The organism is Janthinobacterium sp. PSRC1-1 (assembly GCF_049897525.1).
GTDB lineage: Bacteria > Pseudomonadota > Gammaproteobacteria > Burkholderiales > Burkholderiaceae_D > Janthinobacterium > Janthinobacterium tructae.
On the sequence record NZ_JAFCWK010000019.1, the window covers coordinates 56,814 to 98,585 of the forward strand.

Genomic DNA, 41,772 nt, shown 5'->3' on the forward strand with positions numbered 1-41,772 from the left:
GCTGGTGGGCGAAAATTACCTGAACCGCTTCGGCATGGATGGCCGCGCGTATGACGTCATCGCGCAAAGCCCGCGCGAACAGCGGCTCACGGCGCAAGCCCTGACGCAGCAGTACGTGCGCGCCGACGATGGCAGCCTGCTGCCCCTGTCGGCCGTCGTCTCGGTGACGGAACAGATCGAACCGAACATGCTGACGCAGTTCAACCAGCAAAATGCGGCCACCTTCCAGGGCGTGCCGGCGCCCGGCGTGACCCTGGGCGACGCCGTCGCCTTCCTCGATGGCGTGGCCAAAACGCTGCCACCGGGCTTCAGCTACGACTGGCAATCGGATGCGCGCCAGTTCGCCACGGAAGGCAATGCGCTGCTGCTGGCCTTTCTCGCGGCCGTCGTCGTCATTTATCTGGTGCTGGCGGCCCAGTACGAAAGCCTGACGGACCCTTTGATCATCCTGATCACGGTGCCGCTGTCGATCTGCGGCGCGCTGATTCCGCTGGCGCTCGGCTACGCCACCGTCAACATCTACACGCAGATCGGCCTGGTGACCCTGATCGGCTTGATCAGCAAGCACGGCATTTTGATGGTGGAATTTGCCAATGAATTGCAGATGCATGAACGGCTCGACCGCATGAGCGCCATCCGCAAGGCGGCGCAGATCCGTTTGCGCCCCATTTTGATGACCACGGCCGCCATGGTGGTGGGCCTGGTGCCGCTGCTGTTCGCTTCCGGCGCCGGCGCCAACAGCCGTTTCGGCCTGGGCGTGGTGATCGTCTCGGGCATGTTGATCGGCACCTTCTTCACGCTGTTCGTGCTGCCCACCGTGTACACCTTTCTGGCCCGCCGCCACACGGCCGACCATGCCACGCCGCGCGCGCGCGATTTGTCGCAGGCGCTGAAGGAATCCCCATGAAAAATTACCGTTATCTTGTCTCTCTTTTCCCCGTGCTGGCCGGCTGCGCCATCAGTCCCGCCTATGTCACGCCGGGCACGCCCGACGTCCACCTGGCCAGCCCGCAGCAAGCGCAATTCGCGCCCGCTGCGAGCGCCGTCAGCCAGGCCCCCTGGTGGACGTTTTTCGACGATGCGCGCCTGTCGCAACTGATCGCCAGCGCGCTCGAACACAATCTCGATATCGCCCAGGCGCAGGCCAGCCTGCTGGCCGCGCGCGCCGTCTTCGACGAGCGCCGCCTCGATGAACTGCCCGCCGTCACGGGCCAGGCGGGATGGCAGCGCAGCGTCCAGCAAGACACGCCGGACAGCCGCGCCGCCACCGCGAATACGCGCGTGGGCTTCGACGCGCAATGGGAGATCGACCTGTTCGGCCGCCTCGCGCATTTCACCCGCTCGGCGCAGGCGCGCGCCGACGCGGCGCAGGCGGACTTGCGGCAAGTACAGCTGACGATCGCCGCCGAGGTGGCGCGCAATTACTACGAGGCGCTCGGCTACCAGCAAAACCTGGCGCTGACGCAGGCGCAGGTGCACAGCTGGCGCGATACGGTGGCATTGACCGACGCGCGTATCCGCGCCGGCAGCGGCTTGCCGGAAGAGCGCCACAACGCACTGGCCAACCTGGCGCGCAGCGAGGCGGCCTTGCCGCCCCTGCAGGCGGGGTTACGGCAGGCGCAATACCGGCTCGATGTCTTGAGCGGACAAGCGCCTGGCGCCACCGCGCTGGCGACGACGCCGCGGCAGCAGGCGCCGCTGACGGGCCAGTTGCCGCTCGGCGACGTGAATCAACTGATCAAGCAGCGGCCCGACGTGGTGCGCGCCGAACGCCTGCTGGCCGCCTCCAGCGAAGATGTGGGCGCCGCCACGGCGGACCTGTATCCGCGCCTGAGCCTCGGCGGCTTTTTAGGCTTCTTTGCGCTGCGCGGCAGCGGCGTGTTCGACGGCGGCGCGCGCGCCTTCGAGGTGGTACCCTCAATCAGCTATCCAGCCTTCCGACTGGGCAACGTGCGCGCACGTTTGCGCGGTACGCAAGCCGAGGCGCATGGCGCGCTGGCGCGCTATGCCCAGGCGCTGTTGATCGCGCAGGAAGACGTGGAAAACGCTGTCACGCAGCTGGCGGAAAACCAGACGCGATTGGCCTCCTTGTTGCAGTCGGCGCGCCACGGCAATGCGGCCCTCGGCATCGCCAGCACGCGCTATGCGGGCGGCGCCGGCAGCTATCAGGCGGTGCTGGAAAACCAGCGCGCCTTGTACGATATCCGGCGCGCAGCGCTGCTGGCGGAAACGGCGTCCTACATCGATGCGATCGCCCTGTACAAGGCGCTGGGATGGGGGCACACTATGTGATCTTTTTTAGCTCGGAAAGGCGCGCGATGTTCACACAAGGCAGCTGGCTCAATCCACCGGAAAACTGGTCCGCCGACGGCGCGCAATTGCGCGTGACGACGGATGCGCAGACGGATTTCTGGCGCAAGACCGCGTATGGTTTTATCCGCGACAGCGGCCACTTTTTCGGCACGGAAATCAACGGCGATTTCACGGCGCAGCTGCACGTGGCGGCGCAGTATTCTGCGCTGTATGACCAGGCCGGCATGATGGTGCGCATCGACGCACAAAACTGGATCAAATGCGGTGTGGAATTCTCCGACGGCCAGCTGCTATTGAGCAGCGTGCTGACGGTGGATAAATCGGATTGGGCCGTCAGCATCGCCCCCGCCATGCCGGACGGTTTCTGGCTGCGCGTGACGGTGGCGCAAGGCGTGATACGGGTGCAGTATTCGACCGATGGCCAGCGCTGGCCGCTGCTGCGCCTGGCGCCGTTTCCCACGGCATCGCGCTACCTGGTCGGCCCCATGTGCTGCACGCCGGAACGCGCTGGACTTGAGGTCGTTTTTTCGCGGTTTTCCATCGCTCCGGCGCAGCAAAAAGACTTGCATGATTTGAGTTGAATTAAACCACCCACGTTTCGTGCAGATGGCGCCACAGCAGGGCGCCAGCCGGTGTTTTGTCATACACGACGGTCGACAGGCGCTCGGTGTTTTCGCCACCTGGCAGCGACTGGCATTCGCGGTAGTACACGGTGGCGCCGGCCGCGCTGTCCTGGATTAAAACGAGGTCGGAAAGGCGCATCTGCAAACCCGGACGGCTGCCGCCGGCGGCGCGGAAAAAGGTTGTTAAGCCGGCGTGATCGAGCTGCTTGCCACCGGGCGCCACCATCGTGAAAGCGGGTGCAAAACGCGCCAGCAATTGGGCGCAATATTCTGGTGCCGCCGCCTCGCCGGAAAGCCAGTCGCGGATCAGCGCGTGCGTGGATACAACGTCGTCAAAAAAGGGGTTGGTTGCATTCATTTTTTCGCTACTCCATGGTGATGTAAAAGGTCGAGAACGGCGCGGTTATCGATGCGCGCGCACAGCACCAAAGGCAGTACGCACGAGGCGGCGGCGAGGGCAAAACACCAGTGAAAAACCTGCACCGTGCGCGCGTGCTGGGCGGGGTCGTCCAGCGACGACATTCCGTGCGCCGCCAGCAAGCCATTCAGCAGTACGCTGAGCAGCGCCACGCCCAGGCAAAAGCCCAGCTGGCGGTTGATATTCCACACGGCGCTGGCCTGGCTCAATTGCCCGTCCGGCGTGCGCAAGAACGCCGTGCTTTGTGCCGTGCTGCTGCACAAGCCGCCGCCAAAACCCATCACGGCATACGCGCCGCCCAGCCAGAATAATTGGCCTGCGGAGTCCACGCGCAGCAGCATCAGCATGCCCGCCGCCTGCAGCAGGGCGCCTGCGATAAACAGCGGCTGCGGACCCACGCGGCGATAGCTTTTACCGGTCAGCGAAATGGCGCCAAATGAGGCCAGCGCCCACGGCAGCATCAGCGCGCCCGCCGTCGATGCCGGCATGCCCAGCACGCCCTGCAGGTACAGCATGGCCAGCAGGCTCACGCCCATGAAGACGCCCGGCACCAGCAGATACATGAGCATGGAGACGCGCAGCAGCGGTTCGGCGGCCAGGCGCAGGTTCAGCAGCGGCGTGGCTTTGCGCAAGGCGCCGCGCACATAGCCCCACGCACAGGCGGCGCCCAGCGCCAGCACGCCGGCGCCAGCGGCCAGTTCGCCCGGTGTGCCCAGCATCGTCAAGCCCAGCAACAGCAAAAGGATGGCTGTGCTGCCCGCCACAAGGCCGCCCGTGTCGAGCCGGGGCACTTGCGCGCGCGGTGGGTCGGGGCGCAGCCAGCAGGCGGCCAGCAGCAGCGCCAGCGCGGCGAACGGCACGTTCAGGTAAAAAATCCAGCGCCAGGAAAGACTATCGACGATGACGCCGCCCAGCGCGGGCGACAGCGCGGGCGCCAGCAAGCCCACCAGCATGATGACGGAGGACAGGCCGGGGCGCTCGGCAGGCTGGTACAGCTGGTAAGTCATGCTTTGCCCCAACGGAATGAGCAAGCCGCCACCGAGGCCCTGCACGCAGCGCCAGACGATCAGCGCCTCGATCGAGGGCGCCAGGCCGGCGCCGATGCTGGCGCATAAAAAAGTTAGCAACGATGCCATAAACACGGTTTTGCTGCCATAATAGGCAGCAAGCCAGGCGCTGGCGGGGATGACGATGGTCAGGCCGAGAATGTAGCCGGTGCTGATCCAGGCCAGTTGCGCCACCGAGGCGTGCAGGGCATGGCCGATGTCGGGGTAGGCGACGCTGGTGATGAACATGTTGATCAGATCAACGAAAAACCCCAGCAGATAGATGGCCGCGACCTTTTTGCGATAGTCCATGGTGCTCCGAATGGCAAACGGCCAGCTTAAGCGCCACAGGCCATTTGCGTAACGGGCCAGCCCCGATTACACTGTCAAATAATTTTTGACAAACCTCGATAACCCGCATGCCTCCTCATTCTTATTTATGATCAGTCTTGACCGCTTGGGTATTTTCATCGCCATCGTCGACGCCGGCTCGCTGACGGCGGCCGCCGCCGTGCTGGGCCAGAGCAAGGCCGTCGTCAGTTTTAATTTGAAACAGCTGGAGGCGGAGCTGGGCGTGTCGCTGCTCACGCGCAGCACGCGCAGCCTGGCGCTGACCGACGTGGGACGGCGTTTTTACGAAGATTGCCAGCGCGTGCTGAGCGAAGCGCACGGCGCCATCGAAACGGCGCGCCAGGGCCAGCAGGGCTTGCGCGGCACCCTGCGCCTGACCACCACCGTCGAATACGGCGGCCGCACCGTGATCCCCGCGCTGATCGCCTTTGCCGCCGCCCATCCGCAGCTGCAGATCCAGCATTCCTCGTCGTCCTCGCATGAAGACCTGATCTCGGGTCGCTACGACCTGGCCATCCGCATGGGTTCACTCAACGATTCGAGCTACCGCGCCGCGCTGATCGAGCCGTATGCGATCTGGCCAGTCGCCTCGCCCGCCTACCTGGCCAGCCTGCCCGCCAGGGACATCGCCAGCCTGCCCGACTTGCAGCGCGCGCGCTGGCTGGCGCATAGCCGGCTCAGCACCCCGCTGCGCTGGGAGGTGCACACGCCCGACGGCGCCGCCGCCTTCGCCGCGCAGGACGACGCCGCCATCCATTCCGACTCCGCCTCGGCCCTGCTGGGCTTTGCCCTGGGCGGCTGCGGCGTGGCCCTGCTGCCGCAGTGGCTGGTGGAGGCGGACGTGCGCGCGGGGCGTTTGCGCCGCCTGCTGCCCGACGTCGCCTTCCCGCAGCAGGGCGTGTATGCCGTGTATCCGAACACCCAGCATATTGCGGAAAAGGTGCGCGCCTTTATCGACTTTTTGCGCGCGTTCGTGGGCACGCCCGCCTGAGGTTTCACGTGGTCAACACTTGTTGAACACAACGATTTCCAAGGGGCAAACGAGCGCCCCTTTCGCTGGACACGGCCTACACTGGAAGGACGTTGTTCACCGATTGGAGACCATCATGGCACATACATTGGCAGCAGTTTTCGCCCTGCGCGACATGGCCGAGCGCGCCCGACACGACCTGATCACGGCTGGCTTCCCCGGCGCCAGCATCCGCCTGCACGATGCGGGCAGTGAGGACATGTCCACCACGGAAGACACCCGCCGCGACGACAGCGACAGCCTGCTCGACAGCGTCAAGCATTTCTTTACGGACCTGTTCGGCAGCCACGCCGACCGCCACATCTATGCGGAAGCCGTGCGGCGCGGGCATGTCGTGCTGACACTGGAAGGGGCGAGCGACGCCGATATCCAGCGCGCCACCGACCTCGTCGAGCGCTACGCGCCGCTCGACATCGATGCGCACGCCGAGCACTGGCGTGCCGGCGGCTGGCAAGGCGCGCCGCACAACGACAGTGCGATGCGCCAGGGCGCCAGCATGCAGTCGGGCGCGCCATCGCCGCAAGGCACATCCGCCGGTAACCTGAACGACACGTCGGCATCGCAGCAATTTGCGGGCGGCATGGCATCGCCGCCACCGTCCGGCACGGGCGCCAACGTGCGCCGCTACCCCAGCGCCGACAACCTGCCCGGCACCACCGACGACGACGAGCAGTATTACCGCAACCACTGGAGCGCCACCTATGTCGCCAGCGGCGCGCGCTTCGACGACTACGATCCCGCCTACCGCTATGGCCATTCGATGGCGGGCAGCGACAGCTACCGGGGGCAAAGCTGGGAGCAGGTCGAGGCCGAACTGCGCAGCAACTGGGAACACATGTATCCGCAGTCGGCGTGGGACGACTTCAAGGCGGCCGTCAAGCATGGCTGGGAGCGCATGACGTCCTGACGCGCGGGGAGGGGGATGCCGCCCCCTCAGCGCCCCTCGTGCGTGAGCTTGAGGAAGTGGTTCAGGATATGAAAGTGGTCTTCGAAGAATTGCTCTTCCATGGCCGGCAGCGAGGCCACGGGTACCCACTGCGCCAGCGCCGCATCATCGGCCGCCGTCACTTCCGGCAACTGGCGCGTTTTCAAGTCAAAATAATGCGCATGCGTGATGGTGCGCCCGCGCTGGCTGCGGTCCGGGTGGTCGAACACGGCCACGCCGACCAGCGCCTCGACGAGGGTGGGCGCCAGCACGCCCAGCTGGGTTTCTTCCGCCAGTTCGCGCAGGGCGCCCTGCAGCAGGCGTTCGCGCGGCTCCAGGAAGCCGCCGGGCAAGGCCCACAAGCCCTTGCCCGGATAGCCGCCACGGCGCACCAGTAAAACGTGACCGCCCGTCTGCACCAGCGCGTCCACGGTGGTGAAGATGGGTGGATACGGCGCCGCGCGCCAGCGCGCCTTGTAGGCCTCGATGGCGTGGTGTTCCTGCACCAGCGGCGCGTACCACGGCAGCAAGGTCCACGCTTTGACATACTGGCCGATGGCCGCCGGCAGCAGCTGCGCCACGGCGCTCAGCGACACGTCCACGTCTTCGGCCTCGAACAGCACGTTGCGGATCGCCGTCGCGCCGATGGGCGCGCCCGCATCGATCTCCAGGTTCAGCAGCTGCCAGTGCGGGAAGTGGTGCAGGTAATAACTGGTGGCGTCCTTGAAGCAAGCCACCAGGGTCACGCGTTGCGCCGCGGGCACGGCGAGCGCCACGGCGCGCCGCACGGCGTCGGCCCACAGGCCATCGTCGTAGTAATCACGCACGGCCACGTAATGCACGTGCGCGCGCTGCGCCTCGGGTAACGTCGCGGCGATCATGGCCGCCCGTTCCTGCCACGTAAACGGGTTCTTCGGGCTGCGCGCATGGAAGGCGGAACCAAGCACCACCACCACCTGGGCAGCGGTCGTCAACGCCGTTTGCAGCAAGCCGGCATGGCCATTGTGAAAAGGCTGGAAGCGGCCGATCAGGATGGCCGCGTCGGCGGGATAGGATAAGGTCATGCGTCGTCTCCGGTAGGGTAGTGGGCGGCGATCGGCAATTGGCGCCCGCTGCCAAAGGCGCGCGAACGCACGCGGATGATGGGCGCCGCCTGGCGCCGTTTATATTCGTTGCGCGCGACCATGCCGAGGATGCGCGTCACGAGCGCGCGCCCCTCGTCCGTCTCGCGCAGCTGGTCGACCAGGGTCAGCGCTTGCGCGCTTTCGGCCGCTGGCAAGCGCCGCCCCTCGATATGCCATTTGAGGATTTCATCGAGCACGGGGTAGGGCGGCAAGCTGTCCGTGTCGCGCTGGCCCGGCGCCAGTTCCGCCGACGGCGGTTTATCGAGCACGGCGGCGGGGATCAGTGCGCGCCCGGCGCTGGCGTTGAGGTGGCGCGACAGGGCGAACACCTCGGTTTTATACAGGTCGCCGATCAGGCCCAGCCCCCCATTCGTGTCGCCGTACAGGGTGCAGTAGCCCACCGAGATTTCGCTCTTGTTGCCGGTGGTGAGCAGCAGGGCGCCAAACGCGTTCGAGTACTCCATCAGGATCGTGCCGCGCACCCGCGCCTGCAGGTTTTCCAGCGGCAGTCCCTGCAACTTGCCGTCAAACGCGGCCGCGTAGCCAGCCTCGTACTGCGCCACGATGTCGCGGATCGGATGCGTGTAGAGGGCGATGCCCAGGTTGGCGCACAGGGCGACGGAGTCGGTGACGGAGCCGGCGCTGGAAAACACGGATGGCATGGTGATGGCCGCCACGTTGTCGGCCCCGAGCGCCTCGACGGCCAGCGCCAGAGTCAGCGCTGAATCGATGCCGCCCGAGCAGCCGACGACGACTTTCGTAAAGCGGCAGCGGCGCGCGTAGTCGCGCAAACCGAGCACGATCTGGCGCCGCGCAAACTCCACGGCGGAAATGCCTTCCGGGTCCGGTACGGGAAACGCCGCGCCATCGGGTCGCGTAAAACGGCCAGCGGCAAAGCGCAGCAAGGGAAAATCTTCGACGAAGCGGGCGGCCTCGAATTGCACGCCCAGGGTAGGTGACATGGCGAACGAGGCGCCGTCGAACACGAGCTGGTCCTGGCCGCCCACCTGATTGACGAAGAGCAAAGGCAAGTTGACGCGTGCGCAGGCGGCGCCAAACACGGCATGGCGCTGCGCGCGCTTGCCGATGTCGGACGGGCTGGCGTTGATGCTGACGACCAGGTCGGGCCGCGCCGCGTGCAAGGCCTCGAACGGGTTGACGGCGTAGGCGCGGCCATCGTCGTTCCAGCCATCCTCGCAAATCATGAAGCCGACCTTGCAGCCGGCGATAGCGAGGGTGCAGGCGCCGGGCGGGCCCGGCTCGAAATGGCGGCCCTCGTCGAAGATGCCGTAGGTCGGCAGCAGCTGCTTGTAGTATTCTGCCACGATCTGTCCGTCACGGATGGCCAGCAGCGCGTTATACAGGGGCTTGCCGACGCCGGGATTAGGCCGCGCCGCGCCGATGACGGTGACCAGCGCCGGCCAGCGCGCGGACGCTTCCAGCAGCTTGTTCAGCGCCTGCTGCATGGCACGCAGGAAGGCGGCGTCCTCGAACAGGTCGCCCGGATAATACGCGCACAGCGACAGTTCGGGACACACCAGCAGGTCGGCGCCATCGCTGCTGGCGCGGGCCATGCGCGCGGTGATGGCGGCGACATTGGCGTCAAAGTCGCCCACGGTGGGATTCATCTGGGCGAGGGCGATGGTCAGCATGGCGATCCTTCAGATAGTTACGCGTGAAACCACTATCCTGCCTGAAAAATTTTCTGAGCGTACTGATGCAATCGTGCAAGCCCGGCGATCAAGCAGCTACAAGGTCTTCAGCCAGGCCCGCAAGCGCGTGCGCGCATTCGCATACGGCGACGCCGTATTGAACTGGATCATGCGCCCCATCGTGTAATGCGTGTACCAGGGCTGGCCATACAATTGCGCGTCGTCATGCGCGTCGATCAGCGCCAGCAACTGGTCTTTCGCCTGCTCCAGGCGCTGCTGCAAGTCGTCCATGCCGAGTTCAGCATAGTCCGCATAGAAGCGCTGCGCCAGGGCGCCCAGAGCGTTCCACGTGAAACCTTCGGCGGGAAAGGCGATGTCCTCGATGCGTTTGCCGTCGCGCAGCTGCGCGTGCCAGTGCAAGACCAGCTCGTTCCAGCCCACCAGATACGCGAGCAGATCGCACACGCTCATGCGCGTGCCCTTCACTTGTCCTTCCAGCACGGGATCGCGCGCCAAGGCCGGCGGCACGCGCGCCAGCTCCTGCATCAACTTCGCATACGTGGTGTTGATGGCGTCGACGAGTTCCTGCTTGCTGTTCGGGATCGCCATCACGCCGCCCTCACGACAGGCAAGCCGGCCGCCTGCCAGTCGTCGTAACCGCTGCCGAGACGGCGCGCATGCAAGCCGTGCTGGCGCAAGGCCGCCACGGCCTGCACGGACAGCACGCAATACGGGCCGCGGCAGTAGGCGGCGATTTCTGCGTTCGCGGGCAATTCGCCGAGGCGGCGCTGCAAGTCATCAAAGGGAATATTGATCGCGCCGGGCAAGTGGCCGGCGGCAAATTCCTGCGCGGGCCGCACGTCGAGCACGGTGATGCTGGCTTCCTGCAAGCGCGCCAGCAACTCGTCGCCCGTGATCGCTTCCACGTGGTCGCCCCGGCTCAGCGCCTGCAACTCGCTGCGCTGATGCTGCGCATACAGCGCCAGCGCATCGAGCAACTGCATGACAGGGCCGCTACCGAGCCGGTACAGCACGCGCTTGCCGTCGCGCCGCGCCTGCACGAAGCCGGCGCGCCGCAACTGCTGCAAATGCTGCGAGGTATTCGCCACGGACAGGCCCGTCAACGCCACCAGCTGCTCCACCGCAAATTCGCCCTGCGCGATCTGCTCGAGCAAGTGCAGACGCGGCGCGCTGCCTAAAATATGGGCAAATCCGGCGGAACCGGTGAGCAATTCGATATCGGCATTTTTCATTGACACGATGCTAGCACCCTTATAACATTCAAGCAATCTATTGAATGTTATAAGGTGACAGCGATGCAAATACTCTGGCTCGATGCGCTGGCGATCGGCGTGGGCGCGACGGCGCTGATGGATGTGTGGGCGGTCGCGTTAAAGCGCTTCTGGTGCATCCCCTCGCTGAACCTGGCGATGGTGGGACGCTGGCTGGGCCATCTGCCGCGCGGCACCTTCACCCACGTCAACATCGCCCAGGCGTCGCCCGTGCGCGATGAAGCCATCCTGGGCTGGACCGCCCACTACCTCATCGGCGTGCTGTTTGCGGCCGTGCTGCTGGCGCTGGCGGGACAGGAGTGGGTGCGCCAGCCAACGTTCGCGCCGGCCCTGCTGGCGGGCCTGGTGAGCGTGGCCGCGCCGTTTTGCATCTTGCAGCCAGGCATGGGCGCCGGCCTGGCCGCCAGCAAGACGCCGCATCCGGGCGCCGCCCGCCTGCGCAGCCTGATGGCCCACACGGCGTTCGGCATCGGCCTGTACCTGGCGGCGCTGCTGTGGTCAACCGTGCGCTGACTAACTCGTCAGCGGCGGCACGGGTGCGGGCGCCGGCGCAACGGCTAGGATGGCCGGCGTCTCCGGCTGCGCCGGCACGCTGCTCAGCACCATCGTGCTGGGCTTGGCGATCGCGATATGCGCCTCGTCCAGGCGCTTGAGCAGCTCGAACAGCAGGGCGCTGCGGATGCCCGACGTCAGGCGCGGCGACGAGGCATAGCCGGTGGCGTTGAACAGCAACAGGCCATTGTCGATACCGTCGAGCTGCACGCTGGGCGCCGGCGTGTCGAGCACGTCGGGATTGTCGACAAAGGTGGACAGGATCAGCGCGCGCGCCGCTTGCGCATCCGTACCCAGCGGCAACGGCAGCTTGACCTGCACCAGGCCCAGGGGATTGGCCAGGGTGACGTTGCGCACCGTCTTGGTGATGAATTCCGAGTTCGGCACGATCACCGTGGAACGGTCGCCCAGCTGAATTTCCGTGGCGCGCACATTGATGCGGCGAATGTCGCCCTCCACGCCACCGAGCGAGACCCAGTCGCCCACTTTCACAGGACGCTCGGCCAATAAAATCAGGCCGGACACAAAGTTCTGCACCACCGCCTGCAAGCCGAAACCGATACCCACCGACAAGGCCGACGCCACCCACGCGATGCGTTCCAGGCCGATGCCGGCCGCCGACAGGGCCAGCGCCACGGCCAGCACCCCGCCGATATAGCCAAACAGCGTGATGAACGACACTTGCATGCCCGTATCGAGATTGGTGGTCGGCAAATAACTGTTTTGCAGCCAGCGCTTGAACAGGCCCAGCGCCACAAAGCCCACCACCAGCACCAGCAGGGCCTGGATCAGCGCGGCAGGGCGGATCGCCACCTCGCCGATGGCCAGGCCATCCTGCAGCTTGCCCACGCGCTGGAACAGCTCGCCCGGACCTTCACCGAACGGCGCCAGCAGCAGCATCAGGGCCAGCAGCACGACGATGGCGCGGCCGATGCCCGACAGCAGCACGGCCGCCTGGTCGCGCGCCTTCGGCGTGGCCAGCACGGGATTGACGACATCCGGCGGCGGCGGCGTGGAGGCCAGCAGCATGCAGATATCATCGACCAGCACCGTCAGCAGATAGGTGCTGCCCACCACCACGATGACCCAGGCGATTTGCTTGGCAATAAAACTGCCGAAGGCCACATAGCCGACCAGCAAACTGATGACGCTCGACGCCAGCGCCAGCCACAGCAGCACCGTGACGCAACGCAGCCACAGCGGCGTGACCAGGGTGGCGGGATCGGCCTGGCGCAACAAGCGCCAGCTGCGCTCGGCACGCATCAAGCCATAGGCGATGGTCGTGCTCATCACCAGGGCGACGATGCAATTGACGGCCACGGCCGTCGACAGGCCCGCATTGATGACGATGGTGACCCGTTCCGTGGCCCATACGAGCACCACGATGAAGGCAAACGTCGATGGAAAATGGCGCAAGCGATGCGCCAGCGCGTCGGGCAGGGGCAGCAGGCGCCACGACACGCGCCAGGGCGACAGCAGTGCGTGGCCCAGGCCCGCCGTAAAACCGGCAAAACAGATGATGCCGATCAAGCTGCTGAGGAAAGTCGAGGTTTTGTCAGACAGGCCGCCTTCCCAGCGCAGCCCCATGGCCAGCAATTCGGCCACCAGGCCCGGCGTGGCCGCCGCCAGCACCAGCACGGCCAGCGCATGCAGCGAACGGCGCAAGCGGCCATGCGGCACGCGCGTGGCCGTGATCACCAGCAGATAACGCGACACCCAGACGCTGGCGCCGATCACGGCCACGATACCGGCCAGCAAGCCGCCCCAGGCCGACCACGGCGTGGCGCGTGCGGCGTTGGCCAACTCCAGCTCCAGCGCCCGCAGGCGTTGCAGATTCTGCGGCAATTCGGCATGCAGCTGTTTCCAGAAGGAACCGGCCAGGATCGATGCCGTGCGCTCGCCCAGGCGCGCCTGCAGCTGCGCGCGGCGCGCCGTCGACACCTGCTCGGACGCCTGCGTCGCTTCCACGGCCAGCAAGCGCGCCAGCTTCACCTGCGCATCGAGCGCGCTGCTGGTGCGGTCCAGCTGGCTGCGCTGCGCCGCCACGTCAGGGGCCTCTTTCGTGCCCGCCGCCGGCTTGCCCAGCTCGTCCAGCCGCGCCTGCACGCTGGCGAGCGTGGGCGCGAGCGCATCGGCCACCTTGTCCGCCTCGGCGCTGGCCGCCAGCGCATCGGCGCGCATCTGCGACAAGGTCGCGTCATCGAGATCGGCATCGCCATCGAGCGCCTTCTGAATACTCGTGATTTGCTTGCGCAAGCCATCGAGGCGCTGGTCGGCCGTGGCGGCATCGTCGACGGGCTGCGACCAGGCCGGTGGCGCGGCCAGCGAGCACGCCAGCAGCAACGCCAGCAGGAAGGGGAAAAAACGGAGACGAAAAGAAGTCATGCGGACCTATGGCTGAAAAGGAGAAAAACGGCCGGATTGGCGGCGGCGCCGGTCATGGCGTGCAGTCCGGCGGGTGCCTGCCAATATAGCTGAAAACACCGGCAAGCCGCAGGATAAGCGGAACTGGCGTGCACTCCAGGGAGCGACTAGGCATATTGCCCTATGGAAATATCCTTCGAAAAGGTCTAGGATCGTCGTCCGCTTGGCGGCGCGGCAGCCCTCTGCACGCCGCCGACCTTTTCACCATTTCCTCCGTATCGAGACAGCCATGAAGTTTTTATCCAATCTGAGCATCGGCACACGCCTCGCCACCGGCTTTGGCGCCATCGGCGCCATGCTGCTCATCATCTCTTGCCTGGGCATTGCCATGCTGGGCAAGATCAACCAGGGCACCGGCCATATCGTGCATGACAGCATGCCCAAGATTGAGCTCGCCAACAGCGTGTCGGCCAACATCAACGACATCGCCATTGCCCTGCGCAACATGATGCTCAGCGCCGATCCCGCCGACCAGCGCAAGCAGACCGACGCCATCCTGGCCGCGCGCCAGGCGGCGGCAGGCAATCTCGGCAAGCTCGCCAGCATGCTCGATTCCGAGCGCGAACGCGCCTTGCTGGCCAAGATGAACGACGCCAACACGCGCTACGCGCAGGGGCAGGAGGTGCTGCTGGAGCTGATCAAAAGCGGTACGCCGGACGACAGCAGCGCCTATCTGTACGGCCAGCTGCGCCCCGTCTTGCTCGTCTATAAGCAGTTGATTGCTGAACAAATCAGTTTACAAAACACCCTGGCCAACACGGCAGGCGACAACGCCAACACCACCTACGCCAACACGCGCACCTTGCTGATCGGCATGTCGCTGGCGGCGCTGGCCATCGCGGCGGCCTTGGCGTACGGTATCACGCGCTCGATCACCGGTCCCGTCGCCACGGCGCTGCAGGTGGCCAACACGGTGGCCGCAGGCGATTTGCGCAGCCAGATTACCGTGCAGTCGCGCGATGAAATGGGGCAACTATTGCAGGCGCTCAAGCGCATGAACGACAACCTGGCGCACACGATGGGCACGGTGCGCGCCGGCACGGAAACGATCGCTTCGGCCTCGTCCGAAGTGGCGGCGGGCAGCCTGGACCTGTCTGCGCGCACGGAGCAGCAAGCCAGTTCGCTGGAAGAGACAGCCTCCTCCATGGAAGAGCTGACCTCGACCGTCAAGCAAAATGCCGATAATGCGCGTCAGGCGCATGTGCTGGCCGACACGGCCTCCGGCGTGGCGCAGCGCGGCGGCGCCGTCATCGCGCAAGTGGTGGCGACCATGCGGCAAATCGACGCGTCCTCGAACAAGATCGCCGACATCATCGGCGTCATCGATGGCATCGCCTTCCAGACCAACATTCTTGCCTTGAACGCGGCCGTGGAAGCGGCGCGCGCGGGCGAGCAGGGCCGTGGCTTTGCCGTCGTGGCCACGGAAGTGCGCAGCCTGGCGCACCGCTCGGCCGCGGCGGCCAAGGAAATCAAGACCCTGATCGACGACTCGACCCATAGCGTGGCGGCCGGCAGCGAGCTCGTACACCAGGCCGGCAACACCATGCACGACCTGGTCGACAGCGTGCGCCGCGTGACCGACATCATGCAAGAAATCACCTCGGCCAGCGCGGAACAGACGGCAGGCATCGAGCAAATCAACCAGGCCATCAGCGAGATGGACAACGTCACCCAGCAAAACGCGGCCCTGGTGGAAGAATCGGCGGCCGCCGCCGCTGCCATGCAGGAGCAGGCGGCGACCCTGGCGCAGGTGGTGAGCGCCTTCAAACTGGACGGCGCGGCTGCGGCAACCTTGCCAGCCCCTGCGCCGCGGCCAGCGACCGGCACGGCAATGCGCGTGAGCGTGACAGCGGCGCCGCAACGCGCCTGCGCACCGGCGCAGTGGGAGGAATTTTAGAATAACGCGACGTCGTACACGATGAACATAAAATTGAATTTAGCATCATTAAATTCAATTTTATGTATACCTTGAAGATCAACTGCTGCGTACATCTTCTTTCAATTAAGGACTACAATATAAAAAATATGTTCACTTCCTTATCATGACAAAACGTGCCCGCCCGGAAGACGCCATGCCGACGCTCGTCAACGAGCGGCTCAGGATATGGGGCCAGTGCGTGCGCAAGCAGCGGGTGCGGCAAAACATCACGGCACGCGACCTGTGCGCCCGCCTCGACATTTCGCATCCCACCCTGCAGCGCATGGAACGGGGCGAAGCGTCGGTCAACGTGGGCTTGTTCCTGGCCGCCTTCCACGTACTCGGCATCCTTGCCATCACGGCGCCGGAACCCGACGCGGCGCTGTGGCAAATGGACAGCGCCAACATCCGCAGCCGCCCCACCTTGAACGGGGGCGACGATGGCTACTTCTAGCCGTCCCTTGTTTGTCTATCTGCAGCGGCCCGACAACGGCGCGTGGGTAGTGGTGGGCCGCTATGTGCTCGATGCGCAGAGCGGCATCGGCAGCTTTCTGTACGCGCCCAGCTATGCCGATGCAGGCTTGTCCTGGAGCATCGATCCCGTCAATCTGCCTTTCATTCCCGGCATGGAACACCTGGCGCGCCGCTATGGCGGCCTGCATGATGTGCTGCGCGACGCGAGTCCGGATTCCTGGGGGCAGATGCTGATACGCCGCGAACACCAGCTGGGCGAAAAAGCCACGGCGATCCAGTTCTTGCGCCTGTCCGGCAACGGCGACCGCTGGGGTGCGCTGGCCGTGGGCGATACGCCCAAACCGAACATTGCCAAGCTGGCCAGCCCCAGGCTACATCAGCTTGACGCACTGGTGCAGGAACTGTTGGCCATCGCGGACAGCCGGCCGCCACTCAATGCGCCCTTGCGCAAGCGCCTGTTCGCCACCCCGAGCATGGGCGGCGCACGGCCGAAGGCCACGGTGCAGGACGGTGAAGATTACTGGCTGGTGAAACCGGGACTGATGACCGATACGGTCGACCTGGCACTACTGGAACATGCAGCGATGCAATGGGGCAAGGCGGCCGGCCTGCGTTTCGCCGACACGCGCCACCATGCGTTGATGGCCGAACGCAGCGTGGTGCGCATCCTGCGTTACGACCGGCGCGGCGCGCAACGCGTCATGACGGTCAGTGCCGCTTCGCTGCTGCAAGTGCAATATCCGCCGGTGAACGCGGCCGACAGCGATGGCGCCAGCTATCCCCGCCTGGCCGAGGAGCTCCGGCGCATCGGCGCGCCACCGGAAGACGCCATCGAGCTGTTCGGCCGCATGGTCTTCAACGGTGTCGTCGGCAACAACGACGACCATCCGCGCAACCACGCCGTGCTGTTCGACCTGGATGAACAGCGCTGGCGCCTCTCGCCCGCCTTCGATGTCGTGCCGGATACGGAAGACGACCCGCAAACGCTGGTCATGCAAGTGAGCGCCGGGCGCCGCGACATCACGCGCGACGCCATGCTGCGCGATCACACCCGTTTCGGCTTCGCCACGCGCCAGCAGACGGAGGAATATCTCGATGCCTTGCTGGTGCGCATCGCGGACGCTTTTGCGCAAGTGGCGCCGCTGCTGAACGCAGCCTTGCGGGCACGCATGGCGGAGCGCTTGCGGGGGATGCTGGTGCGGCTGGCTTAGGCAAAAGGCGGTTTATGCCGTCATCAGTGTTCATGACGGATGTCAAATTACCGGCTTTCAGCATCCAGTAAGCTGCGGATATGGACATGCTCAGCGAACTCATATGCTACAGACAAGCTCCCACCTTGCTCGAACGAGTGAGTGCATCCATGGAAAAAAGCACCAGTGATAGAGAAGTGTGCGCCAGAGAAAAAGCAGCGATTACCATCCAGAATATCAAGATCAGTACCCTGGCACAGTGATTTGGCAAAATATATCAAAGTTCATTGTTGGCTTGGGCATTGTGCTCATGCTGGCGTTCCTGGCGGCAGCTGGCCGAATGATGAATCCGGTTAAAACATGCACGGTTAGCTGGGTTGACGAAGACAACCGTCTTATCGAGGGTCTTTTCAGTAGCTGTCCGGCTACGCTGCATACGCGTTCGTTCGGCGGCCTGAACTATACGCAGTTTGGAAATTCGATCTACCGCGTCCACCGTGTTGTGCAGAGAATACCTGGTGAGCTGTTACGGCCACGTGTGTCAGAGTTGCTCCTGTTTCAAAAATATATTGATGGCCCCGTCGACTTTGAAACGCTGGCGGCCCTTCCCGGCAACGATTCCTTTCTCAGCGATGGCACGAACCAGTTCGTACACGGGCGCCGCCTGTCACTGACTCCACCTCTCGATTTTGAAAAAATAAAACCCGTCCCACCAAAAACATCGATGCACTACACGAGTTTCCATACCGATGGCACCTGGGTCTTGCACAGGGATCAGCCTATCCCAGGTGCTGATGCAGCGACGTTTCACGAATTGCTGGTACTTAGAAAGGATGGCCTTGCCATATCGTCGGGTGGGTTGGAAGAGTTAGCTGCAGACAATCATGCAGCGTATTACGGCGGCCAAAAAATTAAAGGCGCCGATCCGGCAACCATCAATGTCATTGCTTACTGGTCCAGTGAAGATGCTCCACCTGGTGTCACAGTGCAAGAACCAGATGGTTCGATTGTCTTCGACCGTCGCCATGCTTGGCGCGTCACTCTCGCCGGAATCGAGCGTATCGACGTTTCTGAAACACAGTTAAAAGCGCTACGCGCGGATTTGCAGCAAGCCCGTTCGGCTGCCGCCATTGGCTGGTAGGGGACATCTAAATTCATTAGATCCGGATCAAACGATAACGATAACGGGAACGTTAGATGTCAGAGCGACAGAGATCACCTCACCAGCGAACGAAAAAAGTCTCACTATGGGAGCAAATATGCGCAATGCTGTCGGTCTGCAAGCTTACTTCTGGCTGTCCTTGATTGCTGCATTCATCGCTGGATATATCCTCCCGTTCCAATTGAAAGATCATTACACAGGCATGTTCCTGATCTTTACCGTGGCGCCCGCTATCTGGTTGACAACGCTATTGGTGAATTTGATATTGATTGCAAGAACCCGGGGAGAGGTATTCTGGAAGCTGATGCTACTTGGCCTGCTGGCTTTCGCGGGATGCTCTGTTTGGGCCATCTTTGGCCCCAAGGATTTTGAAAGTGCCGCTCGCAAGCGCGAGGTGGCATTTGAGCGTGCGGCAGGTTCCTACCTCTTCATGGTCAACAAGGGGGAATACCGCAATGCAGAGATAGTTTTCCTGGAGGCGGTCAATGCAAATGCATCCGATTTTCCCAACAAGGCCGTATGCGTGGCTGCAGAAAAAGCAAGTCTGCAAGGATTGGCGTTCACCATCAAACTGCAAAAAAGGCTAAAGGAACAGCTTGCGCGCCAAGGCGAACAGCCTTGCCGGGCAATTTCCTGGGCCGTTGAAAATGGCGCCATACAGGTTGCGCGAACGGCGATTGATAGCGGTGAAGTATTCGGGATGTGGGCGCTGCAGGCGATAGTATCCACAGATTGTTGCCTTGAGAAACAAACGCTCACTGAAGCGCAGCGGATATCCTTCTACGAACTGGCTCTGCAACATGGACAGGTACCGCGCGAACTAATGCCATCGTTTCTCGCCACTGCAGAGCGTCAGCAATCGATGCGACTGGCTGCGGTGATTAAGAAAGGGATTGAGGAGATTAGCGGCCGTCCCGAGGCAGAGAACATGGTCATGGGAGCCAGCACGGATAAGCGCTAAATGGAGCTGAAGAAGGTTTAATGTTCGGGGCAAGATTTAATTGGTGGCAAACTCATTTGCGGATATTTTCATCGTCTGGCGCAATGCCCTGCGGGGTTTCCCCGCAGGGCCAGGTACACACTTGCATCGTGCACCTGATGTGATTATCAATAAAGTTGTACACACTGTGCTCAGTACGGCAAGGCAAAACGCACCTGCTCGGTATGTCACCCGCCTGCTAGGAGATTTCTCTTCGGATGATGTCCGCGCCTGCGCTGAGCGCATGCAATTTGCCTCTTGCCACCTGACGCGACAAGGGCGCCATGCCACAGTTGGTGCTCGGGTAGAGCTTGTCGGCATCGACAAATCGCAGCGCTTTGCGCAGGGTGTCGGCAACTTCCTGCGGCGTTTCAATGGTATTGGATGCCACGTCGATGGCCCCGACCATCACTTTTTTGCCACGTATGAGTTCAATCAGGTCGATCGGCACACGCGAGTTGTGGCATTCCAGCGAGATGATGTCGATATTCGATTGCTGCAGCTTGGGGAACGATTCTTCATATTGGCGCCACTCGGAGCCCAGCGTATTTTTCCAGTCGGTATTGGCCTTGATGCCGTAGCCATAGCAAATGTGCACGGCCGTTTCGCATTTGAGCCCTTCGATCGCGCGCTCCAGCGTGGCGATTCCCCAATCATTGACTTCATCAAAGAACACATTGAATGCGGGTTCGTCAAACTGGATGATGTCGACGCCGGCCGCCTCCAGTTCCCTGGCTTCCTGATTGAGGATCTTGGCAAATTCCCAGGCCAGCTTTTCGCGGCTTTTATAGTGGCTGTCATACAGCGTGTCGATCATCGTCATCGGACCCGGCAGAGCCCATTTGATCGGCTGCGTGGTTTGCTGGCGCAGGAATTTGGCGTCTTCCACAAACACCGGCTTGGTACGGCTCACGGCGCCCACGACGGTCGGCACGCTCGCATCGTAGCGGTCACGAATTCTGACGGTCTCGCGCTTGTCAAAATCAACGCCGCTCAGATGCTCGATGAACGTGGTGACGAAATGCTGGCGGGTCTGCTCGCCATCGCTGACGATATCGATGCCTGCCTGCTGCTGTTCCTGCAGGGACAAACGTAAGGCATCTTGTTTGCCCTCAATCAATTCCTCGTCCTGCAATTTCCACGGCGACCAGAGTTTTTCAGGCTGCGCCAGCCAGGAAGGTTTGGGCAAGCTGCCGGCAGTGGATGTAGGCAATAATTTTTTCATGATCAGTAATGTCGTGTATGTTGATTAAGCAGCGAGCGTGGTCGCAGCCCATTGTTCAAGAACATGCTTGTAGGGCTTGATGAAATGCTCTTCCGTATATTTGCCCTGCTTGACAGCCAACTGGCTGCGCTCTTCCCGGTCATAGACAATTTGCGTCAACGAATAATCCTGGTTCTTCAGGCTGGGCTGATAGAGTCTTCCCGCCGCAGAATTGGCGTTGTAAATCTCGGGCCGGTAGATCTTCTGGAACGTTTCCATCGTGCTGATGGTGCCGATCAGCTCAAGATTGCTGTAGTCGCCCAGCAGGTCGCCGATAAAATAAAACGCCAGCGGTGCCGCACTGTTTGGCGGCATGAAATAGCGCACCTGCATCCCCATTTTCTCGAAATAGTCATCCGTCGAGGAGAACTCATTTTGTTGATACTCAACGCCCAGGATGGGGTGCTGGTTTTCAGTGCGCTGATAGGTCTTGCTGCTCGAGGCGCTGAGGCAGATCACCGGCGCCTTGCTGAAGCGCGCTTTGTAGGCATCTGATTTGACAAAGTGCTTGAACAGCCTGCCATGAAAATCGCCAAAGTTCTCTGGCGTGCTGAATGTGGATTGATTATCGTTGTGCTCTGGCAGCAGCACGCTGAAGTCGTAATCGCGCACGTAGGAAGAGAAGTTATTGCCGGCGATGCCGTCGATGCGCTCTCCGGTTTTTTTATCGAGGATATTCGGCTTCAATATCTCGATCAGTGGAATATTCCCGCCTGCGGCATCGATATTCAACGCGACGGAAATGATTTCAAGTTCGACGGCGTAGCGGTCTGCCTTCGGGTTGTCCCAATGGGCCAGGTTGTTGAAGCGGCTGTCGATCATTTTCAGGGTGTTGCGCAAGTTCTCCTGGCGACGCTCGCCCCTGGCCAGATTGGCAAAGTTGGTCGTCAGGCGCGTATTGTCCGATGGGTGATAGTTTTCATCGAAAACAATGCTCTTGATGCTGAATGCAAAATCTTGGCTCATGGTGATCTGGTGTCCTGTTTGCTGCGAAAAGATGAATGTGTTGCTTGCCTGGTGACCGTGCGGATGCGTATCAGGCCGAGACCAGCTCTTCAGCGGTGGCAGATTGCGCATGGCGCGTCAGGCCGACCAAGGGCAATGCCCGTTGGACCGCCAGCGTGGCGCGCTGGATCAGGGCCGCGTTGTGCAGACGGTAGTCGAGGAAATCCTGGTCGGTCGCGTAGACGCCCAGCGGCAAGGTGCGTGCCTGGAAAAAGCTGAACAGCGGCCGCAACTGGTGGTCGATCATCAGGGCATGGCGCTCGCTGCCGCCGGTGGCCGCCAGCAAGACGGGCTTGTCGATCAGGGCATCCTGATCAATGAAGTCGAAGAAGTGCTTGAACAGTCCCGTGTACGCGCCGCGATACACCGGTGTGGCCACCACCAGGATGTCGGCTTGCTCGACCGCCGCAAGTTCCCGCTCCACCGTGTCGGGCAGGTGGGAGCGCCAGGTCGCGCCCGCGAGTTGCGGTGCGAGCTGGCCCAGTTCGACCAGGCGCTGTTCGCACAGCACTTCATCGGCGATCAGGTCCATCAGGTGCTCTGCCAGGGCTGCCGCCTTGGAAGGGCGTTGCAGCCCGCCGGAAACGGCGACTAAACGCAATGGACGTGTCATGTTTGCTTTCATAGGGAGTGATGCGCGAGGGCGAAGAATGCCAACAGCAAGAGGATCGATGATAGCGGCGGAAACCCATGAAGTATAATGGTCTTATTTCATACATCCATGAACTTGGCTCATTCAAATGCTTGAACGCATCCACCTCAGCATCGTCCAGCAGGTCGAAAAACAAGGGTCGTTGACGGCCGCCGCAGGCGTGCTGCACCTGACCCAGTCGGCCCTGAGCCACAGCATGAAGAAGCTGGAGCAGCAACTGGGCACCGACGTCTGGCTGCGCGAAGGGCGCAACCTGCGTCTGACGCAGGCCGGCCAGTACTTGCTGGCGGTGGCGAACCGGGTGCTGCCGCAACTGGACCTGGCCGAAGAGCGCCTGGGCCAGTTTGCGCAGGGCGAGCGCGGTGCGTTGCGCATCGGCATGGAATGCCACCCTTGCTACCAGTGGCTGCTCAAAATAGTTTCCCCGTATCTGGCCGCCTGGCCCGATGTGGATGTGGACGTCAAGCAGAAGTTCCAGTTCGGCGGGATCGGCGCGCTGTTCGGCTACGAGATCGACCTGCTGGTCACGCCCGACCCGCTGTACAAGCCGGGGCTGACATTCGAACCCGTGTTCGACTACGAGCAGGTGCTGGTCGTGGCCAAGGGGCATGCCCTGGCGTCGGCGGCGTATGTGCAGCCGCAGCAGCTGACCCAGGAAGTGCTCATCAGCTACCCCGTGGACATCGAGCGCCTGGATATTTACAATCAATTCCTCTTGCCGGCCGGTGTCACGCCCAAGCGCCACAAAGCCATTGAAACGACCGACATCATGCTGCAGATGGTGGCCAGCGGCCGCGGCGTGGCCGCCCTGCCGCGCTGGCTGGTCGAAGAATACGCAGCCAAGATGGACGTGGTGCCGGTGCGCCTGGGCGCGCGCGGCATCGCCAAGCAAATCTTCCTGGGCGCACGCGAGACGGACACCGCCATCGACTACGTGCGGGCCTTCATCGAACTGGCGCGCCAGCCTGCCATGGCGCAAGAAAGCTAAGCGCCTTGCCAACCTCGCGTTAGCTGGCACTGCCCTGCGAACCCTGATGCCTGCAGTGACAGCACGGGAGACAGACCGGGCACGAGGACTACGTGTCCAGGAAACGACAACGCCACCCGGAGGTGGCGTTTACTCTTGCTGGCCCGGGGCACAATCGAAGCACCGGCACCAGGATTGTCAATCCTGGCGTCCTCCCATGTGAGGCTTACTCCACCGTCACCGACTTCGCCAGATTGCGTGGCTTGTCCACATCCGTGCCGCGCGCCAGTGCCGTGTGGTACGCGAGCAATTGCAGCGCCACCACGTGCAGGATCGGCGACAGGTCGCCGTAGTGCTCGGGCAGGCGGATCACGTGCAGGCCTTCGCCGGAGCTGATGCGGGAATCCACGTCGGCGAAGACGTACAGCTGGCCGCCACGGGCGCGCACTTCCTGCATGTTCGATTTGAGCTTTTCGATCAGGGCGTCGTTCGGCGCGATGGTGACGACCGGCATTTCATTCGTCACCAGGGCCAGCGGGCCGTGCTTCAGTTCGCCGGCCGGATACGCTTCGGCGTGGATGTACGAGATTTCCTTCAGCTTTAACGCGCCTTCCAGGGCGATCGGATAGTGCATGCCGCGGCCCAGGAAGAGGGCGTTTTCCTTGCGCGCGAATTCCTCGGACCAGGCGATGATCTGCGGTTCCAGCGCCAGCACGGACGCGATGGCGACGGGCAGGTGACGCATGGCTGTCAGGTGCGCCGCTTCCTGCTCTTCAGACAGACGGCCATTGACTTGCGCCAGGCACAGGGTCAGCAGGAAAAGGCCCGCCAGCTGCGTCGTAAACGCCTTGGTGGACGCCACGCCCACTTCCACGCCGGCGCGCGTGATGTAGGCCAGCGCGCATTCGCGCACCATGGCGCTGGTGGCCACGTTGCAGATGGTCAAGGTGTGATGCATGCCCAGGCTGCGCGCATGTTTCAGGGCGGCCAGGGTATCAGCCGTCTCGCCGCTTTGCGAAATCGTCACCACCAGCGTGTTCGGGTGCGGCACGCTGTCGCGGTAGCGGTATTCGCTGGCCACTTCCACGCTGACGGGCACTTTGGCAATCGCCTCGATCCAGTACTTGGCCGTCATGCCCGCATACGAGCTGGTGCCGCAGGCGAGGATCAGCACGCGGTCGATCTGCTTGAAGATGGCATAGGCCTTGTCGCCGAACAGTTCCGGCATGATGGCCGTCACGCCTTCGAGCGTGTCGCCGATGGCGCGCGGCTGTTCAAAAATTTCCTTCTGCATGTAGTGGCGATACGGGCCCAGCTCGGCCGCACCCGTGTGCGCATGCACAGTTTTCACTTCGCGCTCGACAGGCTTGCCATCGACGTCGACGATCCAGCAGCGCGACAGTTGCAGGTCGACCACGTCGCCTTCTTCCAGGTAGATGATCTGGTCCGTCGTGCCGGCCAGCGCCATGGCGTCGGAGGCGACAAAGTTTTCACCATTGCCCAGGCCGACGATCAGGGGCGAGCCCTGGCGCGCGGCCACCACGCGGTGCGGTTCGTCGCGGCAGAAGACGGCGATCGCATACGCGCCGTCGAGACGTTTCACGGCCTGCTGCACGGTCTCGAACAGGTCGCCGTTGTACATGTGCTCGACCAGGTGGGCGATCACTTCCGTATCCGTCTGGCTCTGGAAGACGTAACCCAAGGCCGTCAGTTCGGCACGCAGTTCGTCGTGGTTTTCGATGATGCCGTTATGCACCAGCGCCACGCGGGCGTTCTCTTCCGTTGGGGAAAAGTGCGGGTGGGCATTGAAGTTGACAGGGGCGCCATGCGTGGCCCAGCGCGTGTGGGCGATGCCCGTAAAACCGCTAAAGCCTTCTTCGGCGATCTGCTTTTCCAGTTCGGCCACGCGCGAAGTGGAGCGCGAACGCTGCAAACGGCCATCGGCGTGCAGGGCGATACCGCAGGAATCGTAGCCACGGTATTCCAGGCGCTTCAAGCCTTCGAGCAGGATGGGAGTGATATTACGTTGCGCTACCGCGCCGACGATGCCGCACATGGAAACCTCTGTCTAAAAATTCATCAATGCACGCATGCTAATGCAGAGTGCATGAAATATGCTTTCTAAATACGTATATTTTTGACTGAATATTTCACGACTATTTTTCGGTGAAATATTATTTCATTTATACTCGATATATTTTCCAATTCATCAAAATCATGAGCGAACACAACATTACCCTCGACGAGATCGATCGTCGCATCCTGAACGCCTTGCAAATTGATGCATCGCAAACCAACAGTGAGCTGGCGCAAGCGGTACACGTCTCGGCGCCCACGTGCTTGCGGCGCGTCAAACATTTACGGGAAAGCGGCGTCATCGAGCGGCAAGTGGCCATCGTCGCGCCGCAACTGGTCGGTGCGCGCCTGACGGCCATCGTGGAAATCACGCTCGACGTGCAGGCGGCGGAACGCATGGCGGAATTCGAAGAGTTGGTGGCGCAAGAAGCGGCGGTGCTGCAATGCTACCGCGTCTCGCCGGGGCCGGACTTCGTGCTGATGGTACAGGTGGCCGACATGCCCGCGTATCACGCGCTGGCGCACCGCCTGTTTGCCGCGCATGCGAATGTGCGCAACGTGAAAAGCTACTTTTCCACGTTTCGCAGCAAGTTCGAGACGCGCATCGCCGTCTGATTTGCCAGGCGCCGATTATCCACCGCTTGCCCACATGCTTATACGCGTCTTGCGCACCGTTTATACGGCACTTTTACACAGGCTTATACACAAGCAGGCCAGGCGCTGCGAGCGATGGAAGGACGATTTTTCTCCAGCCATCCTCAGACTGGATGAGGCCGTGCCCCGGCAAGCGTGTTACCACTCATGCATACCCACGCGTGAGGCATTGCCACGCTGACTTTTGCACCGCTTTCCCACAGCTTGCCAACAGGCTTTTGCAGCACTTATCGACAGGCTTATCCACAGCCGCGCGCAGAGGGAACAAGCGGAAATTCTCGCCCAGCGACTGGACGATCTGCTGGCGGCTGACGATACGCTCCGGTTTGGCCATCAGGACGTGCAGCACCGTCACATCCTGTTGCGACAGCGCAATGGCGTCGCCTCCGGGCGGCGGCAGGCGGCGCGGCCCCAGTGCCAGCACCCAGGCCGTGGCAGGCGCCGCGCCAGCGCGCTCCGGGTGGCCGCCAGTTCATCCAGGTCGGCGCGCTTGGGCAGGTAATGGCAAGCCGCAGGGGCGTCAGGCCCCGCATGGTAAGCTCCTGCGCCATGAAAATCCTGCTCGCCATTGTCCTGTTGTTCACCACCCTGCAAGCGCTGGCCGGGGCGGCCGCGCCCGTATCGGCGCCACTGCTGCTGCCAGCCAGCGGTCAGCCCGTGTCGACCAGCGGCCACATGCAGATGCTGCGCGACCCCTTCGGCCAGCTGGGTCCGCAGGCCGCACTGGCCGCGCCCGGCTGGCGCCCCCTGCCTGGCGCCGTCAGTGCCGGCTATACGCAGGACGCCATCTGGCTGCGCCTGGAGGTGACGCGCGCGGCGCAGTCGCCCGATGAATGGGTATTGCGCTTTAGCAACGCCGTGCTCGATGACGTGCGCCTGTATCGCCAGGACCAGGCCGGACACTGGCTGCGGCAAGAAGCGGGCGCCGACGTGATCCGCGACGCCTGGCCCATCGATGCGCGCCAGGTGGTGTTTCCCGTGCAGTTGCAACCCGGTCAGCCGCAGCGCTGGCTGGTGCGCATGCAGAGCAAGAAAGCCATGTCGACGGAGCTGACCTTGCTGCCCAGCGATGCCTTCGACAACGCCTCGCGCCGCGAATACCTGTATTACGGCTTGCAGTTCGGCAGTTATTTGCTGCTGATCCTGTTCCATATCTTTTTCTGGCGCATGACACGCGAAGCCCACAGCGGCTGGTACCTGCTGTATGTGTTGACGAATGCCACCACGGAAGCGCTGACGATCGCCATTCCCCAGCAAATCTTCGCCATGCCGAACGGCTTGTCCGACCCCATGCTGGGCGTATCGATGGCCATGTCGATTGCCGTCGGCGCGCGTTTTTCCACCTTGCAGCTGGAGCTGCCCGCCCTGTATCCCCGTTTCAGCCGTGCCGTGGTGGGCATCACGGCCGCCGCCGCCCTGTTCGGGGCGCTGCTGGTGCTGGGCGGCGACTATGCCGCAGGCGTGCTGGTGGTGCAAATGACGGCCTTGCCGCTGATCGTGCTGTTCATCGGCCTGGCCAGCTGGCTGGCGCTGCGCGGCCATCGCCCGGCGCATGCCTTTCTGTTCATTTTCGGCATCTTCTATGCCGGTGTCATCATCAGCTTCCTGCGCAACATGGCGATCGTGCCGCCGAATTTCTGGACCAACCATGCAGCCACCCTGGGCGCCTTTGTCCACATGATGCTGATGAGCCTGCGCCTCAACCGCCGCTACGCGGAATTGCGCCGCGCCAAGGACAGGGCACAGGCCGAGGCCGTGCGTGCCGTGCGCGCCCTGAATGAACGGCTGGAAGAGCAGGTGGCGCGGCGCACGCTGGCGCTGCAACAGGAAATAGGCCGGCGCGCCGCACTCGAAGGCGAATTGCGTGCCGCCCTGGAAGTGGAAACCCGCACGCGCGAAGAACAGCAGGATTTCGTTGCCATGGTGTCGCATGAATTTCACACGCCGCTGGCCATCATCAACACCACGGCCCAGCAGATTGCCCGCAACACGGAGGCGCCACGCGAAAAAACCCTGCAGCGCTGCCAGAACTTGCGCGAAGCGAGCGGCCGCATGACGGCACTGGTGGATGAATACCTGAGCGCAGACCGCATGGAAACGAGCGCGGCGACGTTCCGTCCCCAGCCATGCGACTTGCGCGCCCTGCTGCACGCCCTGCTGGCCGAATGGCCCGACGGCCGCATCGATACCAGCGTGCAGGCGCTGCCCGACAGCGTCGTGGCCGATGCCAGCCTGCTGCGCGTGGCCCTGCGCAACCTGCTCAGCAATGCTGACCGGCATGCGCCGCAGACCCAGGCGATTCGCGTGCAAGCCGCCACGCTCGATGACGGCGGCGTGCAAATCGTCGTCAGCAATGCGGGCGAGCCCCTGCCTGCCGATGAAATCCCGCGCCTGTTCCAGAAATACTTCCGCGGCCGCATCGCCCAGCACAAGCCTGGCGCAGGATTGGGCCTATACCTGGTACAGCGCATCGCCGAATTGCACGGCGGCCAGGTCACCCTCGACAGCGCCGGCAACAACGGCACCATCAGCTTCGCCCTGCGCCTGCCCGCCTGATTGCCCCGGCATTCCCGACTGAATCAGCCGGGAATCGCTGAGGTTTGTCCAACTTCACATTCTTCCCTTCTGCTGCGCCTGCAACACCTGGACCAGCGCAACGCCGTGTATCCCGGTGCCGGGCCAGGCCTGCCCTGATCGATGGCAGTACTTGCACACATACTATCCACCGCCTGTTCACGCGCTTGTCCACAGGCTTACCCACAGCAACCATAGGCAAGCCGGTGGCAAGAAGACAGTTATCCCCACTTGTACCCAGACTATCCAGCGCTTATCCGCAGCCTTACGCACAGACTTATCCACAATGCGGGGATAAGCGCCGCGACGGTGCCGGCGGCGAGCGGCAATCGAAGGAAAAGGCAGCGACAGGCGCATGCCAGGCAGCAGGAAGAAACTTGCCAACAGCTTATGCACGGGCTTGCACACAGGCTTATCCGCTACTTGTGCAGCGGCTTACCCACATAGTTATCCACAAATAAAAAAGGCAGGCCGCGCGGCCTGCCTGGGTGCAAAATGGAACGTTGCGCTTACTTCTTGATTTTCACGGGGCGCGTCCAGCCGTCGATGGTCACTTGCCGTGCGCGCGAGACCGTCAGCTTGCCGGCCGGCGCATCTTTCGACAAGGTCGTGCCGGCGCCCAGCGTGGCGCCCTTGCCGACGGTGACGGGCGCGATCAGCTGGCTGTCGCTGCCGATAAAGGCGTCGTCTTCAATCACCGTGCGGAATTTATTCACGCCATCGTAGTTGCAGGTGATCGTGCCGGCGCCGATGTTGACCTTCGAGCCGATGGTGGCGTCGCCGATGTAGGCCAGGTGGTTGGCCTTGCTGTGCGCGGCGATCTGGCTGTTTTTCACTTCGACGAAGTTACCGATATGCACGTCTTCCGCCAGGACCGTGCCGGGGCGCAGGCGCGCGTAGGGGCCGATGATGGAAGCGGCACCGACGACGGCGTCCTCGATATGGCAAAACGGCTTGATGTATGCGCCAGCGGCCACCTTGGCGTTGATGAAGACGTTGTTGGCGCCCACGCGCACGCCATCGCCCAGTTCGACTCGGCCTTCGAACACACAGCCGACGTCGATGGTGACATCGCGGCCGCAAATGAGTTCGCCGCGCACGTCGATGCGGGCCGGGTCCAGCAAAGTCACGCCACGTTCCAGCAGCGCTTGCGCGATATTGTTCTGGTGAATGCGTTCCAGCTGCGCCAGTTGCACCTTGCTGTTGACGCCCGCCACTTCCCACACGGCGGCCGGGTGGGCCGAGGTGACGGCCACGCCATCGGCGACGGCTTGCGCGACGATATCGGTCAGATAGTATTCCCCCTGCGCATTGTCGTTCGACAAGGCCGACAACCATTGTTTGAGCTGCACGGTGGGCGCGACCATGATGCCGCTGTTGATCTCGCGGATGGCGCGCTGTTCTGGCGTGGCATCCTTTTCCTCGACGATGCGCACGATGGCGCCGTGCTCGCGCACGATGCGGCCCAGGCCGAAGGGATCGTCCTGTTCCACGGTCAAGATGGCCAGCTTGTCCTTGCCGGCCGCCTGCACCAGTTGCTGCAGGGAAGCGGCGCTGGTCAGCGGCACGTCGCCATACAGGATCAGGGTCGGCACGCTGTCATCGAGCAAGGACACAGCTTGCTGCACCGCATGACCGGTGCCCAGCTGCTGCGTTTGCTCGGCGGCATCGATCGCCAGGGCATGGTTCACCTTGTAGCCGTCGAGCAACTTCAGCACCGCAGCGCCCCCATGCCCGTAAATCACGCATAATCGGGACGGCGCCAGGCCGAGCGCCGTGTCGATGACGTGCGACAACAGCGGTTTGCCCGCCAACGGGTGCAATACCTTGGGCAGTGCCGACTGCATGCGTTTGCCCATACCGGCAGCGAGAATGACAACGTTCATAGACCATCTTTTATAAGTTAAGAATATGAAAAAGTTTAACACGCAGGCCCCCACTTCCACGCACTTCAACCGGTTTACCTATGCCGTGCTGGCCCTCATGCTCGTCGTCATGGCCGGCTGCAGCGGCTTGCGCCTGGCCTACAACAATGGCGATACCGTGCTGTACTGGTGGCTGAATGCGTATGTCGACCTGGACCGCGACCAGAAAGGCTGGGTGCGCGACGACATCGACAAGCTGTTCGACTGGCACCGCAAGACGCAATTGAAGGATTACGTGGACATCCTGCGCACGGGCCAGAAGCAGCTGCAAGGCAATATCACGCAGGCAGACCTGATGGCCGACTACAGCGAGATCAAGCAGCGCACCCAGGCGTTGCTGCTGAAGGCGGCGCCCGAACTGGCTGACCTGGCGCGCTCGCTCAAGCCCGAGCAGATCGCGCAGATGGAAAAGAAGTTCAAGTCGAACAATGACGATTACCGCAAGAAATACCTGAGCGGCGACCAGGAGAAGCGCCAGAAACTGCGCTACAAAAAAGCCATGGAGCAATTCGAACTGTGGTTCGGCAGCTTCAGCAGCGAGCAGGAAGCGATCATCCGCAAGGCATCCGACGCGCGTCCGCTGAACAATGAGATCTGGCTCGACGAACGCATGCGGCGCCAGCAGAACGTATTGAACCTGGTCAAGAAAGTCCACCAAGAAAAACTCGGCAAGGAAGTGGCCGCGACCTTGATCACGACATTGATCAAGGACAGTTTCGAGCGCCTCGAACATTCCGAACGCAAGGCCTTCTTCGATGCCTACGAAAGCAGCACGGCGCAGATGGTCTTGACGGTGATCAAGATCGCCACGCCGGCGCAAAAAGCCCACGCCGTCAAGCGCATGCAGGGCTGGATCGACGATTTCAATTCCCTGGCCACACAAGCCAAATAGACAGGCAGCGCCAGCAGGGGAGGTGGGGCCATATGCTATAGTGGCCGCCACCGAATTGAAGAAATCCCCATGCAAAAAAAGATTAAAAAACCCGCCAAAGTCCCCGTCCACCACGCGCCGCCACCGAACCAGGTGCGCATCATCGGCGGCCAGTGGAAGCGTTCCGTGTTGCCTGTTTTACAGGCACTGGGACTGCGCCCGACACCGGATCGCGTACGTGAAACCGTATTCAACTGGATCAATCACTTGCGCGACGGCGACTGGTCCAACGCCCAGGTGCTGGACCTGTTCGCCGGCAGCGGCGCACTGGGCTTCGAGGCGGCCAGCCGCGGCGCGGCGTCCGTCACCATGGTCGACACGCACACGCCCGTGATCCGCCAGCTGGAAGAAAACAAGGTGAAATTGCGCGCCGAGAATGTGCAACTGCTGCGCGGCGACGCCCTGCTGACGGCGCAAGGCCTGGCATCGCGCGGCCAGCGTTTCGACCTGATCTTCCTCGACCCGCCCTACCAGCAGGATTTCCTGGCCAAAGTGCTGCCCTTGTGCGCCAACCTGCTCAAGGAAGGCGGCATGGTCTACGCGGAATCGGGCTTGCCGCTGGTCTTCGATGAAGCCAGCGAACTGGACAAACCCGAGTGGATGGCGCCGTGGGAAGTCATCCGTGCCGACAAGGCGGGCACCGTTTATTATCATTTGCTAACTTACAACAAAGTGACGGCAACTGCCTGAATCTGCCTATAAATGAGGCAAAAAGGCTCCCTGGACCGCGGCGCAGCACCAAGTTGGTCACCAATTTCAGGCATAATGCGCGTCTATATTGGTGCATCATCAGGGAGCCGCAATGGTTGTAGCCGTTTATCCAGGAACATTCGATCCGCTCACGCGCGGTCATGAAGATTTGGTGCGCCGCGCATCAGGTCTGTTTGACAAGCTGATCGTCGGTGTGGCCGACAGCAAGAACAAGCAACCGTTTTTCTCGCTCGACGAACGCCTGGAAATCGCCAACGAAGTGCTCGGTCACTATCCGAATGTGCAAGTGGAAAGCTTTTCCGGCCTGCTCAAGGATTTCGTGCGCAAGCATGAAGCGCGCGTCATCGTGCGCGGCTTGCGCGCCGTCTCCGACTTCGAATACGAATTCCAGATGGCGGGCATGAACCGCTACCTGCTGCCCGATGTCGAAACCATGTTCCTGACACCGTCCGACCAGTACCAGTTCATTTCGGGCACCATCGTGCGCGAAATCGCGGCGCTGGGCGGCGACGTCTCCAAGTTTGTCTTCCCCTCGGTGAACCGCTGGCTGCAAAACAAGATTGCCGCCAACGCTGCATCATCGCAATAAGTAAGAGTGAAATCATGGCATTACTGATCACCGACGAATGCATCAATTGCGATATTTGCGAGCCCGAGTGCCCGAATGACGCGATCTACATGGGCGCGGAAATCTACGAAATCGATCCCAACAAGTGCACCGAATGCGTGGGCCACTTTGACGAGCCGCAATGCCAGCAAGTGTGCCCCGTCAGCTGCATCCCCTTCAATCCCGCCTGGCGCGAAACGCCGGAACAGCTGATGGCCAAGTACGAACGCCTGCAGGCGGAACTTCCCGCCGCAAAAACCTAAGTTTTTCTCCCGCGCCACTTCTGGGCCACTTCTGGGCCACTTCTGCGTGGCGCCAGCTTCTGCCAACTGTTCTACACTGTGTGCTGACTTATCCACAGCACATGGTTTCCACGGAGGTAGAAGATGCAAATCAGCACATCCCGTTTGGGCCGCTCCCTGGCTTGTGCCTGCCTGTGCGCCGGCCTGGCGCAAGCGGGGCTGGCCGTCGAGGTAGGCGGCGTCAAACTGGACGAGACCGTGCAGCTGGCCAGCCGCGAATTAAGACTCAACGGCGCTGGCGTGCGCTACAAGGTCATCTTCAAGATCTACACGATTGCGCTGTACCTGCCGGAAAAGAAAACCCAGCTGGCCGACATCCTGGCCCTGCCCGGGCCGCGCCGTCTGGAAATCGTCATGTTGCGCGACATCACTTCCGACGAGCTGGGTCACGCCTTCATGCAGGGCTTGAAGCGCAGCTCCGATCCGGCCGACCGCACGCGCCTGCTGAGCCAGACGATGCAGTTCGGCGCCATGTTCGCCATGGTGCCCGGCCTGAAAAAAGGCGATATCCTGACCGTGGACTGGCTGCCGGAAGAGGGAACGTTGTGCAAGCTGAACGGCAAGCAGGTGGGCGACACGGTGCCCGACCTGGCTTTTTACAATGCGCTGCTGAAAATCTGGATCGGCGCCCATCCGGCCGACAGCTTGCTGCGCGCCCATTTGCTGGGCGATATGGCCTAAAGCGGCCTGAAGCAAAACGCGGGCGTAAAAAAAGCCGGCGCAGGCCGGCTTGTCATGCTGCAACAGGCGATCTCAGGCGCGCGTCGACAGGGCGCGCAATTCAGCGGCATTGCTGGGCGACACGCCATCCATCTTGCCCAGGGTGCGTTGCAAGGCTTGCGCTTGACGCATCTGCTGGCGCGCCAGGCGCTCTTCTCGGCTCAGCTTGGGACGCACCACCAGCACCATGGCGCGCGCGATGCCCACCAGCAAAGGCTTGAACAGCAGGGCGAAGGCGCCCACGGCGACGATCACCAGCACGAGTTGCAGGGCGTTGAGCAGGGAAATTTCCAGCACGGGTGCGGATACTGCGTACAGGGCGGAGGCGAAGGTAGACATACTGTTCCAGTGCATTATAGAATTTGCCAGTACTATAGTGCAGTGCAACATATAAATCTAATTCCATTTCTTGATACCAATTATATGAATCGTGAATGGAAAACGGTAATATTTTTTGACGAGTGAAAATATTCGCGTCCGGCGCGGTTTACACTCTCAAGTAATCAATTCAACTTTTATCTTGGGCTTTCCATGAGTTTTCTGACGCTGGATCTGAACTTGCTGCGTGTTTTCGACGCCGTCATGACGGAACAAAACCTGACGCGCGCAGCCGGCCACCTGGCGATGACGCAGCCGGCGGTATCGAACGCCATCAAACGCCTGCGCGAGAGCCTCGGTGACGAATTGCTGATCCGCACGGCATATGGCGTCAAACCCACGCCCCGCGCCGAAGCGCTGTGGCCATCCGTGCGCTCGGCCCTGGCCAGCCTGGAAGCGGCCGTCACGCCGGAAACCTTCGACGTGTCGAAGACCCACGCCACGTTCCGCATGGCCATGGCCGATGCGACAGCCGCCTTCTGGCTGCCCTCCCTGATGCGCTCGATCGAACGGGAAGCACCGGGCGTCAACGTGCGCATGATGCCGCTGACCACGCGCGAACCGCGTCCCATGCTGCTGCGCGGCGATATCGACCTGGCCGTGGGTTTCTTTCCCGGCGTGGCGGCGCAACTGTCGAGCGAAACGGGTTCGCCCATCCGCCATGAGCGCCTGTATTCGGGCAAGTATGTGTGCGTGATGCGGCGCGGCCATCCGCTGGCCGACAAGGAATTGACCTTGGATAACTATTGCGCGGCGAACCATTTATTGGTGAGCTTTTCCGGCCGCGCGCATGGCTTGATCGACGAAGCGCTGTCGCAGATCCACCGCGAACGGCGCATCTTGCTGACGGTCAACCAGTTCTTCACGGCAGGCAGAGTCGTCGCCAATTCCGACCTGATCACCGTCTTGCCGCGCCATCTGATCGCCTCGACGGGCATGACGGAGTCCTTGCTGTACAAGGATTTGCCATTGACCTTGCCGGCCGTCCACCTGGACATGCTGTGGCACGAGCGCGACGCGCGCAGCCCCGCCCACAAATGGTTGCGCAATCACCTGGAAAGCATGAACACGCCCACCTTGCGCACGGCCACGGCGGCCGGCGGCGGCGTGGCGCCCAAGCCCCATATCGAGTGAAAAAATTAGCGGCACGAACGTCTGAGAAAATCGTAGCGAGCGGAAGTAAGTTGTGGCCGAGAAGCGGAACTGTGCTCTAGCACAGTGAGCATCGCAGGCCGCAAATTACGACGCGCAGTAGATTTAATCAGATGTTCATCATGCATGGCTGCTGGACCGGTAACCGATACGGAAACCGCCCCAGTGCTTGCCATCGACGTGGATCGGCACGGATAAATCGTGCATGACTTCGCCCGTGTCGCGTTTATAGGTTTGCAGCAGGAACGGCTTGGTATTGCTGCCGCAGCGCTTGCCCGTGCGGTCGCTGAAGATGCGCTTGGTGCGGTTATTCACCATATCGGTGGCGTAATCGCCGGTCAGCGGCTGGGAAAACTTCTTGTTGTGCGTGGGAAAGTATCCATTGTTGTCGACGGCGCCCGCATACGCCAGATGCGGCAATGCCGCCAGCACGCCTTCCTGCAGGTCAGGTAAGACCTTGTCCGTAAACGCGTCGAACTTCGTGTTGTGCTTGGGCGGATTGGTGTTCGGGATGGGCCGGTAGTGGCGATCGAACAGGGCTTCGCGCGTGATGCGCCCCGAGGCGATCGCTTGCTCGAACAGTTTGCCCACCTCGCGCGCGGCGCGCTGGGCCGTCTCGCGGATTTCATCGTGCGGCGTGGCCACGCTCGATTCGCCCAAAGCGCCGGCGATCGCCTCGGCCCGCTCTGCCAGGGCCATGGCCGACTGCGTGGCACGCGGCAATTCGACATTCGTCGACAGCATGCTGTCGCGGATTTGCTCGATGGCGTCGGCGATCAGCTGCGTCGTGTCGACGTGTTCGCGCGAGGCGCGGGCGATTTGCCCGATCGCGTCCTCGGACTCGCCCGACGATTCCTCGATATGGCTGAGCGAGGCATGCACGCTTTCCACATTGCGCGCCGCTTCCGTCACGCCCTCCGCCAGCGAACTCATGCCAAGCGCAGCTTTTTCCGACTGTTCATTGATTTCGCGCACCATCACGCTGATTTCATCGGAGGCTTCCTTGGTGCGCTGCGCCAATTGCCGCACTTCCCCCGCCACCACGGCAAAACCACGCCCGTGTTCGCCGGCACGCGCCGCCTCGATGGCGGCGTTCAGCGCCAGCAAGTTGGTGCGCGCGGAAATATCGGAAATGGCTTCCGTAAAGCCCGTGATGCGTTTGGATTTGTCCTGCAAGCTCAGCATGGTGCTGGAGGCGCCTTGCGCTTCCTCGCGGGCCTTGTTGATGCGGCGCAGCCCCTGATCGACTTCGGCACGCGCCGCCACGCTTTCCACGCGCACGCCGGCGGCCACCTTGGCGGCCCGTTCCGCGTTGGCGGCGATCTTTTCCGTCATCACGGCATTTTGTGCGGAACTGTCGGCGATGTCGCTGGCCGTGCGCACATCGAGTTCCACCTTCTGTTTGACGGAATCGACAAAATACGAGGTTTCCGCCGCGCCGATCATGATGGCGTCGATGGCGTTGCCCACCGTGTCGGCGAACTGGTGCAAGCCCGGCTCGCCGCGCGGACGTCCGGCGAACGCCAGCAGCGCCGCGCCGATGGCGGCAGCCACGCAGGCGATCAGATACGGATGGTCGCCGCCCGACAGCAGCAGCAGATAGGCCAGGCAACAGGCGACGGCCATGGCCAGGATCGTGAATGCAAAGAAACGCACCAGCTGATGCTGCAACTGCTTCATTTGTCCCCCGCTGCGCGAACCCGTCACGTCCCGCGAAAGGGACGTGCTGTAACCGTATGCGGGTGGGCACGATTGCCCACCTTGCACCCTGAACATCACGTCTGCGCGGCGTTTCAGGCGGCTACTGGATAGCAGTGTGTAGTTCTACCCTACAACATTTGTTCCGATAGCTCAATCAGAAAAGTGGGGCGGCTACACCAAGGTCACTTAATTGGCAATTTGGTGGTGTTTTTGACCTCTTCCATGACGGCATAAGTGTGGGTTTCCCGCACACCTTTCTGCAACAGCGTCTTGCCCAGGAATTCGCGGTAAGCGGCCATGTCCTTGACGCGCGCCTTGACCAGGTAATCGAAACCGCCAGCCACCATATGACATTCCAGTACCTCTGGAATGATTTGTACGCTATGCTTGAAGGCGTCGAACACTTCCGGTGTCGTGCGATCGAGCACCACTTCGATGAACACCAGCAGCGAGACGTCGAGCAGCTGCGGGTTCAACTGGGCCGTATAGCCCATGATGTAACCGGATTCGTGCAATTTGCGCACGCGCTCCAGGCAGGCGGCCGGCGACAGGTTCACGCGCGCAGCCAGCTCCACATTGCTGATGCGTCCATCGCTCTGCAATTCCATCAAGATTTTCTTACTGATCTTGTCCAGCATTACCATCACCCCCAAATTAATATTATTTGGTTAAATTGTCGCATCAAAAACTATCTATTGCTAGCCCCCTGTATTACCAGAATTAATCCATAAGAATCCCCTTTACAATCGAATCATCTTAACGTCCGACTTTCTGTATTTTTTTGCACCAAAAAAGAGCAAGAATTACGTCAGTTTTCGTCCCCTTTTTCCTTGTAAAGAGCACTTATGCACCCTGCAGGCCCCTCGGCTTTTACCCCGCTTCCTTTTGCTGCGTTCCAGGCAGAAATCCTGCCCGAAGCGACACCACAACGCGCCGCCATCACCACCGCCTATAGGCGCGATGAGGTTTCCGCCGTGCAGTGGCTGTTGCAACAAGTGCGCCCCAGCAGTACCGAAACGACGGCCGAAGGGCAAGCGCTGGCACACCGCCTGGTCTCGAACGTGCGCCACAAACGCACACGCGCCTCCGGCGTCGATGCACTGATGCACGAGTTCTCGCTGTCGTCGGAAGAGGGTGTTGCATTGATGTGTCTGGCTGAAGCGCTGTTGCGTATACCCGACAGTCAGACGGCCGATCGCCTGATCGCCGACAAAATCAGCAAGGGCGACTGGAAGAAGCACCTGGGCGAATCGCCGTCGCTGTTCGTCAACGCCGCCACCTGGGGCTTGCTGATCACGGGCAAACTGGTCAGTACCAGCAGCGAATCGGGCCTCGGCTCGGCCATGACCAAGCTCATCGCCAAAGGCGGCGAACCGCTGATCCGCAAAGGCGTCGACCTGGCCATGCGCATGCTGGGCAACCAGTTCGTGACAGGCCAGACCATCGAGGAAGCGTTGAAAAACAGCCGCGAGAATGAAACGCGCGGCTACCGCTACTCGTACGACATGCTGGGCGAAGCGGCCCTGACGCAGCAGGACGCGGCCAATTACTATGCCTCGTACGAAACGGCCATCCATGCCATCGGCAAGGCCTCGAACGGGCGCGGCATCCGTAACGGCCCCGGCATTTCCGTGAAACTGTCGGCCCTGCACGCGCGCTACAGCCGCGCCCAGCGCGCCCGCGTCATGGAAGAATTGCTGCCGAAGGTCAAGGCGCTGCTGTTGCTGGCCAAACAGTACAACATCGGCTTCAACATCGATGCGGAAGAAACGGACCGTCTGGAACTGTCGCTCGACCTGATGGAAGCGCTTGCCTTTGATACAGATTTGGCCGGTTTCGACGGCATCGGCTACGTGGTGCAGGCGTATCAAAAGCGCTGCCCGTTCGCCATCGATTTCCTGGTCGACCTGGCGCACCGCAGCGGCCGCAAGTTCATGGTGCGCCTGGTCAAGGGCGCGTATTGGGATGCGGAAGTCAAACGCGCGCAAGTCGATGGCCAGGAAGGCTATCCCGTCTACACGCGCAAGGTCTACACGGACGTCTCTTACCTCGTGTGCGCGCAAAAACTGCTGGCCGCCAGCAGCCTGATCTATCCACAATTTGCCACGCACAACGCGCAAACCCTGGCGACGATCTATACCTGGGCCAAGCGCGACGGCATCACCGACTACGAATTCCAGTGCCTGCACGGCATGGGCGAGACCCTGTACGACCAGGTCGTCGGCCCCGACAACCTCGACAAGCCGTGCCGCATCTACGCGCCCGTCGGCTCGCATGAGACGCTGCTGGCCTACCTGGTGCGCCGCCTGCTGGAAAACGGCGCCAACTCGTCGTTCGTCAACCAGATCGTCGACGAAAGCGTGGCCATCGATAGCCTGATCCGCGATCCCCTGGAACAGGCGCGCCTGCAGGGCGGCTTGCCGCACCCGTCGATTCCCCTGCCACTGGACATGTTTGGCAGCGAACGCAGGAACTCGGCCGGCCTGGACCTGTCGAATGAAGACACCTTGCGCACCCTGGCCACCGGCCTGGCGCAGCAGCAGACCTGGCAGGCGGCGCCGCTGATCGATGGCGCCGTCAGCCTGAATGGCCCCACGCACATGCTGCACAATCCGGCCCAGCACGACGATGTCGTGGGCAAGGTCATGGAAGCCGGTCCAGCCGACGTGGAAACGGCGCTGGCCAGCGCCAGCGCGTACGCCGTCGACTGGCAAACCACGGAGCCGTCGGTCCGCGCGCAAGCGTTACAACGCGCAGCCGACCTGTTCGAGGAACACCATATCGAGCTGATGGCCCTGGCCGTGCGCGAAGCGGGCAAGTCCCTGCCGAACGCGATCGCGGAAATCCGCGAAGCCGTCGACTTCCTGCGCTACTACGCGGCGCAGGTGGAACACGCGCCGAACACCCTGGCGCTCGGTCCCGTCACCTGCATCAGCCCGTGGAATTTCCCGCTGGCCATCTTCACGGGCCAGCTGGCCGCCGCCCTGGCGGCAGGCAATGTGGTGCTGGCCAAGCCGGCCGAGCAAACGCCGCTGATCGCCCACCGTGCCGTGCAATTGCTGCATGCGGCGGGCGTGCCGCGCGGCGCGCTGCAGTTTTTGCCCGGCAGCGGCGAGATCGTTGGCGCCGGCCTGTGCAATGACGCGCGCGTAAAAGGCGTGATTTTCACGGGCTCGACGGAAGTGGCGCAATTGATCAACCGCAACCTGGCCGCGCGCGCCGTGGCCGAAGGCATCGACATTCCCCTGATCGCCGAAACGGGTGGCCAGAATGCCCTGATCGTCGATTCATCCGCCTTGCCGGAACAAGTGGTGCAAGACGTGATGTCGTCCGCTTTCGACAGCGCCGGCCAGCGCTGCTCTGCCTTGCGCGTGCTGTTCCTGCAAGCGGAAATCGCCGACAAGACCATCCACATGCTCAAGGGCGCGATGCAGGAATTGCGCGTGGGCAATCCTGACCGCCTGGCCACCGATATCGGTCCCGTCATCGATGCGGAAGCGCAAAGCAATCTGCTAGCGCACATCAACAAGATGAAAACCGTGGCCATCGACCATTATTCGCTCGATTTGCCGACCGTCAAAGGCACGTTCGTCGCCCCGACCGTGCTGGAAATCAAGTCGCTGGCGCAATTGACGCAGGAAGTCTTCGGTCCCGTGCTGCACGTGATCCGCTACAAGCGCGCCGAACTGCCGCAACTGGTGCAATCGATCAACGACAGCGGTTACGGCTTGACCCTGGGCATCCATACGCGCATCGATGAAACCATCGATTTCATCACCAGGCGCGCGCACGTGGGCAATATTTATGTGAACCGCAACATCGTCGGCGCCGTCGTCGGCGTGCAGCCGTTCGGCGGCGAAGGCAAATCGGGGACCGGTCCGAAGGCGGGCGGCCCCCTGTACCTGAAACGCCTGCAGCGCAATGCGCCGGCCGGTGTGCAACACCAGCGCCAGGCGCCGCCGGCGCTCGACGCGCTGACCGTGTGGGCCAAGATGCATGGCCACGACCAGGTGCAACAACTGGCGCAGGAATATGCGCGCACGACCTTGCTGGGCAGCACCATCGTCTTGCCAGGCCCGACAGGCGAGCGCAATACCCTGAGCTTTGCGGCACGCGGCACGATACTGTGCGCGGCGGCCACCTCCGGCACCTTGATGAACCAATTGGCGGCCGTGCTGGCCACCGGAAACGAGGCCCTGGTGCTGGCGCAAGCGCCGGAGTTGATCCCGGGCGACTTGCCGGCGGCGCTGAAGGACCGCATCCAGGTCGTCAGCAGCCTGGCGTCGGTCCAGCATGATTTCCAGATCGCCATGATCGAGCCCTGCCTCGATGGCCAGCTCAAACCGCTGCTGGCGGCACGGGAAGGGGCCTTGGTGGGCACCATCGCCACCACGCAGGAGGGTGTCATCCCCCTGTGGCGCCTGGTCGCTGAGCGGGCGCTGTGCGTGAATACGACGGCAGCCGGTGGTAACGCGAGCCTGATGATGCTGAGTGTCTAATATTTAAGCAGACAATTAACGCGGAAGGGCAGAACCAGTGGTTCTGCCCTTTTTTTATGCACGTGACCCATCCTGGAATAAGTTGACACTTTTTCGATGCAGAGAAGGAGTGTCAAATGGAACAAGGGTTTAGGCGCAGCCAGCGCGATTACAGTCTGGCTTTTAAATTGAGCGTTGTCGA

The 41,772-nt window shown here is 62.3% G+C and carries 37 protein-coding genes (1 of these 37 cut by a window edge); 21 read left to right on the top strand and 16 right to left on the bottom strand.

Features of this window, described 5'->3' with window-relative positions; genetic code table 11:
* The 3 genes in view from ACP7DW_RS27080 to ACP7DW_RS27090 are tightly spaced (at most 26 nt apart) and all read left to right on the top strand, a layout consistent with a single transcriptional unit that may run on beyond the window.
* Positions 1 to 907, top strand: the 3' portion of a protein-coding gene (locus tag ACP7DW_RS27080; RefSeq protein ID WP_426057526.1) for a MexW/MexI family multidrug efflux RND transporter permease subunit. The gene continues 2,192 nt to the left of window position 1, outside the view; only the last 907 of its 3,099 coding nucleotides appear in the window; its start codon lies beyond the left edge, outside the window; the stop codon is at positions 905 to 907.
* Positions 904 to 2,292, top strand: a complete 1,389-nt coding sequence (locus tag ACP7DW_RS27085) for an efflux transporter outer membrane subunit (protein WP_426057527.1) — start codon at positions 904 to 906, stop codon at positions 2,290 to 2,292. Before ACP7DW_RS27080 ends, ACP7DW_RS27085 begins: the two co-directional genes overlap by 4 nt.
* Before the next feature lie 26 nt (positions 2,293 to 2,318).
* On the top strand, positions 2,319 to 2,894 hold the full coding sequence (locus ACP7DW_RS27090) for a DUF1349 domain-containing protein (RefSeq protein ID WP_426057528.1): 576 nt from the start codon (positions 2,319 to 2,321) through the stop codon (positions 2,892 to 2,894).
* Between the two features lies 1 nt (position 2,895).
* Here ACP7DW_RS27090 and ACP7DW_RS27095 read toward each other — a convergent pair whose 3' ends face one another.
* A complete protein-coding gene (locus tag ACP7DW_RS27095) occupies positions 2,896 to 3,294 on the bottom strand; it encodes a DUF4440 domain-containing protein (protein ID WP_426057529.1) in 399 nt (132 codons plus the stop codon).
* Positions 3,291 to 4,712: an MFS transporter gene (locus tag ACP7DW_RS27100; RefSeq protein ID WP_426057530.1), complete on the bottom strand. Its 1,422-nt coding sequence runs from the start codon at positions 4,710 to 4,712 to the stop codon at positions 3,291 to 3,293. Before ACP7DW_RS27100 ends, ACP7DW_RS27095 begins: the two co-directional genes overlap by 4 nt.
* A 127-nt stretch (positions 4,713 to 4,839) precedes the next feature.
* On the opposite strand from ACP7DW_RS27100, the gene ACP7DW_RS27105 reads away from it, so the two are divergent.
* Positions 4,840 to 5,742 (top strand): LysR family transcriptional regulator, encoded by a 903-nt coding sequence (locus ACP7DW_RS27105; RefSeq protein WP_426057531.1) that lies wholly within the window; start codon positions 4,840 to 4,842, stop codon positions 5,740 to 5,742.
* A 115-nt stretch (positions 5,743 to 5,857) separates the two neighbouring features.
* Positions 5,858 to 6,688, top strand: coding sequence for a hypothetical protein (locus tag ACP7DW_RS27110; protein ID WP_426057532.1), 831 nt, complete (start codon positions 5,858 to 5,860; stop codon positions 6,686 to 6,688).
* 26 nt (positions 6,689 to 6,714) lie between these two features.
* On the opposite strand, the gene ACP7DW_RS27115 is transcribed toward ACP7DW_RS27110, so the two are convergent.
* From ACP7DW_RS27115 to ACP7DW_RS27130, 4 genes are all read right to left on the bottom strand, one after another.
* A complete protein-coding gene (locus ACP7DW_RS27115; RefSeq protein ID WP_426057533.1) occupies positions 6,715 to 7,770 on the bottom strand; it encodes a bifunctional nicotinamide-nucleotide adenylyltransferase/Nudix hydroxylase in 1,056 nt (351 codons plus the stop codon).
* Complete coding sequence (locus ACP7DW_RS27120; protein WP_426057534.1) at positions 7,767 to 9,482, bottom strand: NAD+ synthase; 1,716 nt, start codon at positions 9,480 to 9,482, stop codon at positions 7,767 to 7,769. The genes ACP7DW_RS27115 and ACP7DW_RS27120 overlap by 4 nt, the downstream gene beginning before the upstream one ends.
* Before the next feature lie 96 nt (positions 9,483 to 9,578).
* Positions 9,579 to 10,091 carry a ClbS/DfsB family four-helix bundle protein gene (locus ACP7DW_RS27125; protein WP_426057535.1) on the bottom strand — a complete coding sequence of 171 codons (513 nt, stop codon included), beginning with the start codon at positions 10,089 to 10,091 and terminating at the stop codon, positions 9,579 to 9,581.
* A complete protein-coding gene (locus tag ACP7DW_RS27130; protein WP_426057536.1) occupies positions 10,091 to 10,735 on the bottom strand; it encodes an ArsR/SmtB family transcription factor in 645 nt (214 codons plus the stop codon). Before ACP7DW_RS27130 ends, ACP7DW_RS27125 begins: the two co-directional genes overlap by 1 nt.
* 63 nt (positions 10,736 to 10,798) lie before the next feature.
* Here ACP7DW_RS27130 and ACP7DW_RS27135 point away from each other — a divergent pair, with 63 nt between their 5' ends.
* On the top strand, positions 10,799 to 11,287 hold the full coding sequence (locus tag ACP7DW_RS27135; RefSeq protein WP_426057537.1) for a DUF2938 domain-containing protein: 489 nt from the start codon (positions 10,799 to 10,801) through the stop codon (positions 11,285 to 11,287).
* Here the strand turns inward: ACP7DW_RS27135 and ACP7DW_RS27140 are convergent, their stop codons facing one another.
* Positions 11,288 to 13,711, bottom strand: a complete 2,424-nt coding sequence (locus tag ACP7DW_RS27140) for a DUF3772 domain-containing protein (protein ID WP_426057538.1) — start codon at positions 13,709 to 13,711, stop codon at positions 11,288 to 11,290.
* Between the two features lie 268 nt (positions 13,712 to 13,979).
* On the opposite strand from ACP7DW_RS27140, the gene ACP7DW_RS27145 reads away from it, so the two are divergent.
* From ACP7DW_RS27145 to ACP7DW_RS27165, 5 genes are all read left to right on the top strand, one after another.
* Positions 13,980 to 15,647 (top strand): methyl-accepting chemotaxis protein, encoded by a 1,668-nt coding sequence (locus tag ACP7DW_RS27145; RefSeq protein ID WP_426057539.1) that lies wholly within the window; start codon positions 13,980 to 13,982, stop codon positions 15,645 to 15,647.
* Between the two features lie 145 nt (positions 15,648 to 15,792).
* Positions 15,793 to 16,122 (top strand): helix-turn-helix domain-containing protein, encoded by a 330-nt coding sequence (locus ACP7DW_RS27150; protein ID WP_426057540.1) that lies wholly within the window; start codon positions 15,793 to 15,795, stop codon positions 16,120 to 16,122.
* Complete coding sequence (locus ACP7DW_RS27155) at positions 16,109 to 17,353, top strand: type II toxin-antitoxin system HipA family toxin (RefSeq protein WP_426057541.1); 1,245 nt, start codon at positions 16,109 to 16,111, stop codon at positions 17,351 to 17,353. Before ACP7DW_RS27150 ends, ACP7DW_RS27155 begins: the two co-directional genes overlap by 14 nt.
* A 178-nt stretch (positions 17,354 to 17,531) precedes the next feature.
* The gene (locus ACP7DW_RS27160) at positions 17,532 to 18,473 is read left to right on the top strand and encodes a hypothetical protein (RefSeq protein WP_426057542.1); all 942 of its coding nucleotides are present in this window, start codon (positions 17,532 to 17,534) and stop codon (positions 18,471 to 18,473) included.
* Positions 18,474 to 18,591: 118 nt separating this feature from the next.
* Positions 18,592 to 19,455, top strand: coding sequence for a hypothetical protein (locus tag ACP7DW_RS27165; RefSeq protein ID WP_426057543.1), 864 nt, complete (start codon positions 18,592 to 18,594; stop codon positions 19,453 to 19,455).
* A 217-nt stretch (positions 19,456 to 19,672) separates the two neighbouring features.
* Here ACP7DW_RS27165 and ACP7DW_RS27170 read toward each other — a convergent pair whose 3' ends face one another.
* The 3 genes from ACP7DW_RS27170 to msuE all read right to left on the bottom strand — a co-directional run bounded on the left by ACP7DW_RS27170 (position 19,673) and on the right by msuE (position 22,355).
* Positions 19,673 to 20,698, bottom strand: a complete 1,026-nt coding sequence (locus ACP7DW_RS27170; protein ID WP_426057544.1) for a methionine synthase — start codon at positions 20,696 to 20,698, stop codon at positions 19,673 to 19,675.
* 24 nt (positions 20,699 to 20,722) lie between these two features.
* On the bottom strand, positions 20,723 to 21,703 hold the full coding sequence (locus ACP7DW_RS27175) for a DUF1852 domain-containing protein (protein ID WP_426057559.1): 981 nt from the start codon (positions 21,701 to 21,703) through the stop codon (positions 20,723 to 20,725).
* Positions 21,704 to 21,773: 70 nt separating this feature from the next.
* Positions 21,774 to 22,355 carry an FMN reductase gene (gene msuE / locus ACP7DW_RS27180; protein ID WP_426057545.1) on the bottom strand — a complete coding sequence of 194 codons (582 nt, stop codon included), beginning with the start codon at positions 22,353 to 22,355 and terminating at the stop codon, positions 21,774 to 21,776.
* 127 nt (positions 22,356 to 22,482) lie between these two features.
* On the opposite strand from msuE, the gene ACP7DW_RS27185 reads away from it, so the two are divergent.
* The gene (locus ACP7DW_RS27185; RefSeq protein ID WP_426057546.1) at positions 22,483 to 23,382 is read left to right on the top strand and encodes a LysR family transcriptional regulator; all 900 of its coding nucleotides are present in this window, start codon (positions 22,483 to 22,485) and stop codon (positions 23,380 to 23,382) included.
* A gap of 205 nt (positions 23,383 to 23,587) precedes the next feature.
* Here ACP7DW_RS27185 and glmS read toward each other — a convergent pair whose 3' ends face one another.
* Positions 23,588 to 25,417 (bottom strand): glutamine--fructose-6-phosphate transaminase (isomerizing), encoded by a 1,830-nt coding sequence (gene glmS, locus ACP7DW_RS27190; RefSeq protein ID WP_426057547.1) that lies wholly within the window; start codon positions 25,415 to 25,417, stop codon positions 23,588 to 23,590.
* Between the two features lie 161 nt (positions 25,418 to 25,578).
* On the opposite strand from glmS, the gene ACP7DW_RS27195 reads away from it, so the two are divergent.
* Complete coding sequence (locus tag ACP7DW_RS27195) at positions 25,579 to 26,052, top strand: Lrp/AsnC family transcriptional regulator (RefSeq protein ID WP_426057548.1); 474 nt, start codon at positions 25,579 to 25,581, stop codon at positions 26,050 to 26,052.
* 184 nt (positions 26,053 to 26,236) lie between these two features.
* On the opposite strand, the gene ACP7DW_RS27200 is transcribed toward ACP7DW_RS27195, so the two are convergent.
* The gene (locus tag ACP7DW_RS27200) at positions 26,237 to 26,440 is read right to left on the bottom strand and encodes a hypothetical protein (RefSeq protein WP_426057549.1); all 204 of its coding nucleotides are present in this window, start codon (positions 26,438 to 26,440) and stop codon (positions 26,237 to 26,239) included.
* Positions 26,441 to 26,640: 200 nt separating this feature from the next.
* Here ACP7DW_RS27200 and ACP7DW_RS27205 point away from each other — a divergent pair, with 200 nt between their 5' ends.
* Complete coding sequence (locus ACP7DW_RS27205; protein WP_426057550.1) at positions 26,641 to 28,647, top strand: 7TM-DISM domain-containing protein; 2,007 nt, start codon at positions 26,641 to 26,643, stop codon at positions 28,645 to 28,647.
* A gap of 527 nt (positions 28,648 to 29,174) precedes the next feature.
* Here ACP7DW_RS27205 and glmU read toward each other — a convergent pair.
* Positions 29,175 to 30,551 carry a bifunctional UDP-N-acetylglucosamine diphosphorylase/glucosamine-1-phosphate N-acetyltransferase GlmU gene (gene glmU, locus ACP7DW_RS27210; protein ID WP_426057551.1) on the bottom strand — a complete coding sequence of 459 codons (1,377 nt, stop codon included), beginning with the start codon at positions 30,549 to 30,551 and terminating at the stop codon, positions 29,175 to 29,177.
* A gap of 25 nt (positions 30,552 to 30,576) precedes the next feature.
* Between glmU and ACP7DW_RS27215 the strand changes: the two genes are divergently transcribed.
* The 5 genes from ACP7DW_RS27215 (at position 30,577) to ACP7DW_RS27235 (ending at position 33,822) form a co-directional block, all read left to right on the top strand.
* Positions 30,577 to 31,482, top strand: a complete 906-nt coding sequence (locus ACP7DW_RS27215; RefSeq protein ID WP_426057552.1) for a DUF6279 family lipoprotein — start codon at positions 30,577 to 30,579, stop codon at positions 31,480 to 31,482.
* 69 nt (positions 31,483 to 31,551) lie between these two features.
* Positions 31,552 to 32,211, top strand: coding sequence for a 16S rRNA (guanine(966)-N(2))-methyltransferase RsmD (rsmD, locus tag ACP7DW_RS27220; RefSeq protein ID WP_426057553.1), 660 nt, complete (start codon positions 31,552 to 31,554; stop codon positions 32,209 to 32,211).
* A 112-nt stretch (positions 32,212 to 32,323) separates the two neighbouring features.
* A complete protein-coding gene (coaD, locus tag ACP7DW_RS27225) occupies positions 32,324 to 32,821 on the top strand; it encodes a pantetheine-phosphate adenylyltransferase (RefSeq protein ID WP_034752633.1) in 498 nt (165 codons plus the stop codon).
* Between the two features lie 14 nt (positions 32,822 to 32,835).
* Positions 32,836 to 33,102 (top strand): YfhL family 4Fe-4S dicluster ferredoxin, encoded by a 267-nt coding sequence (locus ACP7DW_RS27230; protein ID WP_141171245.1) that lies wholly within the window; start codon positions 32,836 to 32,838, stop codon positions 33,100 to 33,102.
* Positions 33,103 to 33,225: 123 nt separating this feature from the next.
* Positions 33,226 to 33,822, top strand: coding sequence for a chalcone isomerase family protein (locus ACP7DW_RS27235; protein WP_426057554.1), 597 nt, complete (start codon positions 33,226 to 33,228; stop codon positions 33,820 to 33,822).
* A 72-nt stretch (positions 33,823 to 33,894) separates the two neighbouring features.
* On the opposite strand, the gene ACP7DW_RS27240 is transcribed toward ACP7DW_RS27235, so the two are convergent.
* Positions 33,895 to 34,200 carry a hypothetical protein gene (locus ACP7DW_RS27240; RefSeq protein ID WP_298403438.1) on the bottom strand — a complete coding sequence of 102 codons (306 nt, stop codon included), beginning with the start codon at positions 34,198 to 34,200 and terminating at the stop codon, positions 33,895 to 33,897.
* A 192-nt stretch (positions 34,201 to 34,392) separates the two neighbouring features.
* Between ACP7DW_RS27240 and ACP7DW_RS27245 the strand changes: the two genes are divergently transcribed.
* Complete coding sequence (locus ACP7DW_RS27245; RefSeq protein ID WP_034752642.1) at positions 34,393 to 35,373, top strand: LysR family transcriptional regulator; 981 nt, start codon at positions 34,393 to 34,395, stop codon at positions 35,371 to 35,373.
* Positions 35,374 to 35,511: 138 nt separating this feature from the next.
* On the opposite strand, the gene ACP7DW_RS27250 is transcribed toward ACP7DW_RS27245, so the two are convergent.
* Positions 35,512 to 37,071: a methyl-accepting chemotaxis protein gene (locus tag ACP7DW_RS27250; protein WP_426057555.1), complete on the bottom strand. Its 1,560-nt coding sequence runs from the start codon at positions 37,069 to 37,071 to the stop codon at positions 35,512 to 35,514.
* Between the two features lie 203 nt (positions 37,072 to 37,274).
* Positions 37,275 to 37,730, bottom strand: a complete 456-nt coding sequence (locus ACP7DW_RS27255; RefSeq protein ID WP_010393827.1) for an Lrp/AsnC ligand binding domain-containing protein — start codon at positions 37,728 to 37,730, stop codon at positions 37,275 to 37,277.
* Between the two features lie 207 nt (positions 37,731 to 37,937).
* Here ACP7DW_RS27255 and putA point away from each other — a divergent pair, with 207 nt between their 5' ends.
* A complete protein-coding gene (gene putA / locus ACP7DW_RS27260; RefSeq protein WP_426057556.1) occupies positions 37,938 to 41,591 on the top strand; it encodes a trifunctional transcriptional regulator/proline dehydrogenase/L-glutamate gamma-semialdehyde dehydrogenase in 3,654 nt (1,217 codons plus the stop codon).
* Positions 41,592 to 41,772: the final 181 nt, after the last annotated feature.

What these genes read in the sequence shown, in the direction of transcription:
- ACP7DW_RS27085 (WP_426057527.1), top strand. Translation starts at nt 904, where the DNA reads ATGAAAAATTACCGTTATCTTGTCTCTCTTTTCCCCGTGCTGGCCGGC.
- ACP7DW_RS27090 (WP_426057528.1), top strand. Translation starts at nt 2,319, where the DNA reads ATGTTCACACAAGGCAGCTGGCTCAATCCACCGGAAAACTGGTCCGCC.
- ACP7DW_RS27095 (WP_426057529.1), bottom strand. Translation starts at nt 3,294, where the DNA reads ATGAATGCAACCAACCCCTTTTTTGACGACGTTGTATCCACGCACGCG.
- ACP7DW_RS27100 (WP_426057530.1), bottom strand. Translation starts at nt 4,712, where the DNA reads ATGGACTATCGCAAAAAGGTCGCGGCCATCTATCTGCTGGGGTTTTTC.
- ACP7DW_RS27105 (WP_426057531.1), top strand. Translation starts at nt 4,840, where the DNA reads ATGATCAGTCTTGACCGCTTGGGTATTTTCATCGCCATCGTCGACGCC.
- ACP7DW_RS27110 (WP_426057532.1), top strand. Translation starts at nt 5,858, where the DNA reads ATGGCACATACATTGGCAGCAGTTTTCGCCCTGCGCGACATGGCCGAG.
- ACP7DW_RS27115 (WP_426057533.1), bottom strand. Translation starts at nt 7,770, where the DNA reads ATGACCTTATCCTATCCCGCCGACGCGGCCATCCTGATCGGCCGCTTC.
- ACP7DW_RS27120 (WP_426057534.1), bottom strand. Translation starts at nt 9,482, where the DNA reads ATGCTGACCATCGCCCTCGCCCAGATGAATCCCACCGTGGGCGACTTT.
- ACP7DW_RS27125 (WP_426057535.1), bottom strand. Translation starts at nt 10,091, where the DNA reads ATGGCGATCCCGAACAGCAAGCAGGAACTCGTCGACGCCATCAACACC.
- ACP7DW_RS27130 (WP_426057536.1), bottom strand. Translation starts at nt 10,735, where the DNA reads ATGAAAAATGCCGATATCGAATTGCTCACCGGTTCCGCCGGATTTGCC.
- ACP7DW_RS27135 (WP_426057537.1), top strand. Translation starts at nt 10,799, where the DNA reads ATGCAAATACTCTGGCTCGATGCGCTGGCGATCGGCGTGGGCGCGACG.
- ACP7DW_RS27140 (WP_426057538.1), bottom strand. Translation starts at nt 13,711, where the DNA reads ATGACTTCTTTTCGTCTCCGTTTTTTCCCCTTCCTGCTGGCGTTGCTG.
- ACP7DW_RS27145 (WP_426057539.1), top strand. Translation starts at nt 13,980, where the DNA reads ATGAAGTTTTTATCCAATCTGAGCATCGGCACACGCCTCGCCACCGGC.
- ACP7DW_RS27150 (WP_426057540.1), top strand. Translation starts at nt 15,793, where the DNA reads ATGACAAAACGTGCCCGCCCGGAAGACGCCATGCCGACGCTCGTCAAC.
- ACP7DW_RS27155 (WP_426057541.1), top strand. Translation starts at nt 16,109, where the DNA reads ATGGCTACTTCTAGCCGTCCCTTGTTTGTCTATCTGCAGCGGCCCGAC.
- ACP7DW_RS27165 (WP_426057543.1), top strand. Translation starts at nt 18,592, where the DNA reads ATGCGCAATGCTGTCGGTCTGCAAGCTTACTTCTGGCTGTCCTTGATT.
- ACP7DW_RS27170 (WP_426057544.1), bottom strand. Translation starts at nt 20,698, where the DNA reads ATGAAAAAATTATTGCCTACATCCACTGCCGGCAGCTTGCCCAAACCT.
- ACP7DW_RS27175 (WP_426057559.1), bottom strand. Translation starts at nt 21,703, where the DNA reads ATGAGCCAAGATTTTGCATTCAGCATCAAGAGCATTGTTTTCGATGAA.
- msuE (WP_426057545.1), bottom strand. Translation starts at nt 22,355, where the DNA reads ATGACACGTCCATTGCGTTTAGTCGCCGTTTCCGGCGGGCTGCAACGC.
- ACP7DW_RS27185 (WP_426057546.1), top strand. Translation starts at nt 22,483, where the DNA reads ATGCTTGAACGCATCCACCTCAGCATCGTCCAGCAGGTCGAAAAACAA.
- glmS (WP_426057547.1), bottom strand. Translation starts at nt 25,417, where the DNA reads ATGTGCGGCATCGTCGGCGCGGTAGCGCAACGTAATATCACTCCCATC.
- ACP7DW_RS27195 (WP_426057548.1), top strand. Translation starts at nt 25,579, where the DNA reads ATGAGCGAACACAACATTACCCTCGACGAGATCGATCGTCGCATCCTG.
- ACP7DW_RS27205 (WP_426057550.1), top strand. Translation starts at nt 26,641, where the DNA reads ATGAAAATCCTGCTCGCCATTGTCCTGTTGTTCACCACCCTGCAAGCG.
- glmU (WP_426057551.1), bottom strand. Translation starts at nt 30,551, where the DNA reads ATGAACGTTGTCATTCTCGCTGCCGGTATGGGCAAACGCATGCAGTCG.
- ACP7DW_RS27215 (WP_426057552.1), top strand. Translation starts at nt 30,577, where the DNA reads ATGAAAAAGTTTAACACGCAGGCCCCCACTTCCACGCACTTCAACCGG.
- rsmD (WP_426057553.1), top strand. Translation starts at nt 31,552, where the DNA reads ATGCAAAAAAAGATTAAAAAACCCGCCAAAGTCCCCGTCCACCACGCG.
- coaD (WP_034752633.1), top strand. Translation starts at nt 32,324, where the DNA reads ATGGTTGTAGCCGTTTATCCAGGAACATTCGATCCGCTCACGCGCGGT.
- ACP7DW_RS27230 (WP_141171245.1), top strand. Translation starts at nt 32,836, where the DNA reads ATGGCATTACTGATCACCGACGAATGCATCAATTGCGATATTTGCGAG.
- ACP7DW_RS27235 (WP_426057554.1), top strand. Translation starts at nt 33,226, where the DNA reads ATGCAAATCAGCACATCCCGTTTGGGCCGCTCCCTGGCTTGTGCCTGC.
- ACP7DW_RS27240 (WP_298403438.1), bottom strand. Translation starts at nt 34,200, where the DNA reads ATGTCTACCTTCGCCTCCGCCCTGTACGCAGTATCCGCACCCGTGCTG.
- ACP7DW_RS27245 (WP_034752642.1), top strand. Translation starts at nt 34,393, where the DNA reads ATGAGTTTTCTGACGCTGGATCTGAACTTGCTGCGTGTTTTCGACGCC.
- ACP7DW_RS27250 (WP_426057555.1), bottom strand. Translation starts at nt 37,071, where the DNA reads ATGAAGCAGTTGCAGCATCAGCTGGTGCGTTTCTTTGCATTCACGATC.
- ACP7DW_RS27255 (WP_010393827.1), bottom strand. Translation starts at nt 37,730, where the DNA reads ATGCTGGACAAGATCAGTAAGAAAATCTTGATGGAATTGCAGAGCGAT.
- putA (WP_426057556.1), top strand. Translation starts at nt 37,938, where the DNA reads ATGCACCCTGCAGGCCCCTCGGCTTTTACCCCGCTTCCTTTTGCTGCG.